Annotated in this window: 52 protein-coding genes and 1 pseudogene; 31 read left to right on the top strand and 22 right to left on the bottom strand. The window is 61.1% G+C overall.

The genetic code is table 11. From position 1 onward, the window contains the following. Positions 1–356: 356 nt before the first annotated feature. The 3 genes from imuA to PQR42_RS41295 are packed head-to-tail and all read left to right on the top strand — an operon-like array spanning position 357 to position 6557. Positions 357–1196: a translesion DNA synthesis-associated protein ImuA gene (imuA, locus tag PQR42_RS41305; RefSeq protein WP_408219590.1), complete on the top strand. Its 840-nt coding sequence runs from the start codon at positions 357–359 to the stop codon at positions 1194–1196. Continuing rightward, complete coding sequence (locus PQR42_RS41300; RefSeq protein WP_408393260.1) at positions 1096–2964, top strand: Y-family DNA polymerase; 1869 nt, start codon at positions 1096–1098, stop codon at positions 2962–2964. The genes imuA and PQR42_RS41300 overlap by 101 nt, the downstream gene beginning before the upstream one ends. Positions 2965–2969: 5 nt before the next feature. Continuing rightward, positions 2970–6557, top strand: coding sequence for an error-prone DNA polymerase (locus PQR42_RS41295; protein ID WP_408393263.1), 3588 nt, complete (start codon positions 2970–2972; stop codon positions 6555–6557). Positions 6558–6681: 124 nt separating this feature from the next. Here the strand turns inward: PQR42_RS41295 and PQR42_RS41290 are convergent, their stop codons facing one another. Further along, entirely contained in the window at positions 6682–7605 is a 924-nt protein-coding gene (locus PQR42_RS41290; RefSeq protein WP_408393266.1) for a dTDP-4-dehydrorhamnose reductase family protein, read from the bottom strand. A gap of 13 nt (positions 7606–7618) precedes the next feature. Then, on the bottom strand, positions 7619–7870 hold the full coding sequence (locus PQR42_RS41285) for a heavy-metal-associated domain-containing protein (RefSeq protein WP_408219602.1): 252 nt from the start codon (positions 7868–7870) through the stop codon (positions 7619–7621). A 126-nt stretch (positions 7871–7996) separates the two neighbouring features. Here PQR42_RS41285 and cueR point away from each other — a divergent pair, with 126 nt between their 5' ends. The 4 genes from cueR to PQR42_RS41265 all read left to right on the top strand — a co-directional run bounded on the left by cueR (position 7997) and on the right by PQR42_RS41265 (position 10836). Continuing rightward, on the top strand, positions 7997–8419 hold the full coding sequence (cueR, locus tag PQR42_RS41280; RefSeq protein ID WP_408219605.1) for a Cu(I)-responsive transcriptional regulator: 423 nt from the start codon (positions 7997–7999) through the stop codon (positions 8417–8419). Positions 8420–8722: 303 nt separating this feature from the next. Then, positions 8723–8869, top strand: coding sequence for a DUF3563 family protein (locus PQR42_RS41275; protein WP_012432419.1), 147 nt, complete (start codon positions 8723–8725; stop codon positions 8867–8869). Between the two features lie 230 nt (positions 8870–9099). Further along, on the top strand, positions 9100–9444 hold the full coding sequence (locus tag PQR42_RS41270) for a hypothetical protein (RefSeq protein ID WP_408393270.1): 345 nt from the start codon (positions 9100–9102) through the stop codon (positions 9442–9444). A gap of 351 nt (positions 9445–9795) precedes the next feature. Next, positions 9796–10836, top strand: a complete 1041-nt coding sequence (locus tag PQR42_RS41265) for an ABC transporter substrate-binding protein (RefSeq protein ID WP_408393273.1) — start codon at positions 9796–9798, stop codon at positions 10834–10836. A gap of 190 nt (positions 10837–11026) precedes the next feature. Here the strand turns inward: PQR42_RS41265 and PQR42_RS41260 are convergent, their stop codons facing one another. Further along, positions 11027–11872: a 23S rRNA (adenine(2030)-N(6))-methyltransferase RlmJ gene (locus PQR42_RS41260; RefSeq protein WP_106312447.1), complete on the bottom strand. Its 846-nt coding sequence runs from the start codon at positions 11870–11872 to the stop codon at positions 11027–11029. A gap of 217 nt (positions 11873–12089) precedes the next feature. Then, positions 12090–13061 (bottom strand): potassium channel beta subunit family protein, encoded by a 972-nt coding sequence (locus PQR42_RS41255; protein WP_408393275.1) that lies wholly within the window; start codon positions 13059–13061, stop codon positions 12090–12092. A gap of 222 nt (positions 13062–13283) precedes the next feature. On the opposite strand from PQR42_RS41255, the gene PQR42_RS41250 reads away from it, so the two are divergent. Together PQR42_RS41250 and PQR42_RS41245 are read left to right on the top strand one after the other, a co-directional pair. Further along, positions 13284–14081 (top strand): 3-hydroxybutyrate dehydrogenase, encoded by a 798-nt coding sequence (locus PQR42_RS41250; protein ID WP_408219614.1) that lies wholly within the window; start codon positions 13284–13286, stop codon positions 14079–14081. A 10-nt stretch (positions 14082–14091) separates the two neighbouring features. Beyond that, positions 14092–15330 carry a DUF3734 domain-containing protein gene (locus PQR42_RS41245; RefSeq protein ID WP_408393277.1) on the top strand — a complete coding sequence of 413 codons (1239 nt, stop codon included), beginning with the start codon at positions 14092–14094 and terminating at the stop codon, positions 15328–15330. 216 nt (positions 15331–15546) lie between these two features. On the opposite strand, the gene PQR42_RS41240 is transcribed toward PQR42_RS41245, so the two are convergent. Next, complete coding sequence (locus PQR42_RS41240; RefSeq protein ID WP_408219619.1) at positions 15547–16746, bottom strand: amino acid aminotransferase; 1200 nt, start codon at positions 16744–16746, stop codon at positions 15547–15549. 457 nt (positions 16747–17203) lie between these two features. On the opposite strand from PQR42_RS41240, the gene uvrB reads away from it, so the two are divergent. The 5 genes from uvrB (at position 17204) to PQR42_RS41215 (ending at position 22986) form a co-directional block, all read left to right on the top strand. Beyond that, positions 17204–19297 (top strand): excinuclease ABC subunit UvrB, encoded by a 2094-nt coding sequence (uvrB, locus tag PQR42_RS41235; protein ID WP_408219623.1) that lies wholly within the window; start codon positions 17204–17206, stop codon positions 19295–19297. A gap of 331 nt (positions 19298–19628) precedes the next feature. After that, on the top strand, positions 19629–20177 hold the full coding sequence (locus PQR42_RS41230; protein WP_408393280.1) for an iron transporter: 549 nt from the start codon (positions 19629–19631) through the stop codon (positions 20175–20177). Positions 20178–20329: 152 nt separating this feature from the next. After that, complete coding sequence (locus PQR42_RS41225) at positions 20330–20662, top strand: cupredoxin domain-containing protein (RefSeq protein ID WP_408219627.1); 333 nt, start codon at positions 20330–20332, stop codon at positions 20660–20662. Between the two features lie 75 nt (positions 20663–20737). After that, positions 20738–21583, top strand: coding sequence for an FTR1 family iron permease (locus PQR42_RS41220; RefSeq protein WP_408392784.1), 846 nt, complete (start codon positions 20738–20740; stop codon positions 21581–21583). Continuing rightward, on the top strand, positions 21580–22986 hold the full coding sequence (locus PQR42_RS41215; protein WP_408392782.1) for a 4Fe-4S binding protein: 1407 nt from the start codon (positions 21580–21582) through the stop codon (positions 22984–22986). Before PQR42_RS41220 ends, PQR42_RS41215 begins: the two co-directional genes overlap by 4 nt. A 286-nt stretch (positions 22987–23272) precedes the next feature. Here the strand turns inward: PQR42_RS41215 and hemP are convergent, their stop codons facing one another. The 4 genes from hemP to PQR42_RS41195 all read right to left on the bottom strand — a co-directional run bounded on the left by hemP (position 23273) and on the right by PQR42_RS41195 (position 25665). Next, entirely contained in the window at positions 23273–23533 is a 261-nt protein-coding gene (hemP, locus tag PQR42_RS41210; protein WP_408219636.1) for a hemin uptake protein HemP, read from the bottom strand. A gap of 192 nt (positions 23534–23725) precedes the next feature. Then, positions 23726–24208 (bottom strand): SRPBCC family protein, encoded by a 483-nt coding sequence (locus PQR42_RS41205; RefSeq protein ID WP_408219639.1) that lies wholly within the window; start codon positions 24206–24208, stop codon positions 23726–23728. A 24-nt stretch (positions 24209–24232) separates the two neighbouring features. Continuing rightward, positions 24233–24631 carry an OsmC family protein gene (locus tag PQR42_RS41200; RefSeq protein WP_408219642.1) on the bottom strand — a complete coding sequence of 133 codons (399 nt, stop codon included), beginning with the start codon at positions 24629–24631 and terminating at the stop codon, positions 24233–24235. Between the two features lie 155 nt (positions 24632–24786). Then, positions 24787–25665, bottom strand: coding sequence for a pirin family protein (locus PQR42_RS41195; protein ID WP_408392779.1), 879 nt, complete (start codon positions 25663–25665; stop codon positions 24787–24789). Positions 25666–25787: 122 nt separating this feature from the next. On the opposite strand from PQR42_RS41195, the gene PQR42_RS41190 reads away from it, so the two are divergent. Next, on the top strand, positions 25788–26777 hold the full coding sequence (locus PQR42_RS41190) for a LysR family transcriptional regulator (RefSeq protein WP_408219648.1): 990 nt from the start codon (positions 25788–25790) through the stop codon (positions 26775–26777). A 355-nt stretch (positions 26778–27132) separates the two neighbouring features. Here PQR42_RS41190 and PQR42_RS41185 read toward each other — a convergent pair whose 3' ends face one another. The 12 genes and pseudogenes from PQR42_RS41185 to PQR42_RS41130 all read right to left on the bottom strand — a co-directional run bounded on the left by PQR42_RS41185 (position 27133) and on the right by PQR42_RS41130 (position 37100). Next, entirely contained in the window at positions 27133–27552 is a 420-nt protein-coding gene (locus PQR42_RS41185) for an ExbD/TolR family protein (RefSeq protein WP_408392777.1), read from the bottom strand. A gap of 16 nt (positions 27553–27568) precedes the next feature. Next, entirely contained in the window at positions 27569–28300 is a 732-nt protein-coding gene (locus PQR42_RS41180; RefSeq protein WP_106285023.1) for a MotA/TolQ/ExbB proton channel family protein, read from the bottom strand. Positions 28301–28327: 27 nt separating this feature from the next. Next, entirely contained in the window at positions 28328–29065 is a 738-nt protein-coding gene (locus tag PQR42_RS41175) for an energy transducer TonB (protein WP_408392774.1), read from the bottom strand. A gap of 257 nt (positions 29066–29322) precedes the next feature. Next, positions 29323–29559, bottom strand: a complete 237-nt coding sequence (locus tag PQR42_RS41170; protein ID WP_012432441.1) for a (2Fe-2S)-binding protein — start codon at positions 29557–29559, stop codon at positions 29323–29325. A gap of 215 nt (positions 29560–29774) precedes the next feature. After that, positions 29775–30662: a glutamate racemase gene (gene murI, locus PQR42_RS41165; protein ID WP_408392772.1), complete on the bottom strand. Its 888-nt coding sequence runs from the start codon at positions 30660–30662 to the stop codon at positions 29775–29777. A 144-nt stretch (positions 30663–30806) separates the two neighbouring features. After that, complete coding sequence (gene bfr, locus PQR42_RS41160; protein WP_408219661.1) at positions 30807–31286, bottom strand: bacterioferritin; 480 nt, start codon at positions 31284–31286, stop codon at positions 30807–30809. Between the two features lie 191 nt (positions 31287–31477). Continuing rightward, the gene (locus PQR42_RS41155; protein WP_408219663.1) at positions 31478–33001 is read right to left on the bottom strand and encodes a fumarate hydratase; all 1524 of its coding nucleotides are present in this window, start codon (positions 32999–33001) and stop codon (positions 31478–31480) included. Positions 33002–33056: 55 nt separating this feature from the next. Then, on the bottom strand, positions 33057–33668 hold the full coding sequence (locus PQR42_RS41150; protein ID WP_408219666.1) for a TIGR00645 family protein: 612 nt from the start codon (positions 33666–33668) through the stop codon (positions 33057–33059). 305 nt (positions 33669–33973) lie between these two features. Then, positions 33974–34366 (bottom strand): annotated as a pseudogene (locus tag PQR42_RS41145) (DMT family transporter); the annotation flags it as partial. A 776-nt stretch (positions 34367–35142) separates the two neighbouring features. Beyond that, a complete protein-coding gene (locus tag PQR42_RS41140) occupies positions 35143–35565 on the bottom strand; it encodes a ribbon-helix-helix domain-containing protein (RefSeq protein ID WP_408392770.1) in 423 nt (140 codons plus the stop codon). A 609-nt stretch (positions 35566–36174) separates the two neighbouring features. After that, positions 36175–36450 (bottom strand): hypothetical protein, encoded by a 276-nt coding sequence (locus PQR42_RS41135; protein WP_408392768.1) that lies wholly within the window; start codon positions 36448–36450, stop codon positions 36175–36177. Between the two features lie 146 nt (positions 36451–36596). Next, positions 36597–37100 (bottom strand): ribbon-helix-helix domain-containing protein, encoded by a 504-nt coding sequence (locus PQR42_RS41130; protein WP_408219674.1) that lies wholly within the window; start codon positions 37098–37100, stop codon positions 36597–36599. 230 nt (positions 37101–37330) lie between these two features. Here PQR42_RS41130 and sctC point away from each other — a divergent pair, with 230 nt between their 5' ends. The 15 genes from sctC to PQR42_RS41055 all read left to right on the top strand — a co-directional run bounded on the left by sctC (position 37331) and on the right by PQR42_RS41055 (position 50239). Further along, complete coding sequence (gene sctC, locus PQR42_RS41125; RefSeq protein ID WP_408219677.1) at positions 37331–39088, top strand: type III secretion system outer membrane ring subunit SctC; 1758 nt, start codon at positions 37331–37333, stop codon at positions 39086–39088. Beyond that, positions 39085–40185 carry an FHA domain-containing protein gene (locus tag PQR42_RS41120; RefSeq protein WP_408219680.1) on the top strand — a complete coding sequence of 367 codons (1101 nt, stop codon included), beginning with the start codon at positions 39085–39087 and terminating at the stop codon, positions 40183–40185. Before sctC ends, PQR42_RS41120 begins: the two co-directional genes overlap by 4 nt. A gap of 141 nt (positions 40186–40326) precedes the next feature. Continuing rightward, the gene (locus PQR42_RS41115; RefSeq protein ID WP_408392765.1) at positions 40327–40506 is read left to right on the top strand and encodes a hypothetical protein; all 180 of its coding nucleotides are present in this window, start codon (positions 40327–40329) and stop codon (positions 40504–40506) included. Positions 40507–40554: 48 nt separating this feature from the next. Then, entirely contained in the window at positions 40555–40905 is a 351-nt protein-coding gene (locus PQR42_RS41110) for a hypothetical protein (protein ID WP_408392763.1), read from the top strand. After that, positions 40905–41744 carry a type III secretion system inner membrane ring lipoprotein SctJ gene (sctJ, locus tag PQR42_RS41105; protein WP_408392761.1) on the top strand — a complete coding sequence of 280 codons (840 nt, stop codon included), beginning with the start codon at positions 40905–40907 and terminating at the stop codon, positions 41742–41744. Before PQR42_RS41110 ends, sctJ begins: the two co-directional genes overlap by 1 nt. Next, positions 41741–42316: a hypothetical protein gene (locus tag PQR42_RS41100; RefSeq protein ID WP_408219692.1), complete on the top strand. Its 576-nt coding sequence runs from the start codon at positions 41741–41743 to the stop codon at positions 42314–42316. Before sctJ ends, PQR42_RS41100 begins: the two co-directional genes overlap by 4 nt. Positions 42317–42390: 74 nt before the next feature. Then, on the top strand, positions 42391–43041 hold the full coding sequence (locus PQR42_RS41095; RefSeq protein WP_408219695.1) for a FliH/SctL family protein: 651 nt from the start codon (positions 42391–42393) through the stop codon (positions 43039–43041). After that, positions 43038–44021, top strand: coding sequence for a FliM/FliN family flagellar motor switch protein (locus PQR42_RS41090; protein ID WP_408219698.1), 984 nt, complete (start codon positions 43038–43040; stop codon positions 44019–44021). The genes PQR42_RS41095 and PQR42_RS41090 overlap by 4 nt, the downstream gene beginning before the upstream one ends. Further along, positions 44018–44665 (top strand): EscR/YscR/HrcR family type III secretion system export apparatus protein, encoded by a 648-nt coding sequence (locus PQR42_RS41085; RefSeq protein WP_408219701.1) that lies wholly within the window; start codon positions 44018–44020, stop codon positions 44663–44665. Before PQR42_RS41090 ends, PQR42_RS41085 begins: the two co-directional genes overlap by 4 nt. Further along, positions 44662–44937 carry a type III secretion system export apparatus subunit SctS gene (sctS, locus tag PQR42_RS41080; RefSeq protein WP_408219704.1) on the top strand — a complete coding sequence of 92 codons (276 nt, stop codon included), beginning with the start codon at positions 44662–44664 and terminating at the stop codon, positions 44935–44937. The genes PQR42_RS41085 and sctS overlap by 4 nt, the downstream gene beginning before the upstream one ends. Continuing rightward, a complete protein-coding gene (locus tag PQR42_RS41075) occupies positions 44937–45662 on the top strand; it encodes an EscT/YscT/HrcT family type III secretion system export apparatus protein (protein WP_408392758.1) in 726 nt (241 codons plus the stop codon). The genes sctS and PQR42_RS41075 overlap by 1 nt, the downstream gene beginning before the upstream one ends. Then, the gene (locus PQR42_RS41070) at positions 45659–46399 is read left to right on the top strand and encodes an EscU/YscU/HrcU family type III secretion system export apparatus switch protein (protein WP_408219709.1); all 741 of its coding nucleotides are present in this window, start codon (positions 45659–45661) and stop codon (positions 46397–46399) included. The genes PQR42_RS41075 and PQR42_RS41070 overlap by 4 nt, the downstream gene beginning before the upstream one ends. Position 46400: 1 nt before the next feature. Continuing rightward, entirely contained in the window at positions 46401–48476 is a 2076-nt protein-coding gene (locus PQR42_RS41065; RefSeq protein WP_408392756.1) for an FHIPEP family type III secretion protein, read from the top strand. A 30-nt stretch (positions 48477–48506) separates the two neighbouring features. Continuing rightward, a complete protein-coding gene (locus PQR42_RS41060) occupies positions 48507–49808 on the top strand; it encodes a FliI/YscN family ATPase (RefSeq protein WP_408392753.1) in 1302 nt (433 codons plus the stop codon). A 233-nt stretch (positions 49809–50041) separates the two neighbouring features. Next, the gene (locus PQR42_RS41055) at positions 50042–50239 is read left to right on the top strand and encodes a hypothetical protein (protein ID WP_408495407.1); all 198 of its coding nucleotides are present in this window, start codon (positions 50042–50044) and stop codon (positions 50237–50239) included. A 91-nt stretch (positions 50240–50330) separates the two neighbouring features. On the opposite strand, the gene PQR42_RS41050 is transcribed toward PQR42_RS41055, so the two are convergent. Then, positions 50331–51248: a DUF1521 domain-containing protein gene (locus PQR42_RS41050; RefSeq protein WP_408392747.1), complete on the bottom strand. Its 918-nt coding sequence runs from the start codon at positions 51246–51248 to the stop codon at positions 50331–50333. 985 nt (positions 51249–52233) lie between these two features. Here PQR42_RS41050 and PQR42_RS41045 point away from each other — a divergent pair. After that, positions 52234–55623, top strand: a complete 3390-nt coding sequence (locus PQR42_RS41045) for a hypothetical protein (RefSeq protein ID WP_408495405.1) — start codon at positions 52234–52236, stop codon at positions 55621–55623. Positions 55624–56107 lie beyond the last annotated feature (484 nt).

Below are 56107 nucleotides of genomic sequence, written 5' to 3'. Positions count from 1 at the left end.
CGGCCGGAAATACAGGCGTGAAAACCACCCTGCCGATCCGCAACGCGTTCGCGTAGTCCGTCAGGCTTCAGTTCCTGACATTGTCTCGGCATCCAGCCAGACCCGACTCTTCAATTCCATCCCTTCGCAACACCCCAACCTGAAGCATAAAAATAGCTGTTTTCAACAGATATAAAGGCTGTCCTAAAAAAACAGCATTCATCACTTCCTCAAGCCCCTTCCTGCGCCCACCGGGTTGCATCCTTCCGTCTTAACATCCATCCCAAAATACTGTATAAATATACAGTGAAAACTCGTCGCCTCATGCTTGCTCGATGCCGGGCAGGGCGGAGCATTCCCTATTCAAGAGCGTGTCTATGGCAGCAGCGATTCAGCTTGCGACGACCGCGCTGTCGTCTCAATTACGGCGTCAGGTGTGGCAGGGCAATGAGCTTGCCGAGGCGGACTCGCGTGTGATTTCCAGTGGCTATACCGCGCTGGATCAGTTGTTGCCGGGACAAGGCTGGTCGGCTGGCGGTCTGACGGAATTGTTGGTTGAGCATGGTGGAGTGGGTGAAGTACGTCTGCTTGCCCATGCGCTGCGTCATCTGACGAAGCAAACCGGGCGGCATGTCATGCTCGTGGCGCCTCCGTATCAGCCATGCGCCGCCGCATTGAAGGCGTGGGGTGTCGATGTCGAACGAGTCTTGTGGGTGCGCTCGAGTGAAGACCAGGCTCTGTGGGCCGCCGCTCAGGCCTTGAAGCAGGATGGCATCGGCGCGGTCCTGGTTTGGCTACCGAATGCGCGTGCCGACAAGGTCCGACGTCTGCAAGTGGCGGCTCAGGAGTCGGCATCGCTGGCATTTTTGATCCGGCCTGTCGAGGCCGCCACGCAATCCTCCCCGGCGCCATTGCGCATGATCTGCGAGCCGCTCTTGCCGGCCAATGCGCAGACGATCAACCGTCGTCAATGGCTGCAGGAGATTGGTTTGTCGATCGACATCTTCAAGCGTCGCGGGCCGCCGCTAGCCGAGCCTCTTCGTCTCGTTTTGCCTTTACAAAGCGTCTTGTTGCCGGAAGACGGAGTCGGCCGTCATCAAGGGCCAGAGATCAAACATGCTGTGGATCGCAGTCACATTGCCACTCTTGTCGCTGGAAGCGGTGAAGCCTCTCCCGCCGCTCCAGGATGGTTCGCTCGCGAAGCCGAATCGGCGTGAGTCGCGCGACGAGACAAGCCAACTTCACGATGCCGAAAACATCGTTGAAGGGCGTTGTTACGCGCTAGCCGATCACGCGCACATCCTGATGCCCGATCTCGACGCGCTGCGTGCCGGCGTGCATGCGGGTCATTCGCGTTCGTACGCCTTGGTGTTGGCGCCGGGGCTTGAACTGCTTGCTGCCGATGCCGCCCGCGAAACTCAGGCATTCGAAGCCATAGCGCTCGCCTTGCTGGCATACACACCGAAAGTGTCGCTTGCCGATGCGCACACTCTGTTGCTGGAGGTCGGCTCCGGTTTGAGATTGTTCGGCGGCTTGCGCGAGTTGTTGTCGCGGGTGTCTGCCACGGTGGCGGAATTCGGCTATACGGCGCGCATCGCTTGCGCGCCGACCGCCTGGGGAGCGTGGCTGTTGGCGCAGGCGCGCGCCGTTCGGCAGGGAAATCGCTGGCACGTCATCAAGGAGACGTCGCTTGCGCGTGTCCTCGATGGCTTATCCGTCTCGCTGCTGCCGGTCACGCAGGCGCATCGCGATGCGTTTTCGCACGTCGGCTGTACGACGCTGGCCGATTTGCGTCAATTGCCACGTTCGGGTGTCGTGCGACGTTTCGGCAGCGGCATTCTGGATCTGCTGGCGCAGGCGTATGGCGCGCGCCCGGATCCACGCGAATCGTTTCGTGCGCCGGCGTCGTTTCATGCGCAACTGGAGTTGCCCTCGCGGGTCGATAGCGCGGATGCCTTGCTGTTCGCGGCGCGTCGGCTGATCGTGCAGTTGGCCGGCTGGCTGAGCGCGCATCATGCAGCGCTCAGCGGCTATACGTTGCTGCTGGAACATGAACTGGCGTCCCGTCACGCACCGAAGACATCGAGCCTGAAGGTCGCGTGGGCCATACCGTCGCGTGATGCCGAGCATCTGATCTGGTTGTTGCGGGAAAAGTTGAATCAGACCGTGCTGGCGGCACCGGTCATCGAGTTGAAGCTGGTCGCTGATCAGATCGGTGAATATGCCGGGCAGTCGGACACCTTGTTTCCCATGCCCGAATCGGATGGCGATTCGATTGCGCGTCTGCTCGAGCGCCTGAGCGCGCGATTAGGGCCGGAGAATGTGCTGCAGATGTCGGTGCAGGACGATCATCGTCCCGAGCGGGCAATGCGCGTCGAAGCCTACCAGGCGCAAGCGTTTTCGCGCAAGAAGCGTTCGCCTGCGAAGTCCCGCTCGAAGATCAAAGCGGACAAAACCTGGCTGACCGATGAGTTGCGGCACGCTGCCGCGGAGGAAGGGCGCGAAGACGGCGAGGCGGTCGCCTACGCCATTGAGGCGACCGGAGCGACCGACGCAACCCAAGCAACCCAAGCAACCCAAGCAACCCAAGCAACCCAAGCAACCCAAGCAACCCAAGCAACCCAAGCAACCCAAGCAACCCAACGCCCATCCAAAACAAACAACGCAAAAAACACCAACACATCCGCACCGCAACCCGGCAACGCACAGGCATCCCTCGACCTACCTGACAGCGCATTGCCCTCCCAGCCTCGCCCGGTCTGGATGCTCGACAAACCGCTGCGCCTGATGATGCGCGACCAGCGGCCGATCTATCGTCGGCCGCTGAAAATGCTCACACGTACCGAACGGATTGAAGCAGGGTGGTGGGACGGCAACACTGTGGAGCGGGATTACTACGTCGCGGCCGACGATCGCGGCCATATGTTCTGGGTATACCGCGAACGCCTCAACGGCGAGTGGTATTTGCAAGGCTTGTTCGGCTAAACATCATGCCCCTGTCCCAGCCATCATTCCTCGCACAGCCGGCACTCGCCACCCAGTTGCCGGCGTATGCGGAATTGCATTGCCTGACTAATTTCTCTTTTCTGCGTGGCGCGTCGCATCCTCATGAACTCGTCGAACAGGCGATGTCGCGCGGCTACAGCGCGCTCGCGATCACCGACGAATGCTCGTTAGCAGGCGTCGTGCGCGCCCACACGGCATTGAGGGAAATCAAGGACGAGCGGGACCGTCAGCAGAAAGAGCGCGAGGACAAGGCAAGGGCTGCGCAATCGGAGGAACCGCCTTCGGCAGACGCGACAAAAACCGAAACGGCGCAACAGGAAACCGGGGAAACCACGGACACCACGGACACCACGAAAGCCGAGGCACTAAACCCCCTCCCTCACCTGATCATCGGCAGCGAACTCAACCTGACCGACGAAACCGGCGAGCCCTTCTGCACCCTGGTTGCCCTGGCAACCAACCGCAACGGTTACGGCAATCTTTCCGAGCTGATCACGCTGGCGCGCTCGCGAGCGGACAAAGGCAGCTATCGCCTTAGCCCATCCGACTTTACCGATTCGCTCCCCCATCTTGAGCATCTAAAAACGTTGCCCGATTGCGTCCTGATGCTCGTGCCGCAGCGCGCGGCGACGCTCTCGCATACGCTGCGTTGCGCGCATTGGCTCGCATCGTTCGCTGCACAACGGGCGTGGATCGCGCTCGAACTCTGGCAAACGGGCAGCGACGATCTTCAGATCGACGCCCTGCGCATGATTTCAAAAGCGAGCGGTTTGTCGCTGGTCGCGGCCGGCGGCGTTCTCATGCATGCCCGATCGCGCAAGCCGCTGCAGGACACGATGACCGCCATCGGCCTCGTCACGCCGCTATCGGCATGCGGCCATGCGCTCGAGGCGAATGCGGAGCGCCACATGCGTACGCGCGTGCGGCTCGGCAAACTGTATCCGCGCGATACGCTGGAAGAAACGCTGCGTGTCGCCGCGCTATGCCACTTCTCGCTGGACGAACTCAAGTATGAGTATCCCGAAGAACTGGTGCCCGCCGGCGAGTCGCCATCGAGTTATCTGCGCAAGCTGGTCATGGCTGGTGCGATGGAGCGCTGGCCCAAAGGCATGGACCTGAAGCGAATCGGTCAGATCGAAAAGGAATTGGGGCTGATCGCCGATCTGAAATACGAAAAGTATTTTCTGACGGTGCACGATATCGTGAGCTTCGCGCGCTCCAGAAACATTCTCTGCCAGGGGCGAGGTTCAGCGGCGAATTCGATCGTTTGTTATTGCCTGCACGTCACGGAAATCGATCCGGTGCATATGAACATGCTGATCGAGCGTTTCATCTCGCGCGCGCGCAACGAGCCGCCTGATATCGACGTCGATTTCGAGCATCAGCGGCGCGAAGAGGTGATTCAATATATCTACACGAAGTACGGCCGTCACCGGGCGGCGCTGACGGCGTCGTTGATTACGTATCACGCGCGCAGTGCGCTGAAAGACGTCGGCAAGGCGCTGGGTCTCGAAGCATCGTTGATCGAGCGGATCAGCAAGTCGCAACAATGGTGGGACGGCACGGATGCGGTCGCGAAATATCTGGCCGAAGCGGGCTTCGACGCCAACTCGCACATCACGCAGAATCTGATTCGCCTCACGAAGGAGTTGCGCGCTTTTCCGCGTCATCTGTCACAACACGTCGGTGGTTTTGTGATCGCGAAAGACAAGCTGTCGCGACTCGTGCCGATCGAGAACGCGACGATGAAAGACCGCAGCGTGATCGAATGGGACAAGGACGATATCGACGCGCTCAAGCTGCTGAAAGTCGACGTGCTGGCGCTCGGCATGTTGTCGGCGATCCGGCGCGCGCTGGAATTCGTTGCGTTGAGGCGCGGTTTTCCGACGTTCAGGGTGCAGGATATTCCGCGCGAGGATCGCGCCGTCTACGAAATGTGCGGCCACGCCGATACGATCGGCGTATTCCAGATCGAATCGCGTGCGCAGCAAAGCATGCTGCCGCGTCTGAAACCCAACAAGTACTACGATCTCGTGATCGAAGTGGCGATCGTGCGGCCCGGGCCGATTCAGGGCGGCATGGTGCATCCCTATCTGCGCCGCAAGCAGGGGCTCGAACCGGTTGACTACGCGAAGGATGAATTGCGTCCCGTGCTCGAACGCACGCTCGGCGTGCCGATTTTCCAGGAGCAGGTCATGCATCTGGCGATGGTTGCGGCGAAATATACCGGTGAGCAGGCCGATCAGTTGCGGCGCGCGATGGCCGCATGGCGGCGCAGCGGCAACCTCGCGAAGTATCAGAAGGATTTGAGCGACCGGATGTCGGCGCGCGGTTATGAACAGGAGTTCATCGAGCGCATCTGCAAACAGATCGAAGGCTTCGGCGAGTATGGTTTTCCGGAGAGCCATGCGGCAAGCTTCGCGCTGCTCGTCTATCTCAGCGCGTGGCTGAAGCGCTATGAACCGGCTGCTTTTCTGGCAGGTTTGCTGAACAGTCAGCCGTTGGGGTTTTATTCGCCGTCGCAACTCGTTCAGGATGCGAAGCGTCACGGTGTCAAGGTATTGCCGCCCGACGTGACCTTGAGCGATTGGGAGTCGACATTCGAAAGACGCGGTCATGAAGGACAGAGGATTTCAGCGGACGAAACCTGTTTGCATCGTCAGCAAGCCGTACTATCCGCGCAGCAATTGCGCGATCTCTCGCTGCGGCGCCTGACGGTGAGCAGGACGGTCCGGCGCGCGGCACAGCGATTGACTGCCCGCGTGTTTCAACCGTCGAATACCTATGGCGCTCGCGGTCCCGTCGTGCGCATCGGCATGCATCTGATCAAGGGTCTGGCGCAAGGCGCCGCCGAGCGCATCATGTCGGCTCGCAACGAGGCGCAGTTTACCGATGTCGACGATCTGGCGCGCCGTGCGGCCTTGACGCGGCGCGATCTCGAGGCGCTTGCCGCGGCGAATGCGCTGGTCAGTATCGCGGGACATCGGCGCGAAGCATGGTGGGCCGTGACGGCGCAGCACACGGTGCCGAAACTGCTGCGCGATGCGCCGATCGCCGAAGCGCCGCTGTTGTTGCCGCAAGCGGCCGAAAGCCGCGAAATCATCGATGACTACGCGAGCCTCGGCCTCACGCTCAATCGTCATCCGCTCGCGTTGTTGCGCGCACGCCTTGCTCAACATCGTTTCCGCACGGCCGCCGAACTCGCCGCGTGTCAGCACGGCACGCTGGCGCGGGCGTGCGGCATCGTCACCGTGCGGCAGCGGCCGGGCACGGCAAACGGCACGGTGTTCGTTTCCATCGAGGACGAGACCGGTTCGATCAATGTGATCGTCTGGCCGTCGCTGGTGGAAAAGCAGCGCAAAGTGCTGCTGGGGTCGTCGCTGCTGGCGGTGTACGGCGTTTTGCAGCGTGACGACGGTGTGGCGACCGGCGGCAATGGAGTGAGCGCGAATCAGGGCGGCAAGGTGAAAAAGAAACACAAAGGCGAGGTGATCCATCTGGTCGCTCATCGTCTCGAGGATCACAGCGAATGGCTCGGCGAACTGGCCACGGCGAGCCGCGATTTTCATTGAGGGCGGCTGTTGCCGTAACCAAGCCTGCCATTGCGACGTAAGGCCGTCGTCGCGCCGGCCATCGCTCACAGAACAACACAAGCGACTTGCCGCGACAGTCCTACCTGCCGGCAGACGAGACGTTCTACGCTTGCGCCGCAGTACCTCGCCACGGAAACGCGGCCAATATTTGCCGGATCGCCATATCGAACGGCGTTCGCCGCCCGATCCCGAGCGCTTCGAGCCGGCTCGAAGCCAAGTGACAGTTATGCGGGCGCGGCGTCGCATCGGTCGGCGTGTGTTGCGGCGTCAAATGCGCGTCGAGTTGCAGCGCTTCGGCAAGGCGCACGGCGATCTCGTACTTGTTCATCGGTTCGTCGCCGGACCATTGCACGATGCCGCGAATCGCGTCGCCCTGCGCATGCCGTTCGAGCATTTGCCGGATCACGAACGCGACGTCCGGCGTGAAGGTGGGATAACGGATCGCCCATGCATCCATGACGGCGAGCTTGCCACCAGGCGCGGCCGACGCGGCGATCGCCGGCACGAGACTCGTCACGGCCGACTCCGCCCAACTGACGATCGGCCCATACAGCAGAGGCAAACGCAGCACGCAGCCGAGGTCGGTCGATTCAGCCAGCGCACGCTCGCCTTCGAGCTTGCTGTGCCCATAGGCGTTGAGCGGCGCGGGCGAGGAATCGTGCTGGTAGGGCGGGTGCGAGCCGTCGAACACGTAATCGGTGGAGATCGACAACGTCCATGCGCCGCGCCGGTTCGCCGCCGCGGCAAGGGTGCGCACCGCGTCGACATTCAGCGCGCGGGCTAGCGCGGGATCATGCTCGCACACGTCCGGCCGACGCTCCGCCGCGGCAATCACGAGCGCGTCCGGCGCTTCGCGCTCGACGAACTGCTCGACCGCTCGCGCGTCGCGTATATCCAGCGCGACCTTGCCCGGCGCCGGCCGGCTGAACGCGGTGGCGACGACTTGCCAGCCGGTCTGCCGCGCCAGTTCGTCGACGAGCGCGCGGCCGAGCAGCCCGGAGGCGCCAATGACGGCAACTTTGAACATGACGTGATCTCGCTTAGCGGGCGGCGCCGGACGCGCCGCTTGTTGCGTCATTTGTTGCGCCATTTGCGATGCCCGTCACCGTGTAGCCGGCTTCGTCGATGGCGGCCTTCAGCGTCTCAGCCGGTTGCGCCGATTCGACCGCCACGCGCCCGGATGCCAGATCCACGTGGACTTGCGCGGCTTCATCGTGTTCGCGGATTGCGTTCGTCACCGCCGCCACACAGTGCTGGCAGCTCATGCCTTCTACCTGAAATTCGATTGTCATCGGGATTGCCTCGTAAAAATGGATAGTGCGATGGTTGAATTATGCCTGCCGATGCGCAATTGAGTGGAAGACCTTCCCATCATGGGAAGGTGTACGATCGACGTACATACACTGGGGGAAAGAGCCATGAATATCGGCGAAGCGGCGCGCGCGTCGGGCGTCACGGCGAAAATGATTCGCTACTACGAGAGCGTCGGATTGTTGGCGGCGAAAGCGCGCACGAGTGCCGGTTACCGCGTATACGGTCCACAAGAGGTTCATTCGCTGCGCTTCATTCGCCAGGCGCGCCGGCTCGGCTTTCTGGTCGAAGACATTCGACGGCTGCTGGCGCTGTGGCACGACCGCTCGCGCGCCAGTGCCGAAGTGAAGACGATTGCGCTGGAACACGTTGCGGAGCTGGATCGCCGTATCGCCGAACTGACCGACATGCGCGACACATTGGCGCACCTGGCCGACCATTGTCACGGCGACGACCGTCCTGATTGTCCGATTATCGAGCGCCTCGCCGACACCGATCTGGTTTCGGGGCAGGGTTGTCATCCGATTTGAGATTGTGTTTTGCCGCAGGTGCAACCTTGTGCCTCGATTTATCGCAACCGCAGTGATGTTTGCACCAATATTGGGCGAAAAATATGGGGTGGCATCAATTGAAGCGAAAAATCGATCTCGAATTGAGTTAAATCAATCACTTGACCGCACCACGCGCGTGCACCATTCCAAAACGGAATGCACGTCATGCGGGCATTTCACTAGCCAGGTTGCACTATAGGGCTATAATCCGGGTTAACCCTTTTACGGGAAATCCCTGATGCCCAATCCACCGGGGATTCAATCTGATCCTTGGAGAACATCATGTTTGCATACGTACTTGAAAAGCTGAGCACCTGGTTTGAAACCGCTGAACGCACCCGTCGCGAAGCCTATCTGGCATCGTCGTCGGACATCGTCCAGCTCGAACAGCGCATCCGCTCGCTCGAAACCAACGGCTACTCGCTGTAAGTTTCAACTGCATCAAGTTTGACCGGCAGCGCTAGTCGCGCAGCCACGGCAGTAAAAGCGTCAAGCCCCGTCTGTGCGGGGCTTTGTCACATCTGGACGTCGAAAATTTGAGTCCGACGGCGTCAGCGGACTATTTGTGGCGAATATCGACTAGCCTCGCGGCGACCGTCGCGGTAAGGTAAGGCGTTTTCCGCGAAATCCGGCTTTTCCCAAACTCAACCGGTCCGCCCATGTCACCTGTCCGCCCGCTCAAATCCCTCCTGGCCGTGACCATTGCAGCGTCGCTGAGCGCGGTTTTCGCCGCGTCGACCGCTTGTGCTGCGTCGACCAGCGCGCGCAAGCCGGTGATTCTCGACTCGCAGAGCGGCATCAACGACGGCCAGAGCGGCACCGTGCTGCAGACCGCGCCGCTTTCGCGTCAACCGATCGTCGAAGCGCAGCCAATCGCGACGCCGGCCGAACTGGCGCCGAATTCGTCGATCCCGATCATCGTTGCGCCTTATATCCAGTTGCCCGCGGGCGGAGGCATGCCGCCGCCGCAACCGCAGCCTCGTCCAGTGCCTCGGCCGCAATAAGCGCTCGCGACGCGACCGCTCCCGCCAGTCCTTTTCCTTTTCCATCTCCGTTGACCCTTCGGTGCGGGGCTAGTCCGCTGCGGGGTCGACGCCTGCGCGAGTACACCCGCGATTGACGCAGCTCCGCCTTACACGCCGACGACGACAGCGCGTGACTGCTGGATATGAGCACAGGCAGGGGATCGACGACTCATGCGCCGATGCGCTGCGTGCGCCATTGGGGTTTGGGCGCATGGCGCGGGCGAAACCGTCCGACGACAATCATCGCGCGGTCTCTCGCCACCGACTCGGGCCACACGTCAAGCCCGGCGGCGCCGTATCGAACGAAAAACAGAACAAGGAGACATCGAAATGCCGACTCACTGGATGCGACAGGCCGCCGGCGCCTGCGTCACGCTGCTTGCGCTGGCCGCGCTGCCTGGCGCCGCGCTCGCCAAAGACACACCGGAAAAGCCCACGCTGACGATGGCCGTCGGTGGTCTGCCGGGCCTTTATTATCTGCCGGTGCTCGCCGCGCAACAGTTGGGCTACTTCAAGGACGAAGGCCTCGACGTCACGCTCGAGGATTTCGCGGGCGGATCAAAAGCTCTGGAAGCGGTCGTGGGAGGAAGCGCCGACGTGGGCGCAGGCGCATTTGAGCACACGCTGTTCATGCAGGAGAAAGGGCAGCACTACCGGGCGTTCGTGTTGATGGGGCGCGCGCCGCAGATCGTCGTCGCCGTGTTGAAGTCGAAAGCCGATCAGTTCAAGACTTTGGCGGACTTCAAAGGCGCGAAAGTCGGTGTGAGCGCGCCGGGTTCGTCGACGGATCTCGTGCTCACCGTGGCTTTGCGCAAAGCCGGCGTGCAGCGCAACGAGATTTCGGCGATCGGCGTGGGCAGCGGCGCCTCCGTGCTCGCAGCGGTAAGCGGCGGCCAGATCGACGCGCTCTCCAACGTGGATCCGATGATGACCAAACTGACGCGCAGTGGCGCGATCAAGGTGCTCGTCGATACGCGCACGGTGAAGGGCACGCAAGAGGTATTCGGCGGGACAATGCCGGCGGCGACGCTCTACGCCTCGGACAATTTCATCCAGAAATATCCGAAGACGACGCAGGCGCTCGCCAATGCCATCGTGCGCGCGGATCACTGGCTACAGACCGCAAGCGATGCCGATCTGCTGAAGATGGTGCCGCCGGCCTATCTGCTCAACGACTCGGCGCTTTATGTGGAAGCCTTCCACAACGTGCGCGATGCCTATTCGCCGGACGGCTTGATGCCCGCGGATGGCCCGGCGACGTCATTGCGCGCATTATCCTCGTTCGATAATCGGCTCGATCCGAAAAAGATCGACCTGAACGCGACCTATACCAACGACTTTGCCCGGAAGGCCGCGGCGCAGCTCAAGTAGTCGGCGGCGTAGGCTGACTGAGCAGCCGGACCGGCTGCGCGCGTCGTGCGCGCGTGGCCGGCGACAACAACGCTAGCCCGGCTCGGCGAACTGCGTACGCTCGGAGGCCGCAAAAGCTCGCAGGCCGCAAAAGCTCGCAGGCCGCAAAAAGCTCACAGCCGACAAAATCTCACCTCCCGCAACAAGAAGCTCAGTCGCCGCGATACTCCACCTTAAACTGCGCGGCCTTGTCCTCGCCAAGCGCCTTGACGAGCCACGGCATCTGATCCTTCAGCGTTTTTGCCAGCGTATACGGCGGGTTCAGAATGAACATGCCGCTACCAAAAAGTCCAAACCCATCCTCGGGCGGATTGCTGACAGTCAGGCTCACGTGCAGCCAGTTCTTGTCCTGCAGCTTCTTCAACTGATCGGGGAAGCGCTGCGACTCAGGCCGCCTCACCTGCGGATACCAGACCGCATAAGTGCCCGTCGGAAACCGCTTCAAACTTTCTTCGACGCAGCGCAGCGTGCGAATGTAGTCGCGCTTGTCCTCATACGATGGATCGAGCAGCACCAGCGCGCGGCGTGGGGCCGGCGGCAACAAGGCGAGGATGCCGTCGAAGCCGTCGCCCGCATAGAGCATGGCGCGGCGGCCCGCGTCGCGGAAATTGTGGCGCAGTACGTCGATTTCGGTGGTGTGCAGCTCGAACAGGCGCATGCGATCCTGTTCGCGCATCTGCCGCCACGCGATATATGGTGAGCCGGGATAGAAGCGCAACTGGCCGTCCGGATTGAGCGCGCTCACTTCGTCGACGTAGTCGGCGAACATCGGTGGCAGGTCGTTGCGTCCCCACAGTTTGCCGATGCCGGTCTGGAACTCGCCGGTTTTGGTCGCGTAACCTTCCTTCAGCGAGTAGACGCCGGCGCCCGCATGCGTGTCGATATACCAGTAGGATTTATCCTTCTGGCCGAGGTAGCGCAGGAGCTGCAACACGACGGCGTGTTTCAGAACGTCGGCGTGATTGCCTGCATGAAAGGCGTGGCGGTAGCTGAGCATGATGAGGAGACGCTGAAAGAGGGCGTGCCGCTCCAGGGCGGATTCGGCGATGCGGATGCAATGCGGCTGCACAACGGGCATACGATGCCGGTGTGCAGCGCGGTCGCGTATTGTACGCGACGCCGCGTTGCGCCCCGCGCATTGCAGGAGTTCCGCGCGTAACACGACCATGGCCGCGATGCCGCCACGGCCATGTTACGCGGTCACGCGAGTCCGGTCAGTCGTGCGCGTCGCCGATAATCTCCTCGATTCGCGTCTTGATCTCCGGCGTGATCCGCTCGGCCACCTCGGCGGACTTCATGTTCTCGCCGATCTGTTCGACCCGCGACGCACCCGTGATTACCGTAGTCACATTGGGATTCTTCAGAATCCAGCCAATGGCCAGCTGACCGACCGTGCAGCCCAACTCGTCCGCCACTTCGCCGAGCTTGCCGACCACGTTGTTCTTGCCGGCGTCGGTGACCTGCTTGCGCAGCCAGTCGTAGCCTTGCAATTGCGCGCGGCTGTCGGCCGGTACGCCGTCACGGTATTTGCCGGTCAGCAAGCCGGATGCAAGCGGGCTCCAGGTGGTCAGCCCGAGGCCGATATCCTCGTAAAGCCGCTTGTATTCCTGCTCGACGCGGTTGCGATGGAACAGGTTGTACTGCGGCTGTTCCATGACCGGCTTGTGCAGATGATGCCGTTCCGCGATGTCGTAAGCGGCGCGAATTTCATCGGCGCTCCATTCGGACGTGCCCCAGTACAGCGCCTTGCCGCGCGTGATCATGTCGCTCATGGCCCAGACGGTTTCCTCCACGGGCGTGTTCGGGTCGGGACGATGACAGAACACGAGATCAACATAGTCGAGTTGCAGACGTTTGAGCGACGCGTCGATCGCGTTCAGCAAATATTTGCGGTTCAACGTGTGGTACTGGTTCGGTGCTTCCGCGAGTCCCCAGAAGAATTTCGTCGACACCACATAGCTCACGCGCGGCCACGCCAGTTCCTTGAGCGCCTGGCCCATGATCTCTTCGGATTTGCCGCCGGCATACACCTCGGCGTTATCGAAGAAGTTGACTCCCGCGTCGCGCGCGGCAGCGAGCGATTCGCGCGCCGCGTGGGTGTCCACCTGATTGCCGTAGGTGACCCACGAGCCGATGGACAGTTCGCTGACTTGCAGGCCGGAACGGCCCAGACGTCGATAATTCATGCATTCCTCCTTGTTGGTGATGCCACCGGAATCCCGCCGAAAACGTCCAGTTTAAAGAGATACGCTTCGATGCGCTTTTAACCGATGGAGTTCACACGGTTCATGCACAATAGCAGCGTTGGCCGCAGTGCAGCATTCGGCCGAACGGCCTATACCGTTTGGCTGACTTCACGCCGCACGCGGCCCGTGGTCTCATTGTCATCAACTGCATGGAGGTTCTGGATGTCGTCAACGAACACGAATCTGAATGGCAAAGTCGCGGTGGTTACCGGCGCCGCAAGCGGCATCGGCAAGCAGATTGCGCTGACTCTTTCCGCGGCGGGCGCGGCTGTCGCGATCGCCGACCTGAATCAGGACGGGGCGAACGCCGTCGCTGAAGAAATCAAAAAGGGCGGCGGCAAGGCAATCGGCGTGGCGATGGATGTCACGAGCGAAGACGCCGTCAATCAGGGCATCGACAAAGTGGCCGCGGAACTCGGCTCGGTCGATATTCTCATTTCCAACGCCGGCATTCAGATCGTCAATCCGATCGAAAACTATTCGTTTTCGGATTGGAAGAAAATGCAGGCGATCCACGTGGACGGCGCCTTCCTGACCACCAAGGCGGCGCTCAAGCACATGTACAAGGACGATCGCGGCGGCATCGTGATCTACATGGGCTCGGTCCACTCGCACGAAGCATCGCCGCTCAAATCGGCCTATGTGACGGCCAAGCACGCTCTGCTGGGTCTCGCGCGCGTGCTGGCTAAAGAAGGCGCAAAGCACAACGTGCGCTCGCATGTGGTGTGTCCGGGTTTCGTACGCACGCCGCTCGTCGACAAGCAGATTCCCGAACAGGCCAAGGAGCTGGGCATCAGCGAGGAAGACGTGGTCAAGCGCGTCATGCTGGGCGGCACGGTCGACGGTGTCTTCACCACGGTGGAAGACGTCGCGCAAACGGTGCTGTTCCTGTCCACGTTCCCGACAGCGGCGCTGACCGGCCAGTCCTTTATTGTGAGCCACGGCTGGTACATGCAATAAGGAGGTGCCTATGGCGCAACGCAATCTCAAGCGGGCGCGCGTCGGCGCGCCCGGCGACGGGGAAGGCGAGGGCGCGGGTCCGGCGCCCGCCGCGCATCCCGGCCGGCACCTCCATTTGCCCAACTACGAAACCGTTGCCTTGATGCTGCAAGGCGGCGGCGCATTGGGCGCCTATCAGGCTGGCGTCTTTCAGGGACTTTACGAGGCCGGCATCGAGCCGAACTGGCTGGCCGGCATTTCGATCGGCGCGTTGAATACGGCGATCATTGCCGGCAATCCGCCCGAAAAGCGGGTCGAACGGCTGTTGCAGTTCTGGGAGACGATTTGCCAGCCGGCCTTCGGCCCGCCGTTACCCGCGTTTATCGAGCACGCGCTCTTCAATTCCAGCGACGCCGTGCGTAAGGCCTTTACGGCAACGCAGGCAATCGGCGCCATCGTCGAGGGGCAAAAAGGCTTTTTCGTGCCGCGCTTTCCGCCGCCGTTGCCCACCGTATCCGGGCCGCCGCAGCTGGCCAGCTATTACGACACCACGCCGCTGAAGGCTACGCTCGAAGCGTTCTGCGATTTCGACCGGATCAATTCGAAGGAAATGCGCGTGTCGGTGGGGGCGGTCAATTGCGGCACGGGTAATTTCGCGTACTTCGATAACACGCATACAACGCTCAGGCCCGAGCATTTCATGGCGTCAGGCGCGTTGCCGCCCGGCTTCGCGGCGGTCGAGATCGACGGTCAGTACTACTGGGACGGTGGGTTGATGTCGAACACGCCGCTCTACGAGGTGATCCAGTCCACGCCGCGTCGCGACACGCTCGCCTTCCAGGTCGATCTCTGGAGCGCGATCGGGCCGGTGCCGGACAACATCACCGACGTGCAAGGGCGCATGAAAGACATCCAGTATTCGAGCCGCACGCGTCTTGTGACCGATATGCTGCAACGGTCGCAGCGTTTCCGGCACGTGCTGCGCGAGGTGCTGGATCGCGTGCCGTCCGATCAGCGTGACGACCCGTGGTGCAAGCTGGCCGAAGATCTGTCGTGTTCGAAGCGCTACAACGTGGTCCATCTCATCTACCGGCACAAGGAGTACGAAGGGCACTACAAGGACTTTCAATTCGGCCTGTCGACGATGCGCGAACATTGGCAAAGCGGTTTGGAAGACATCCGTCATTCGCTCGCGCAACCGGGTTGGCTCGACATGCCGGATAACGACGCAGGTTTTGTGACGCACGATATCCATCGGGATTCGCGCTGAACGAACCTCCGGTCTGAGTAGCGCGTGACGGAAATGGGTCGCAGCAATTGTGGCAGTCCTTGCTGTATCGAAAGCGGCTTTGTTCGAGCAACAAGCAACAAGCAAGTTGCAAACTGCAATCAGGCCGCAAACAAAAACGGCGCCCTAAAAAGGGCGCCGTTTTCACAAGCATTTCCAGCGGAGCGCGTGCAATCAATGCCCGCGCCCGCCAATACCTTACTTCAACACGTGAGCAACCGCGTTGGCCACCACGTCGAGGTTGCGCGTATTCAGCGCAGCCACGCAGATACGGCCCGTGCCCACGGCGTAGATGCCGAACTCTTCGCGCAGACGGTCCACTTGCGGTGCCGTCAGGCCCGAGTACGAGAACATGCCGCGTTGCGCGTTCACGAAGCTGAAGTCGCGATCCACGCCGCTAGCCTTGAGGCGTTCGACCAGACCATTGCGCATGGCGCGGATGCGGTCACGCATTTCGGCCAATTCGGTTTCCCACGTGGCGCGCAGTTCCGGCGACGCGAGCACTGCCGCGACCACCGAGCCGCCGTGCGTCGGCGGGTTCGAGTAGTTCGTGCGGATCACGCGCTTGAGTTGCGACAGCACGCGAGCGGCTTCTTCCTTGCTTGCCGTGATGATCGACAGCGCGCCGACGCGCTCGCCGTACAGCGAGAACGACTTCGAGAACGACGACGACACGAACACGTTCAGTTCCGACGCCGCGAACAGACGCACGGCCGCGGCGTCCGCTTCGATGTTGTCGCCGAAACCTTGATAGGCGATGTCGAGGAACGGCACCAGATTGCGCGCCTTGACCACTTCGACAACCTGCTTCCATTGCTCGACGCTCAGGTCCACGCCGGTCGGGTTGTGGCAGCACGCGTGCAGCACGACGACGGTGCCGGCGGCATAGCTGTTCAGCGCGCTCAGCATGGCGTCGAAATTCACGCCGTGAGTGTGCGCGTCGTAGTACGGGTACGACACGACTTCGAAGCCTGCGCTTTCGAACAGCGCACGGTGGTTTTCCCAGCTCGGATCGCTGATCGCGACCTTGGTGTTCGGGTTCAAGCGCTTCAGGAAGTCCGCGCCGATCTTCAGCGCGCCCGTGCCGCCCAATGCTTGCGCCGTCACGACGCGGCCTGCTGCGATCAGCGGCGAGTCGTTGCCGAGCAGCAGTTTCTGCACGGCGGCGTCGTAAGCGGCAATGCCTTCGATCGGCAGATACCCGCGCGGCAGCGCGGCTTCGACGCGAGCCTTTTCGGCGTCGCGCACGGCGCGCAGCAGCGGAATCTTGCCTTCTTCGTTGAAGTACACGCCGACGCCAAGGTTGACCTTGGTGGTGCGCGCATCGGCGTTGAAGGCTTCGTTCAGGCCCAGAATCGGGTCGCGGGGAGCAAGTTCGACGGCGGAGAACAGAGACATGATGGGTGGGCAGCAGTAGTGAGAAGAGGGCGGCTTCGATCGCGGGCGGCCAGACCAGCGGCGTCCGACGCAAAACGCGGACGGGCTGCGGACAGCGGCGAGCGAGCGCAGCTTCGCATTGTAACGAATTCGCGACCGTTTTTCGGACGCCAACGCCGGTCGGAGGGATTTTTTTGCTTGAAAAACAGGCACTCCGGCGCCACGTGGCAAGAGCGGCGCTGCCTGGCAAGGCCGCGCGGAAAAGCCCAGGGAGCGACGCGCAGCCGCGCGTGACCACGGCCTGCAGTGAGCGTTCGGCCGCCGTGACCGGAAGCCGCGCGACTGCTCCGAAGGGCTGTACCATCGCGTCGGACCATACCCACGCGAGCGCCCAAAACCCTACGCAGACCCGCTCGGTCCTCGATTCCCGCAACCCGTTAGAATAGTTCTTTGCCCCCAAGGCCCGGTACCGCCCCCCATGTCCGAACAACATCTGACTGAAGCCGAAGAGACCCTCGACGAATCCAAATTCGTCAGGTTCGAAGGCTCGCCGTTCCAGCTCTACCAGCCGTATCCGCCCGCCGGCGACCAGCCCACGGCGATCGATACGCTCGTCGAGGGTGTCGAGGACGGTCTGTCGTTCCAGACGCTGCTCGGCGTGACCGGTTCCGGCAAGACCTTCACGATGGCCAACACGATCGCGCGGCTCGGCCGCCCGGCCATCGTGTTCGCGCCGAACAAGACGCTCGCCGCGCAGCTTTATTCGGAGTTCCGCGAGTTCTTCCCGCGCAATGCGGTCGAGTACTTCGTTTCGTACTACGACTACTACCAGCCGGAAGCGTACGTGCCGCAGCGCGATCTGTTCATCGAGAAGGACTCGTCGATCAACGAGCATATCGAGCAGATGCGGCTGTCGGCCACCAAGAGCCTGATGGAGCGGCGCGACGTGGTGATCGTGGCGACCGTGTCGGCCATTTACGGTATCGGCAATCCGTCGGAATATCACAAGATGATTCTGACGCTGCGCACCGGCGACAAGCTCGGCCAGCGCGACATCATCGCGCGGCTGATCGCGATGCAGTACAACCGCAACGAAGCCGACTTCCAGCGCGGCTCGTTTCGCGTGCGCGGCGACACGATCGATATTTTCCCGGCCGAACATGCCGAAATGGCGGTGCGCATCGAGTTGTTCGACGACGAGATCGAAACGCTGCAACTCTTCGATCCGCTCACGGGCCGCGTGCGTCAGAAGATTCCGCGTTTCACGGTGTATCCGTCGTCGCACTATGTGACGCCGCGCGACACCGTGGTGCGCGCGGTCGAAACGATCAAGAACGAATTGCGCGAACGGCTCGAATTCTTCTATAGCGGCGGAAAGCTGGTTGAAGCGCAGCGGCTCGAGCAGCGCACGCGCTTCGACCTGGAAATGTTGCAGGAGCTCGGCTTCTGCAAGGGCATCGAAAACTATTCGCGGCACTTCTCGGGTGCGGCGCCCGGCGAGCCGCCGCCTACGCTGGTCGACTATCTGCCGCCGGACGCGATCATGATGCTCGACGAATCGCACGTGTTGATCGGCCAGCTTAACGGCATGTACAACGGCGACCGTGCGCGTAAAGAGAATCTCGTCGACTACGGTTTCCGCTTGCCGTCGGCGCTCGACAACCGGCCGCTTAAATTCAACGAGTTCGAACGCAAGATGCGCCAGGTGGTGTTCGTGTCGGCCACGCCTGCCGACTACGAGCAAAAGACGGCAGGGCAGGTGGCCGAGCAACTGGTGCGTCCGACCGGCCTCGTCGATCCGGAAATCGAGGTGCGGCCGGCGCGCAGCCAGGTCGACGACGTGCTGGGCGAGATCAACGAGCGTGTCAAGGTGGGCGACCGCGTGCTGGTCACGGTGCTGACCAAGCGCATGGCGGAGCAGTTGACCGAGTTTCTGGCCGATCACGGCGTCAAGGTGCGTTATCTGCACAGCGACATCGACACGGTGGAGCGGGTCGAAATCATCCGCGATCTGCGGCTGGGCACCTTCGACGTGCTGGTCGGGATCAATCTGTTGCGCGAAGGGCTGGATATTCCGGAAGTGTCGCTGGTCGCGATTCTCGATGCGGACAAGGAAGGTTTTCTGCGTGCCGAGCGCTCGCTGATCCAGACCATCGGACGGGCGGCGCGGAATGTGAACGGCAAGGCGATTCTCTATGCGGACAAGGTCACCGACTCGATGCGCCGCGCCATCGGCGAAACCGAGCGGCGGCGTAACAAGCAGATCGCCTTCAACCTCGAGAACGGCATTACGCCACGCGGGGTGGTCAAGCGCATTCGCGACATTATCGACGGCGTGTACAACGTCGACGACGCCCGCGCCGAACTGAAGGAACAGCAGGCGCGCGCAAAATTCGAGGACATGTCCGAGAAGCAGCTCGCCAAGGAACTCAAGCGCCTCGAAAAGCAGATGATGGAGCACGCCAAGAACCTCGAGTTCGAGAAGGCCGCGCAGACGCGCGACCAGCTCGCGCTGCTGCGCCAGCGCGTGTTCGGCGCAAACGTCGGCGACCACGTGTCCGGCGTCGACTGATCCACTCTCCGCTTCAGGGCGCGGCAATGTGCCGCGCCCTGCCAATTGAAGCCCGTCGTCCGCACGGCATCGCAGCGCTGCCTTCCCAGCGTTTTCTTAAGACCGCCTTAAGACCCTGCTGCCACAAGGCTTTGCGTGCGTTCTGATTTGTTCTCCCTTGCGATCGATGATAAACTTGACCAATATTGAGAATGGTTCGCATTAACGTTCGTACTGCCGCCTGGCTGGCGATCGATCGCGGTGCTCAAGGCCTGCGGCCGCTGCATCGAGGCATGCGCGACGCACTGTTCCAATGGGTTCGATTCCAGTCTGATAAAAACAAGGAGTTTCAATGCGGATTTCTTCATTTGTGCGTGGTGGCGCAGCAGCGGTGGCCGCAGTCGCGGCTTTCTCGGCAGCGGCGGCGGAATATCCGATCGGCAAGCAGCAGATTCATGGCGGCATGGAAATCAACGCGGTCTATCTGCAGCCGATCACGATGGAACCCGAAGGCATGATGCGCAAAGCCTCGGATTCGGACATCCACCTCGAAGCGGACATTCACGCGGTCAAGAACAACCCGACCGGTTTCGCCGAAGGCGACTGGATGCCGTATCTGCAAGTGCACTATGAACTGGCGAAAGCCGGTTCGACCCAGACGCAGAAGGGCGACCTGATGGCGATGGTCGCCAACGACGGTCCGCACTACGGCGACAACGTCAAGCTGCAAGGCCCGGGCAAGTATCACCTGAAGATGATCGTCGAGGCGCCGATGCAAACGGGCCATATGGCTTTCGGCCGCCACGTCGACAAGGAAACCGGCGTGGGTCCGTGGTTCAAGCCGATCACGCTCGAATACGACTTCGCCTACGCCGGTATCGGCAAGAAGGGCGGCTACTGAGCGCCGCGCGTCATCACGCGTGACCACGCTTTGCCGCGTGGCCGCGCGTGAATGGATGACCAATGAGTGACCGAACGAGGCTGAACGAGCCAATGCAGCAGGCGGCGCGTTGGCGGTCGACCGCCAACGCGCTGCGTTTTCCGGAAGGGCTAATGAGAATCAACCGAAAGATCGCGATCTTCGCCGCCACGGTTTTGCTGGCTGGCGCGGCCCACGCAGCAGACCTGCCGACCTTCAAGCTGGAAATGAACGACGGCAAGCTGAACCCGGCCCGCATCGAAGTGCCGGCGGGGCAGCGTATCAAGATCGAAGTGCGCAACACCGGCAAAGGCGCGGCCGAATTCGAAAGCGTGCAGTTGCGTAAAGAAAAGGTGTTGGCGCCGGGCGCGGATTCGTTCGTCGTGATCGCGCCGCTCGAGCCGGGCGAATACAAGTTTTTCGACGATTTCCACCAGCAGGCGCAGGGCGTCATCGTCGCGAAGTAGTGGCTTGGGACGCGAGCGCGGACGCTCGACGATTCGCGCGTTCGCCAGAGCAGAAGAAGGTAGAGGGAGAGCTTGATGGGTCAGATTCTATTTATTGTGTGGCGGGAAAGTGTCGAGGCGTTGCTGGTCGTCGGCATCCTGTACGCGTGGCTGAAAAATGGCGACGATGACGCGCGCCGCGGTTTGCCGTACCTGTGGGGCGGCGTGGCGGCCGGCGTGATCGCGGCGGTGGCGCTCGGCGCCGCGCTGGTCGGTTTCACCGAAGTGCTTTCCGGTGACGCGCAGGATTATTTCCAGACCGCGATGGTGCTGGTCGCCTGCGTGCTGATCGTGCAGATGGTGCTGTGGATGAAGCAGCACGGCCGCACGCTCAAGCGCGACATGGAACAGTCGCTGCAAAGGAGCCAGCGCGATTCGAACTGGTGGGGCGTCGCGTTGCTGGTGGCGCTGGCGATCGCGCGCGAAGGCAGCGAGACGGTGATCTTTCTGTACGGCCTCGGCTTCGGCCAGTCGGGTCACGTGGGCGCCAGCCAGATACTCGCGGTCGTGATCGGCCTGGCGCTCGCGTTCCTGACCTTCTACGTGCTGCAACTGGGCGGCAAGATCTTCTCGTGGCGGCTCTTTTTCCGCATCACGGAAATCATGCTGCTGTTCCTCGGCGCAGGGCTGTTCCAGACCGGTGTCGACAAGCTGATCGACAAGGAATTCCTGCCGACGATCGTCGACCAGATGTGGAATTCGTCGGCGATCCTCGATGATTCGAGCACCTTCGGTTCGCTGGTCGCGACGCTCACCGGCTATCGCGCTCATCCGGCGCTGATGAATCTGATCGCCTATGTGGCGTACTGGGCTGTGGTCTATCTGCTGGTGCGCCGCGCGAATCGCAAGCCGGCGCGGCAAGCTGCCGGACGCACGGCATGAGTACGGTAATGACCCGCCCGGGTCGCCTCGCGGCGGCCGGGCAGTGGATGCAGCGTCACGGTGCCGCGATTCGCGGCATCCAGTGGGTCGTGGTGGCGGTGTACGCGTTTCTGATTCTGGTGCCGGCGGTGATGCCGCTACCGGACGACACGGCGCACCTGTGGAACAACCTGACGCTCGCCGCGCAGTTCGTGTTCTGGGGTATCTGGTGGCCGTTCGTGTTGCTCTCGATGGTCATGCTCGGCCGCGTCTGGTGTGGCGTGCTGTGCCCCGAAGGCGCGCTCGCCGAATTCGCCAGCAAATACGGGCGCGGCTGGGCGATTCCGCGCTGGATGCGCTGGGGCGGCTGGCCGTTCGTCGCGTTCGGCATCACCACCATCTACGGTCAGATGGTGAGCGTCTACCAATATCCGAAAGCCGTGCTGCTGGTGTTGGGCGGCTCGACTTTCGCGGCGATGATCATCGGCTTGCTATACGGACGTGAGAAGCGCGTCTGGTGCAAGTACTTGTGCCCCGTCAACGGGGTTTTTTCGCTTCTGGCGCGGCTCGCGCCGTTTCACTACAAAGTCGATGAAGAGGCGTGGCGCCGGTCCTACAAGAACGGCGAGCATGGGCATCGCGTGATTCCGATCAATTGCGCGCCGCTCGTGCCGTTGCGCAATATGAAGGGCGCGTCGGACTGCCATATGTGTGGGCGCTGCAGCGGGCACCGCGACGCGATCGCGTTGACGTGGCGCGCGCCGTCGTCGGAAGTGGTGCAGTTGGGCGACAAGCAGGCCAACGCGTGGGATACCGCGTTGATCCTGTACGGCCTGCTCGGCATCGCGATCGGCGCGTTCCACTGGACCGCGTCGCGCTGGTTCGTCGATCTGAAGATTTTCCTTGCGAACTGGCTGGTCGATCACGACATCACCTGGCCGCTCGACACCAACGCGCCGTGGTTCCTGTTCACGCATTACCCCGAGCAGAACGACGTGTTCTCGTGGCTCGACGGCACGATGGTGATCGGCTACATCCTCGCCACGGCGCTGGTGTACGGCACCGCGCTGCTGGTGCTGCTGATGGGCGCGACGCGCATGCTGGGGCGCTTCAATAGCGTGCGTCTGCATCATTTGACGCAAGGGCTGATTCCGATTGCCGGCGCGGGCGTGTTTCTCGGCCTGTCCGCTACCACGCTGTCGCTGTTGCGCGCGGAGCATGTGTCGTTGTGGTGGGCGTCGGATATGCGCATTGCGATTCTGGCGATTGCCAACCTGTGGAGCGCATGGCTCGCCTGGCTCGTCACGCGCCGCTATAGCGAGCGCTTCGTTCAACGCGGCCTCGCGATGGTGTGGTTCGCCGCGGCGCTGGCGGTGGTCGATAGCGCGTGGTGGTTGATGTTCTGGGGCTGGGCTTCGAAGTAACGCATTCAACGCTTGCGGTTGCAGTAGTCGGCGCCGGCATAAACAAAAAGCCGTGGAGATGACAACATCCCACGGCTTTTCCATTTTCCGCATGATCGGCACACGGCGTTGCGCGTTGCCGTGTCGAGTGAGAACCAAAAAAAGCGGCCTGGCTTGCTGCGACGGCTGGCTTGGTGTCTGCACGAAGGGGTCTAGTTCTCACGTGCAAGCCGTCGTGGCTGGCTACTGCCCAACACCTCTCTGGGAGGTGGTCCCCACAATACCCGGTACTTACTGCTATGCGTTCCTACTTCGTCAGGATCAGCTTGCCTAAGCGCGTTGCCCGCAATTGGTAGGTTTCGCCGTTATGCACGATGCTGACGTGACTATGTCCTTGCAGCAGTGCGTCGCTGCGTACGACCCGCTCCGACGTCTCGCCCGTGCCGTTAGTACGATCCGCGCCAGGCTTCTGGCCGGTTACCGTTGCCGTCGATGATTTCGGGCGGCTGGTCAGCGCGGCCGCCGGGCGGCGCAGGCTGAGTGTGGAAGGGCGCGTGAGATCGGTCATTCGTTTTAGCTGTTGGTCGATTCGATGGATTAATTCTAAATGATAACTATTACCATTTACAAGGAAGAGAAATTGATCGGATCTGAATTTCGATAGTTTGGGGAGAGTAGAAGCGGAGCGGCGTCTGAAAAAAGACCGCCAGATCGTCCGGCGGTCTTGCGCCCGATGGCGGGCAGAGCGCCCGCGCGACATTCAATGCAACGTGCCGGGCTCCTGCTTCGTTTGCACATACTGGCGAATCAGCCGAACGGTATCAATATCGTTCTCCCGATATGCCGACTTCACGATTTCCTGCGTCTGATGCGCATCGGGATCGGTCGACTCGGGCAGCGTGGTCGCGTACTCGAAGCGCAGGAACAGCTGCAGTTCGTCCGGTTGCTCGATCGTCATGGTGAGCGAGCCGCCTACGTGGTCGGCCGTCGGCAGAATGTCGTAGCGCACGCTCTGGCTCTCCTCCAGCGTGACGCGGTCGCGCACCGTGGCCTGGCCGTAGTGCAGTTCCCGTTCGAGGACGTTGCCTTCGCGCGAAAGAATCGTGCAACTGTCGAGCCCGATCACGAACAGTTGCGGCTGTTCGGCGCGCAGCACGAGACCTTCCCACAACTGCTCGCGGGTCATTGCTTCGACAAACGGATTCAACGGGTCGTTGATCTGGATAAGGTGTTCGAAATTCAAAACGACGGCTTCCTATGAAAGCGTTTAAGCGACGGCGAGCCCCGAACGGATCGTGATCGAATGCGTGAGGATCTTGTGAACCGGGCACTGATTGGCGATTTGCAAGAGCCGTTCCCGCTGTTCGTCGGACAGATTGCCTTCGAGCACGATCTTGCGGTCGATGGTCGTGCCCGCGTCGCCGGTTTCGAGCGAGAGCGTCACGCGCACGTCGGCGAGCGGCCAGTCCTTGCGCTGAGCGTACATCTTCAGCGTGATCGACGTGCACGCGCCGAGACTCGACAGCAACAGCGAGACGGGCGTCGGCCCGCGATCACCGCCGCCGAGCGACTCGGGTTCGTCGGCAAGCCATGTGTGCGTGCCGTCGTCGAAAAGAACCTGGAAATTCGTCGAACCGATGTGGGCGGTGACGGTGGACTCTGCCATGCGCGCTCCTGAACAGGGACGGAAATCGCCGCGCGCCACGGCCCGTTATCAGTGAACGGCGTGGCGCGCGGCCTGAATTGCTATTGTGAACGAATTTACCGGCCTTCGCGCCTCGGGTTGCGACGCGGACGGAACGCGCCGCGCCCGTCGACGACTCAATGCGTGATCGCGCCCATGCGTCCGGCCTGGTAATCGGTCACGGCCTGGCGAATCTCGTCTTCCGTGTTCATCACGAACGGGCCGTAGCGCACCACGGGCTCCTTCAGCGGCACGCCGCCCAGCAGCAGTACCTCAAGTGGCTCCGCGCCGGCCGTGAGCGTCACGGAGTCGCCATCGTTCTGAAACACGACCATTTTCTGCGCGTCGATTTCTTGACGCGCTTCGCCTTCGCCGTAGAAGCCTTTGCCGGACAGGCTATACGCAAACACGCGATAGTCGGCCGGCACCGGCTGCTGGATCGTCGCGCCCGGTTGCAGCGAGAAATGCTGGTACAGGATCGGCGTACGCGTTTCAATTGCCGCCTTGACGCCGAGCGCTTCGCCGGCGATCACCTTGACGCGCACCTTGCCGTCCGCGGACGTCGCCACGGGAATGCTCGACGACGGGATTTCCTGGTAGCGCGGCTCGATCATCTTGTCGCGGCGCGGCAGATTCACCCAGAGCTGCAGGCCGTGCACGCGGCCGCCCGTGCGTATGAACGACGGGTCCGGCATCTCGCTGTGCACGACGCCCGCGCCCGCGGTCATCCATTGGACGTCGCCGGCGTGCAGGGTGCCGGAGTGGCCGGCCGAATCCTTGTGGCCGAACTGGCCCTCGAGCACATACGTGACCGTTTCGAAGCCGCGATGCGGATGGTCGGGCGCGCCTTTGGCCTCGCCCGGCGCGTAGTCGATCGGGCCCATTTCGTCGAGCAGCAGGAACGGATCGAAGTCCATCAGCAGGCGGGTGGGAAACGGGCGGTGGACGATAAAGCCGCCACCCTCGGTCGTGCGAACGGCCGGAAACGTGCGTTCGATCGTGCGGGTCGTGCTCATCAAAGTCACCTCAAAAAATGGGGAATAGCGTTATTTTTGAAACATGGAGCTATTATAGGGACCGTTTTCCGGGGTGCCAGCCGCCCTCACGCAATGGATTGTTCTATTACTGGAACGATGAGATGAAGATCGATTCACATAATCTGAATGACCTGATGTATTTTTCGCAGGTCGTCGAGCATGGCGGTTTTTCCGCCGCCGAACGCGTGCTGGGGATTTCCAAGTCGCGCCTGTCGCGCCGCCTGACCGAACTGGAAGCGTCGCTCGGCGTGCGGCTGCTGCAACGGTCCACGCGCAAGCTGGCGCTGACCGAAGCCGGGCAATTGTTCTACCAGCATTGTCAGGCGATGCTGAGCGAGGCTCAGGCGGCCGTGAACGTCGTCCAGCAACTGCGCTCGTCGCCGCGCGGCACGGTGCGCGTCAGCGTGCCGGTCACGATCTCGCAGACCATCCTGTCGCAGATCCTGCCCGAATTCATGCATCGCTATCCGGAAGTGCGTGTGGTGATGCGCGTGACGAACCGCGTGGTCGATCTGTTCGAGGATTCGATCGATGTCGCGCTGCGGGTGCGCTCGGATCCGCCGGAAAACGCCAACATCGTGGTGCGGCCGCTGTGGCGCACGCAGCAGATGCTGGTCGGCGCGCCGAGCCTGTTGCAACAGAATGCGCCGCCGTTGCTGCCGGCCGACCTGAACGGTTTCGAAACGCTCGACGTGCCGACCGGCGATGGACGCCACGTCTACAACCTGATCGCACCCGACGGCACGCGCCACGCGCACGAACACGAGCCGCGCCTCGTGACCGCCGATCTGATGACGATCCGTGAAGCGGTGCTCGCCGGGGTCGGTATTGCCGCACTGCCGGAGATGATGTACGGCGCGGCGCTGCGAGCCGGCCAATTGTCGCCGGTGATGCCGGGCTGGACCTTTCCGACGCCGCAGTTGTACGCCGTATTTGTGTCGCGGCAGGGGATGGTGCCGGCCGTGCGCGCCTTTGTCGATTATCTGGTCGAGATGCTCGATCCTGACGACGGTAAACACATCATGGGTGAGTGTCCCGCGCGCGAGGAAAAGGTCGCTACTGCGCAGCCGATGTTCGCGATCGCGCCATAGCACCTCTTACGGGCCACGACATCGCTTTTAGCATTTAAGCGTGGCCTGTCATGAGTACTTTCAATGGCCGTTTGCTTGAATGCGCGCGCTGACGGGCCTATAGTGAAATCCCTTCGCTAAGGAGTCTCTTATGCGGAAACTCATGGCCGCTATCATAGCGGGCCTGATAGGGCTGACCGCGCTGTCCGTGTCGATCACGGCTGTCGCATGCGGTGATTCGAGTAGCTATCAATCTTCGACCGATGGCAAATGATCCCGCCGCCCGAAGGCGCCGAGTGCGCACAAAAAAAGGCCTTCATCTGACGATGAAGGCCTTTTACTTTTTTGGCCCTTGTTTCAAGAGCTTTTGACGACATCACTTCGTTTTCGGTTGTGTAACGAAGCCGATCTTCGTGAGGCCGCCGGACTGCGCGGCCGCCATCACCTCCGCCACTTTCTCGTACGGGACCTTGCGGTCCGCATCCAGATGCAGCTCAGGTTGCGGGTTCGCTTGCGCGGCTTCCGCAATCTTCGCGCTCAGCGCGGCGGCGTCGACCTTCTTGTCATCCCACGTGACGTTGCCGTCCACGTCGACCGTGACGGTCACCTGCGCGGGCTTGGTGTCTTCCTTCTGACTGCTTGCGTGCGGCAGATCGATTTTGACCGCGTGACGAATCACCGGAATCGTCACCATGAAGACGATCAGGAGAACCAACATGACGTCGACGAGCGGCGTCATGTTGATTTCGTTCATCAGGCCGTCGTCATCGTCGCCGGCGAAGGGGCTCATTGCCATCGGAGTGCCTCGTCGATCAGTTCGTGCGCGCGGCGAGCCGCAGGCCGTCGCCACGCTTGGACGACGACAGGCGCGCGCCCGTCACGAAGAATGCATGCAGGCCATGCGCAAAACGGCTCAATTTGGCGACCACCGCCTTGTTGGCGCGCGTCAGTGCGTTGTAGCCGAGCACCGCCGGAATCGCGACGAACAGGCCAAACGCGGTCATGATCAGCGCTTCGCCGACGGGACCGGCGACCTGATCGATCGACGACTGGCCGCTCGCGCCGATGGCCAGCAGCGCGTGATAGATGCCCCACACCGTGCCGAACAGACCGACGAACGGCGCCGTGCTGCCGATCGAGGCGAGAATCGCGAGACCGCTCTGCATGCGCGCGACGCTTTCATCCATCGTGTCCTTCAGGCAGCGCGTGACCCAGTCCGACACGTCCATGCGGTCGTGCAGATGCGGCTGCGTCTGATGATGATGATCGGCCGCTTCCTGGCCCGACAGCGCCAGCGCGAGGAACGGATTGTCCTGCGGCGTCGACGAGCCGGCGCCGAGTTTCTTCACGCCGTCGGCGAGGTCGTCCGAATGCCAGAATGCCTGCTCGGCATTCTTGGTGAGGCGGTTCAGGCGCATCACGTTCCAGCCTTTGATGACGATCACGCTCCACGACATCACCGACATGATCAACAGCGCGAGCGCGATACCGCGCGTCACGAAATCCCCTTGCGCCCAGACGTGCGCCAGTCCGTAGTTTTGCATTGCAATTCCTTTTTTTTGAGAGCTGCCTCAGTCGTTCAGACTGAAGTCGAATGGCTGGGTATAAGCGGCCCGGATCGGCTGGCCGTTCTCGAGAAATGGTTTGCAGGCGCTCGCGCGCACGGCGGCGACCGCGGCGTCGTCGAGGCGGCTGAAGCCGCTGCTCTTGCTCAGCTGGATGTTTTCGAGCTTGCCCGTCAGACCGACCACGAACCTGACAGACGCCGAGCCGGTCTCGTTGCGGCGCTTGGAGAGCGCAGGATAGTCGGGCTTGGCGATGTTGCAATCGAGGTGCGAGACGTTCTTCGGCGCGCTGATCTCCATCGTCTGATGGCCGATTGCCGGAGCAGCAGGTGCCGGCGGCGCAACGGGGGCGGCCGGCGCGGGTGGCGTCGGATCGGGCGCAGCGACGGGCGTCGGCGATGGCGCGGCGGCCACCGGTAGAGGTGTAGGCGTCGGCCTGGGCGTCGGGGTCGGTTTCGGCTGGACCTTCGGCTTGGTCCGAACCGGCGGCGTCGGCGTGGGTGGCGGCGGCGCGATCGATTGAATCGCGACTGGCGCGGCAATCGGCGCCGGCGGCAGCAACTGCGCGGTCATGACGCGCGATTCGAGGGCCGGCTGCACGAGGTCATGACGCAAGGTCATCACCACGGCAAGCAGCGCGACGTGAATCGCTGCAACCACAGCGGTTGCGGTCAGGGCGCGGGAGTTCGGTCGGGTAGACGAAGCCGGCATGGCGCCGGCTGAAACGGTATGCGAGGCCGGCATGTTAGCGTGGCGGCGCGCTGTCGATGCAGCGCGTCAGACAAGACATCGTCATGTTCGAAAAATCAGCAGCGAAATGAACAAAGTAGTCACGAAACCAATCAGCAATTCCATCTCGAACTCCTGTGACGGGTGAGCGGGTAGCTGGCTGGTACGAATACTGGCTTGCTGACGGCAGTGGGATAACGCGTGAACAGCGAGAACGGCAAGGGCTTTCAAGCGCCCGAGACACGGGGTGAGCCGCGCCCAGAAAATCTGGCTCAGGCCGCCTTGCGTTCGTAAAACGTCAGCGGTACGGCTTGCGGGTGATGCTCGAAACCACAGCGGCTCGCGCAGACGCCGCTTTTCATCATGACGTCGCGCACGGAATCGGCGCACTTGCCACAGCAGGATGCGACGCCGAGCTCGAACTGAAGCTCGTCAAACGAATCCATGCCTTCCTCGATCGAAGCACGGATCTTTCGGTCAGAAACAGACTTGCAGACACAGACAATCATGGCGGGCGTCATAGCTAACGTTAATGCGAATTATTATCATTTTGTTTGGCCCGTTTGGCAAGCGTCCTGCATGATTTTTTGTAACAAAACCAGACTCTTAGAAGGGTTTCGTCTATGAGGTGGGATCTGATGCCGGCGGCGGGCGGGGCGGGAAAGCGCCTAAAAAGCGCGCAGAAGGCCGCGCAGCGAGGCAAAAACGGCCCGCATCAGGAAATTTATGCGGCTTGGGAGTCTGGCGCTGCCGTGCGGCGTGAGGGGATCGACACCTGCTCGACCGTCGCGTCGATATGCAGGAGGGTAGCGGCCAATTGCTGCTGATGTGTGCCGTCGCCCGTGGAAAAAAAACGGGGCAGAACGGTGGCCGCGCTTTCCGGCGCCGCGCGCAAACCATGTTGGTCGAGCACGCGCTCCAGTTGGCGTGCAATGGCGACGCTCGTGTCGATCAGCATCAGCCGGTCGCCGACGATGTCGCGAATCGCCGCATCGAGAAACGGGTAGTGCGTGCAGCCGAGCACGAGCGTATCCGCGCCCGCGTCGAGCATGGGTTGCAGGTAGCCGCGCAGCAGCGCGCGCAATTCGGCGGAGCCGACGTCGCAGCGTTCAACGGCTTGCACGAGCCCGTGGCCTGGCTGGCAAAGAAAGCGGCAATCCGCGGTGTAGCGCTCGAGGAGCGCCTGGAAGCGGGCGCTGCGCAGCGTCACTTGCGTGGCGAGCACGCCGGCGACACGGGTTTTCGACTGCAGCGCGGCGGGTTTGACGCCAGGTTCGACGCCGACCAGCGGAATAGGCAGCTTTTCGCGAACCAGTGCGATCGACTGCGCGGTCGCCGTATTGCAGGCGACCACCAGCGCCTTCGCGCCTTGCTTGACCAGCCATTCGCCGATCGCGAGCGTGCGGTCGGCGATGAAGTCGTCGTCGCGCTCTCCGTACGGGGCGTAGAGCGAATCGGCGACGTACAGAACTGCTTCGTCAGGCAGTTGTGCCCGGACCGCCCGCAACACCGACAAACCGCCGAGCCCCGAATCGAAAATGCCGACCGGTGCGCGGGATCCGGCGCCAGACGTGAACATGCTTGCATTCGTGGACGGTGATTCTGCGGGCATGGGCGAAGAGGACGCGTGCGGCACAGCAGTCAAGGGAAACTCGGAAAAACGGAAAGGTGCGCAAGTATATCGTCCGCGCGGCCGGGGCCATCGCAAATAAGCTGACCCATGAACGGGCGCGCGGGCGGTTGCAGCGTGCTTCGATCAGGACTCGACCGAACCCATTGCGGATTGCTGGTAGTTCTGGATGCCGACCTTGTCGATCAGGTCGATTTGGGTTTCGAGCCAATCGATGTGTTCTTCGGTGTCGTCGAGAATCTTCGTGAAGATTTCACGCGAGATGAAATCGCGCACCGTTTCGCAATACGCGATGGCCTCTTTACAGGTGCTCTGCGAAATCTGTTCGAGTTTCAAATCGCATTCGAGGATTTCTTTCGTTTCCTCACCGATCAGCAGCTTGTGCAAGTCCTGCAGATTCGGCAGACCGTCGAGCATGAAAATACGTTCGATGAGCCAGTCGGCGTGCTTCATTTCGCCGATCGATTCATCGTATTCATGCTTGCCCAGTTTTTCGAGGCCCCAGTGCTTATACATCCGCGCATGCAGGAAGTACTGATTGATGGCGGTCAGTTCGTTTTTCAACTGCGAGTTGAGATATTCGATGACCTTCTTGTCGCCTTGCATGGTGTGTCCTTGTAGGGGGCTTTGAATTTCCCAGAACAATAAACGGCGAAACGCAAAAAGCCAAGGCAAAAAAACAGATTTTCGCCTGATTTCAGAGGGTTTTTCGCGTGATGCGTACCGTTCTCATTTCATCATAAAAAAGCCGGGGTTTGGGCCCCGGCTTTGAGTTATTCAACTGAAGTCAATACCGATCAAACTGTCGCGACGGGAATCTTGCCGATCTTCGCTTGCCATTCCTTCGGGCCGGTCTGGTGAACGGAGGTGCCGTTCGAATCGACGGCCACCGTCACCGGCATGTCCTGCACGTCGAACTCATAGATCGCTTCCATGCCGAGGTCTTCGAACGCGAGAACCTTCGCGCTGCGAATCGCCTTCGACACGAGGTACGCCGCGCCACCCACGGCCATCAGATACGCGGCCTTGTGCTTCTTGATCGCTTCAATGGCGACAGGGCCGCGCTCCGCTTTGCCGATCATCGAGATCAGGCCGGTTTGCGACAACATTGTCTCGGTGAACTTGTCCATGCGCGTTGCCGTGGTCGGACCCGCGGGGCCGACGGCTTCGTCGCGCACCGGATCGACCGGGCCGACGTAGTAAATCACGCGGTTCGTGAAATCGACCGGCAGCTTCTCGCCCTTCGCGAGCATGTCGGCGATGCGCTTGTGGGCCGCGTCGCGGCCCGTCAACATCTTGCCCGACAGCAGCAGCGTCTGGCCCGGCGTCCATGCAGCGACTTCTTCCGGCGTGAGCGTGTTCAGATCGACGCGCTGGCTCTTCTCGGTGTCCGGCTCCCACTGCACCTTCGGCCATGCGTCGAGCGACGGCGCTTCGAGCTTGGCGACGCCGGAACCGTCCAGCGTGAAGTGCGCGTGACGCGTGGCCGCGCAGTTCGGGATGATCGCAATCGGCTTGGACGCGGCGTGCGTCGGCGCGGCCATGATCTTCACGTCGAGCACGGTGGCGAGACCGCCGAGACCTTGCGCGCCGATCCCGAGCGCGTTGACCTTCTCGTGCAGTTCAACGCGCAGTTCTTCGATCCAGTCCTTGGGGCCGCGTGCGATCACGTCCTGAATGTCGATCGGATCCATCAGCGATTCTTTCGCCATCACCATCGCTTTCTCAGCGGTGCCGCCGATGCCGATGCCGAGCATGCCCGGCGGGCACCAGCCCGCGCCCATGGTCGGCACGGTCTTCAGAATCCAGTCGACGATCGAATCCGACGGGTTCAGCATCGCGAACTTCGACTTGTTTTCCGAGCCGCCGCCCTTGGCGGCGACCTGCACGTCGACCGTATTGCCCGGCACGATCTCGTAGTGGATCACGGCCGGCGTGTTGTCCTTGGTGTTCTTGCGGCCACCTTCCGGCGGGCTCACGATCGACGCGCGCAGCACGTTGTCCGGGTTCAGATAACCGCGGCGCACGCCTTCGTTGATCATGTCGGTGACGCCCATCGTCGCACCGTCCCAACGCACGTCCATGCCGACCTTCACGAACACCGTGACGATGCCGGTGTCCTGGCAGATCGGGCGCTTGCCTTCGGCGCACATGCGGCTGTTGGTGAGAATCTGCGCGATGGCATCTTTCGCGGCCGGGCTCTGTTCGAGCTCGTAGGCGCGGCCGAGGGCCTGGATGTAATCGAGCGGGTGGTAGTAGCTGATGTACTGAAGCGAATCAGCAATGCTCTGAATCAGATCTTCCTGTTTGATGACGGTCATGGCTAGCTCAGTGGGGACAGTGGCGCTTGTTTTCTGGCACGCGGGACAGGGCGAGTCAGTCGTGCGCCTTCAGGGGAGTGGAACCTTTAGCGGAACCCACGGCGTGAAGTACCGTGGGTTCTTCGAAATGCTTGGGATGCGTATGCGTGGTGAGGCGGTCGACCAGCGCCATCACGAGCGCCGAGACGAGGAACGCGACGTGGATGATCACCTGCCACATGATCGTATGCGTCGTGTTCTGATCGGGGCTGATGAAGGTCTTCAGCAGATGGATCGACGAGATGCTGATCAGCGCCATCGACAACTTGACCTTGAGCACGCCCGCGTTCACATGGTCGAGCCATTCCGGTTCGTCCGGATGACCCTCGACGCCCAGGCGCGACACGAACGTTTCATACCCGCCAATGATCACCATGATCAGCAGGTTCGAGATCATGACCACGTCGATCAGGCCGAGCACGACCAGCATGATGTTGGTTTCGTCGAGCGTCATGGACGCCGTGACGAGATGCCAGACTTCCTTGAGGAACAGCACGACGTAGACGCCCTGGGCGACGATCAGGCCCAGATAGAGCGGCAACTGCAGCCAGCGGCTCATGAAAATGATGGCGGGAACCGGGCGCATCGGGCGGCGCTGATGGGCGGAGTCGGATCGCGGAGCGGACATAGGCAAGAGTCAGATGAAACGCGGGTGACGGAACATGGACCAAATGCGCCGACCCGGTACGCGCAATACTTCTCAGCACGCACGCGGATCAGGTACGCAAACCAGGCGCAGACGGCGCGGTGCACGGCCAGGGGAGGCCGGAAAAGCTCGCGTCAGGCGCGCCATTGTACAGCGTCGGGTGAATTTGCTGCGTTGCAGCGGGCAGGTTGGCGGCGCCTGACGGGCGGCGCGTCCGGCCACGCGCCTCGCGGACTGTGGCTTGCGTTCAGGCTTCGGCGCTCACGACGCCACTGGCGGCACCGCTTGACTTTCAGGCTCGCCAGCGCGATTGACGCCAGTGCACGACCGTTCGGACGCTCTTTGAGGATGAGCCACGAGAGCAGCGCGACGACCGCGGGAATCGTGCTCGTGATGACGCCGGCCGCGACCGCGCTCGTGCGCTGCACGCCGCCCAGCATCAGCAGCGTAAACCCAAAGGTGCCGAACAGGGCCTGCAAAAACAGGTTGAACCATTCATCGCGTTTGACGCGGCGCAGTTTGGACGCGCGCAGAAGCGGCCACAGTACTGCCATCGCGATCACGAAGCGCAGCAGCGCGAACAGGGGGACGGGGACGAACTCGACGATCGATTTACCGATTCCGACATTGCTGCCGACCAGCAGCATCGAGGTAATGAGAAGCAGGGAGTAACGATTCAAGCTGGAATCCGGGTAAAGGCGTGCGCAGGCGCCTGGTTTACCGGACGGGCCGGTGGATCCGGCCAGCTGTCGCTGTCGCGCGCGGCGGAACATCGCGCATGCGCCGCGTGGACGCAGTTCACGCGGATTGTTCATTGCGTTGAAAAAGGCAGATGCTGCGAGGAGCGGGGCGGTCGAGGGCAGCCAGCCGCCGCGGGCGCCCCAGTGCCAAGGCGCTGGACGGGCGTTGCGGCGGCTGGCTGTTGTCAGCGATTCATCATGCGCTGCCACCGCCCGCCGCACCGCCGCCCGCGCGCATCATCGACGTCATCATGCCGGGGAGCGGTTGCACCATCCGCATCGCGGCGGAGAGTGCCTGCTTGATGACGTCCATGATCTGGTCGAGACCCCCCGAACCGCCCGCACCACCGCCTTGTGCCGCTGCGCCAACACCCTGCGCGGCCGTGTCATCCCCGCCCGCCGTCGCGCCGCCAGTAGCGTTCGTTGCAGCCGTCGCTAAGGTCGGCGGCGTATTGCCGCATCGTTGGAATGCTCCGTCGAGAATATCCGGACGCTACTCATATCGGTGCGGCTGTGCATGTCGTTTTGCGTCGGCGCTGCCATGTTGCCCATATCGAAAGACGTGCTATTGCCGAGGTTATTGATCGTATTCGTCATCATCAAATCCTTTGAGTGTCAAAAAACTATTTAAATCAGAGAGTGGGTCTGTCGTGCCTGAATGGCTACGCCAGATTCCGGATGGTTGCAGTGTTGAAGCGTATAAATGAAATGTGTTTTTATAAATCTCCTGTGGTTGATTCAAGTGGACTGCCCGACCCATCCGGATCGATCGTCTCAAGATCGATCAGATGTTTCTTATCTAATAATTGGGTGACGCAGATTATTCTGATGAAACCGGTAAAGTTGCAGATGGTTTCCTGTGTCAGATCAATCTCAAGTGCCCATCGGGAAATCAGTTTTCCCACCGTCACGGCTTCCTGGCGCGCAATTTCCTCGATGATTCGCCAATAGATCTCCTCGAGCCGCAGGCAAGTGGCGAGTCCGTTGATTCTGACGGACCGCTGCCGCGGCCTTGCGAGCTGCGGGGTGAAGTTGCAATACCGTGTCATCCGCATGTGCGTGCACGTGTAGGAATAAGAGAATGCAGAGCCTTTGTTAGGACTTTGAAGGTCCGCGTGTTTTTTGAGATGATCATGCATCTGCAATGTGAATCGCGTGGGTTGTGTCTCATGTTCGGTTGAATTCAGGTTACGGCTAGATAATCTTGCTCCGCGATAGTCCGACCAGGTCATACAGATGTATGACATCAGTTCATGCGTATGTATGCGTATTGGATATAATCGACATATTGTCTTATTTTCGAGATATCTCGATTCAGGTCGGATCAATTGGGCCGTTTTAATTTCGTGCGCCAATTTTCTGCCCGACTAATAAAAATAGACAGGGAGCGGAGAGTTTTTATTGGAAGCCGATGTCCTGCATAGATATGACCATCGGTAGTGCTGACGCTATTAGATTTCACCGGCGTAATCAATAAAACGTAGCCAGGAATTTTCAACGCTTATCATGAGGCGCAACGATTCGCCCAATAAGAAGAGCGGCGGTGGTCCCCCGTGCTGGCCGCCGTCCGTCTGGTTGTGGTGCAAATAGGTAGTATGGCCGAAGTGTTTCCTATAAATATCGATGCCTTATCGATTGAACAGAACAGCATTCCAGACGAATTCTTAGGGCCGCCGCACGTCAGAAAAGATGCGTTTCCCATCAACACCTTTCCTCGCGGCGGCCGTCTCAATGGCAAACGGGTTGCGTTAGCCGCCCATCATGCCGCCCATGACGCCGGACAGCATGCCCATGATGTCCTTCAGTAGCTTCATCACATCTTTGAGCACGTCGCCAGCGCCACCGCCACCGCCACCGCCACCGCCACCGCCGCCCGCCTGATCGCCGCCGGCATCGCCGTCCTGCGAAATCGTCTGAGCCTGCGGAACCTGCTGACCGGCAGCAGAATTCATCCCTGGAGCGTGATGCCCCCCCATGGCAGACATCTGTGTGGTGGTGCTGGTTTGAGAAACGTCCATTGACATTTTCTACTCCTTTGTATTTGAGAGCCTTCTTTGAAGGCCAAACGGTTGGTGACGAGCACATCTGTGCTCGTGATACTTAACGGTCGATGTTTGCTTACATGGCAGCCTCCACAAGCGTGACTGACCGTCGCAAGAAGCTCGAGGCGCTATCGGTGTCCTCGCCCCTTGGACGACTCAGGCGGTTTGGTGATATCCATCGAAAGAGCCGGACTTACGCGATTGATCAGCTGGATCACGCAAACCACGCGGATGTAGCCGGTGAAGTTCCATACCGCCTCGTGTGCGAGATCCATTTCCATGGCCCATCGCGATATCAATTTGCCGACGGTCAATGACTCGCTACGTGCGAACTCTGCAATGATCGACCAGTAGATTTCTTCCAGCCTCATACACGTCGCGAGACCGTTGACACGAATCGATCTCTGTCTCGGTCTCAGGAGATCGGTGCTGAAATTTCCATAAGTTGTGCGCGTCATTCTCTTCTCACAATTTTCCAAACTTCTTTGCTTTGCTATTTCTGGATCCGGTTTCTTCCACTCCGTCAAGGTGTCGGTCCTGAATTCGTTAGGAATGGCAATTGTTGCGACACCGCTGAGCCATGGACTGACGATTGCAATGTTCGTCGTCTCAGAACATTCGGGGTGGTACATCCGTATGACCCTTGCAAGAACCGGAGAAGATAAATTCCTGTTCATCACAGAAAAGATTCAAGAGGGGTAGTGAGATGTCCATGACGCGGCGTGATGCACGCGCGAAAAGCCAAGGCAGATATGCACGGCGGTATAACGCCGCTGCAGGCATACGTCGCGCCTTAGTGGCCGGAATAGTCTTGCACGCGACGGCGGGCAACGCTGCTTCGCCCGTTTGGCGGGCGGAAGCGATGCATTACTTTGCACGCAACACACCGCTGCCCGATGTATTGAAGGAAGTGGTAAATGCGGGTGGCCTTCAGCTCGAAATCGGACGCGGCGTAAAAGGCCCTGTCAACGGCGAGTTTGACGAGCCGCCGGCACGCGTGTTCGCGAGACTGGTCGAGGCGTATGGCCTGATGTGGTACTTCGACGGTCACATCATTCATGTATCGCCGGCTGCCGACAATCGTAGCCGCACGATTCCGTTTTCTCCGATGACTCGGGAACAGGTAGTGGACCTGCTGTCGAACCTCGGTCTCGACGACAGCCATCTCCCCGTTCGATATTCGGATACGACGGCTGTCGTATCCGGCCCGTCGGACTATGTGGAGGCGATTGCCGACGCCGTCGGCGAGGCGCAGCGGCAGGTCGCCGTGACGCCTGCCATCGACGACACCGCGATCCGCGTGTTCCCGCTTCGCTATGCGCAGGCGCAGGACATCACGTACACGTCCGGCAATCGTCAGCAGACCGTGCCCGGTGTCGCGTCGCTCTTGCGCAAGTTGATGGCAGACGTTGCCGTTAGCGTGCCGGATCGGAAGAGTCCTGCGCGCTTGCGCAACCAGGAGCGTGTCTCGCGTGGCGGGCCACCGCCGCTTCCTAGCCTGCGCGGGCTTGGTCTCGCGGATGCGGCGGCTGCGCCCGATACCGGTATGCCGTTGCCAGATGCGGAAGCCATGCGCCCAGCCACCACGTCGATACAGCGCAACATCGTTGCCGACGCACGCACCAACTCGGTCGTGATCTATGACGTGCCGTCGATGATGCCGAACTATGAGCGCACCATCGCGATGCTCGACAAACCACAGGATCTCGTCGAGATCACGGCGGCCGTCATCGACGTATCGACGGACGTCGCGAGCGACCTCGGCATACGCTGGGGCGGTGGATCGCGGGGCGAAGGCGGCGCATACGCGGTGATGAACTCATCGCCGACCGTGTTGGAAACGTCGATCGCACCAGCACTGTCGGGCCTCAACCTCGCAACCATGATCGGCAGTTCCGCGAACTATCTGTTCGCAAAGATTCACGCGCTCGAACAGAACGGCAAGGCGCGGATCCTGTCGCGACCGCAGGTGCTGACTCTGAACAACTCGGAGGCCGTCCTGTCGTCGCGCAACTCGGTGTATGTGCGCGTCGCGGGCAATCAGGACGTCGATCTCTACAACGTCGATACGGGCCTGACGCTCAAGGTGACGCCGACAGTGCAGCCGTTGTCCGATGGCACAACGAATGTCCTGCTGAGTGTGCAAATCGAAGACGGCGCATTCGATTCGTCGCTGACCGTCGATGGCATTCCCAAAGTGAACAACAATTCCATCGTGACACAGGCGGTCGTCGCCAACGGCGACAGTCTGCTCCTTGGCGGATATCAGTATGAACGCAGCCAGACGTCGTCTTCGCAAGTGCCCGTGCTAGGCAATCTGCCGTACGTAGGCGCGTTGTTTCGCGACAAGCAGACCCAGGTCGAACGTCAGGAACGACTGATCCTGATTACGCCGCGCATCAAGACAGTGTCTGGCCTGTCCGTGCAACGCGAGACTGTCAGCACGGTTTCCCCCTCGTCGTTCAACCCGGCAGTACCGGCGCTCGTCAGCAATGATCCGATGCAGCGTGTCATGGCCGGACGGCGCGCGGCGGACATGTCGGCATGGAGCAGTGCCGTGCCTCCGCTACCTCCCGGCCTGCCGGCTAGTCCGTCAGCAACGAAGGAGCAGAACCGATGAGCGCGGGCGGAATGATTGTCGTGAGAGGCGGCGTCCATGCCGGCGCAAGCGTGCTGATGTCGGATGGCCACGATCTGACGATAGGATGCGGCGAGGGAGACAGCCTGCTGCTCGTGGATGACGGCATCGCGCCGCAACACGTCACCATCTGTCTGACGGGCAACAGGCTGAAGCTGACCGCGCATCAGGAAGGGGTATCCGTGTTCGGCTATCCGGTGGCGCCGGGCAAGGCAACCTTCCTGAGACGGGGCGCCTCCTTCGCACTGGGCGATGCGCAACTGCAGTTCAGCGGACGCGACCCGCTTACGCCGGAAATCGAGCGCAACGCTGAACTAGGCTGGTTGCTGACGCATGCGCCCCTTGCTTATGTCGCGCGGCGTTGGGCGCTGATGGCGCGCGGCAAGAAACTGCTGCTCCTGACACTGCTGGCGTCGGGAGGGGTGGGGTCGCTGTGGCAAATGTACGGCCCGCATGAGCCGCAACGCTCGCTTCCACGTCTCGATGGACCATTCCGTTTTGTGACCGTGCATGAAGACGCGAAGACGCATGCATACGTCTACGAAGGCTATGTGACGAGTTCGTCGGATCTTGCGTTGCTGGCGGCAAGCGCTCGCCGCGATACGCGTGCGCCCGTCATACACGTGCTTGCGGTCGACCAGATCCAGGAGCAACTCATGGATTTCTTGCAAAAGTATTACCACGATGCGCAGATCACGCCCGGCGAGCCTGGCTGGTTCACCGTCGTCCCGCCATCCGAAGAGGGCTATATGTTGCCGGAAGCGTGGGATTACCGACGCGTCGCCCGCCTCGCAAGTGAGTCGATCAACGGGTTGCGAGACCTCAAATTCAAGGGCGGCGTCACGAGGAAGGGGCCCGTGCGGATTCCGCTAAAAGCGATCGGCATGAACCTGTCGCGCTCAGCGCATGGGGCGTGGCTCGTCGACGGACAGGGTGGACGATATTTCACCGGGGCCCGCCTGCCGCTGGGCCGGATCGCAAGCATTTCTGGTTGTACCGTGACGATCCTACGCAGCGACGACGGGACGACATACGAGTTTTCGGCCGACGGTGCGGGAGGCGCGAGCAACTGTCGCTGAGCTGGCGGCAGACATACGATGCCTGATCCCGTTCGCCGCTCTCGCGGGACAGAATCTGCCTGCCGGACAATTGCGCGCGTTCCGGCAAGCGGGTAGTAGAAGTTTGGTTTACGTGCGCTTTTTCAATCAGGAAAACTAATCATGCAAGTAGGAAACGCAACAGGTGCAAGCCCGGCTACCGGCGCAGGTAATGGCCAGACCACACAGGATCTCCAGGACCAGAAGGCGCAAAACGCCTTCCAGGAGGAGATCACGAAGGAAAGCAACATGGAAGCCAAACGCAACCAGACCCGAATGGGCGTGATTGGCAACCTGAAGTAACGAGGTAGACGAGGCGCAGTGATAGCTGCGCCTCGAATCGACGCAACGATGACGACAGGCAACGACATGCTATTACAACCCGTGGTAATGAATGTATTTCCCTCAGAGCCGATTTCTGGTCCCCAACAGGATCCGTCAGGCGATAAGGTGTTCGGTGACGCCGGCAGTTCTCCCGCGTTCAGGGTGATCGAGCAGGCCGAGCAGCTGTTCAAGGCGCAGGACAAGCGTATTGCAAACGATCTCGCCTCTTACGCGAGGAACGGCTCGTCGAACGGGCGCACGCTCGATCTTCTTCGTCTGCAATACGACCTCGACGACATGCAAACCAGCGCCGCGTTGGCAAAAAACATTGCCGACAAGGTTGGGCAGGCTATTACTTCGCTTACTCAGGGAAAGTGATGCGACGAGCACTTGTTCTACTGCCGCTGCTATTCCTCGTCGGCTGCAAGGCATCACTGTTCGAAGGCCTGGAAGAGGACCAGGCAAACCAGATCGTTGCCGTTCTGAGCCGGCACGGCATCGATGGTGCGAAGGAACGCAACCCTGACAAGACATGGAACGTTTCTGTCGATGACGATGACGTCGTCGCCGCGACGGACATCACCCGCGAATATGCGTTGCCCCGCAGCAATCATGCAAACCTTGGCGATCTGTTCAGCCGCAAGGGGTTGATCTCGAATCCGGATGAAGACCGCGTGCGTTACGTGTATGGCTTGACGCAGGAACTCTCCGAAACGCTGGAGAAGATCGACGGAGTACTTGTCGCCCGCGTGCATATCGTGCAGCCGGAGCGCGACCCGCTGATGCGGCAGGTCACGCCGCCGTCGGCATCGGTGATGCTTCGCTATCGGAGCGACTACAACATCGAATACATGCGCGACAAGATTCGCGCGCTGGTTGCGGGCAGCGTAGAAGGTTTGACGCCCGACCATGTGTATCTGACGTTCATTCCTGTGACACCTGTGGCGGACCCGCTCAACGCAAAAGGGGACGCCGACGCGCGCTTTGCGCCATCTGCGCCCGGGTCTCGCCACAGCCTGGTGCTGACGACGATCGCCGTGACAGTGATGGTGATGTTGCTGATCGTGTCCGCATGGGTGTGGGACAGCGGTATCCGCTCATTTACGCCAACCTTCTTCCGGCGCAGGAAACTGAAGCGCGGGAGCGGGAGCGGGAGCGAGAGCGAGGCGCAACGCAAAGATCAGCCCGGCGGTCCCGGCGGTGGAGACGCATCATGAGTTTCGTTCCCGTCCTCACGCTCTCGAAGTGGGCGCACTACAGCTGGCTGCCGCGCGGTGAACGCGCGCTTTCGGAGCGCGCGCAAGCCGACGCCAACGCCAGTCTGCTCGCCCGCTTCGCGCCGCTAACCAGCGGTCGTGCGATCGCGCCGGTGCCTCCGTTCGCCGCATTGCCGCGTCCAGCGTGCGCGAAGGTGATGCGTGTGGCCGCTGCGTTCGCCAACGCGCGCTCGCTGCGCAGAGTGGTCAGCGCAACTGCGCGCGAAATGTTCGCGAGCCTGGTGGGGCCGCAGGTGCTGAGCGCCATCCAACGCAATGCGAGACCCGGGTTCGTCGACATCGATGTGGGCGCGACGTTGAACGTATTCGACCGCGCGGATATGACTGCGGCCGGTCTGCAGATCGCGCTGCATGCCATCGACGACCCCGCAGGACGCGTGTTGCTCCAGTTGCGCTTGCCCGTCGCCGTTGCGCAACGCGCTTCACGCTTCCAGGCGAGCGACATCAGCCCGCAAGCCGCGAGCGACGTGCTGGAAGCCGCCTACGCACTCGCTGGAGGTAAAGCATGTTGATATGCCGGAAGGGTCAATGGCGTGTCGAGTCGGACGGCTACGTGTCGAGCAGGGAACTGCGGGAACTCGACGGTTTGCGCGAAGCCGAGACGTCCCGCGCGCGGGACGCCGAACGCGAGACTGCCCGTCTCGCCGACCGCGTGCGCGTACTAAAGCGCCGGGCGTGGCGCCGTGGATACGATGCGGGGCGCCAGGCCGCACTGCGCGAATTCGTCGTGCCCCGGGCGGCCGCATCGTTTGCGGCGCGTTGCCTGGAAGAGCGTCTTGCGGGTCTGGCGCTGAACGCTATCGTCGCGATGCTTGGTGAGCTTCCTGCTGAAGTTGCCTTGCTCAACCGCTTGCGGCGCTGTGTCCGTGCTTCGCGGGCACAACACGTCATTTCCTTGCGCGTATCGGCGGACGACTGTGAGCAGGCGAAACGTGCGGCGCACACCCTTGAGGAGGAACTCAATATTCCTCTGTTCATGGTGCTGTCCGATGCGGGGTTGCCGCCGCATTCACTCGTTGTCGAGACCGAGCACGGCGTGATCGATGGTAGCTTGACGCCGCAATTGCGCGTGCTCGAACGCGGCATGAAGGACGCGATCGGCATGGTGCTCGCCGAGTACCGCTACATCGACGACGAATCCGCGAGGATACTCGGCGTGATCGAGCACGGACTGCGCGACGTTATTGCCTTGTTGGCGCACTCTGACGCACACCAGTATGGCGGAGAGGCGCAATGAGCCCATGGCGAGACCTGGAGCGCATGTCGCTCGCGCACGCCAAGCGGCACAACGTTGCGGCGCTGCATTTCGGCACCCCTTATCCGGTGCGAGTCGGTAATCGGGCTTTTAGGTTGCAATTCGAACCTTGCCGTGCGGGTTATCCGTTGAGGATTCTCGCACACGCAATGGGCGAACCACTCGTGCTCGATTGCGACGCGCAGGCGCTTTTCCCCGAATTGACCCGGCAGACGCTGGCGCAGCAGGAGAACGAGGCACCGCTGTTAATCGCACAAGCCTTCGACGAGTGGCTAAGTGCACTTGAAGGCGTGTTCGGATTCGCGATCGATGTGACAGGCGTGGCTTTCGATATGCCGTCGTTGCCAGGTGCTTACGGTCTTGTCCTCACGCATTCCCGGACGCATCGCGCAGCCCACTTTGCGCTCTATAGCCCTGTGATCGATCAGTGGCTCACGCGTCAGCCGGTTTCCGTGGGCGAGGCGACCCGTCTCGCCAGCCGGCTCCTGGTGTCCGTGCCCGTGTGCATGGCGGGCCCCGCACTGACCTTGCAGCGCGTGCGCAGAATCCAGCGCGGCGACGCACTGCTGTTGAGCCGCTCGCATCAATACTTGCGCCTGCCACTTTGCCGTGGGGCGCGTCGAATTCTACTTAAAACAGCAGGAGAACATATGGTGATAGACCGCCCAATGATCGATGACAACAACCCCGCCGGCGAAATGACGAGCGAGCTGATTCCCGCAAGCGCACTTACGTTTTCGTTTGACGCCGTGATCGGTACTTTGTCCTTCGCGCTCGACGAGTTGATGCGATTGCGACCCGGATCGATCGTGTCGTTGCAAACGCCCGTACGTCAGCACGCGGTCATGCTGTTATGCCAGGGCGTGCCGTTCGCGCGCGGGGAACTGATCGACATCGATGACGCGCTGGGCGTGCGTATCGTCGATCTGGCGCATATATCCGATCAGCAAGCGGCATCATGAGAGAGCAGATCGTCAACTTTCAGATCGTCGTCTTTTTTTTCGTTCTCGGACTGCTGCCGCTCATCGTGACGATGACTACCTCTTTCACCAAGTTCAGCATCGTGCTGACGCTGCTGCGTTCCGCGCTCGGTGTGCAGCAGGCGCCGGGCAACATGGCGATCTCCGCGTTGGCGCTGTCGGCGACGTTGGTCGTAATGGCGCCGACGGTCGAAAAGATCGGCGCGGATCTGTCGATCAGCGAGCGCCTCGAGCGCGGCGAGTTTCCGGACGTGACGGAGGTCTATCGGGCGGTGCGCGGACCGCTTGGCGAATTCATGCTTGACCATTCGCGACCTGCCGAACGGGCGTTCCTCGTGACGGCGGCAAAACGCGTCGATCCGACACGCGACGCGCAGGAGACCGACTTGTCGCTGCTGATACCCGCATTCATGATCAGCGAAATCTCGAGCGGCTTTGAAGCGGGCTTTCTGCTGTATATGGTGTTTCTTATCATCGACCTCGTGGTGGCCAACGTGTTGACGGCAATGGGGATGGTGATGTTGTCGCCAACAACGGTCTCGACGCCGTTGAAGCTCTTTGTGCTCGTTTCCGTCTCGGGTATTTCGAAGCTGATGCACGGACTCATTGTCAGTTACGCAAAATGAACGCTTATCCCACTCTCGGCTCGTTGTCCGGCGATGCCCTGCTGCTCGTCTTCTGGCTGTCGCTGCCGGCGCTTGCGGTCGCAACGACGATCGGCATTCTGATCGGGCTCGTGCAGTCCATCACCCAGATCCAGGATCAGGCATTGCCGTACGGCGCGAAGATCATCGGCGTCGGTCTTGTGATGATGGTCGCGATGCCCTGGGGGAATAGCGAAGTAACGCGCTTCCTCGAGCACGCATTTTCCTACATAGCGGCGGGGAGGGTGCAGTGATGACCGACTATATCGGATACATCCAGGGATTCGCGTTTTGCACGATCCGGCCCGCCGTCGCGCTCTCGCTGGTTCCGTTCGGCAACAATGAGTCGGTCGGGGTCGCATTGCGAGTGCCGTTGATGTTGATGTTCGCGACATTGCCGCAACAGGCCGCGTGGCCGGATCACGCGATTGCCGCGATGGCGATCGAAGTGCTGATCGGATTGACACTCGGGCTGTTGCTCAGCGTGGTTTTTCATGCGGCTGGCGCGGCCGGTGCGCTTATCGATCAACAGGGCGGCTATTCGATCGGTGCGTCGTACGATCCGAACTTTCGCGACGAAGCGGCGCTTTTCCAGCACCTCTTCAGCTGGTTTGCCACGCTGACGTTCTTCACCGGAACGGGGCTTGAAACTGTTTACGGCTTCTTCGCCGATACGTGGGTACTCTGGCCGCCCGGCGCGCCGCGTCCCGACTACCTGCGCGTGATGCGCGAGCTGGCTGAACAGCGGCTTGCACTGTCGATCGTCGAGGGCGTCAAGATCGCGACGCCTCTCGTTGGATTGATGCTGCTTGTCGATGTATCGCTCGGGTTGATGTCGCGTTACGCGAAGCGGCTCAATCCGTTCACGACCGCGCGCACCGTCAAGGCAATGGTGCTTTCCTTCGTCATCGTTTCCTGTGTGCCGTTGCTGTTCGAGCGGCTCAATGCCATTTTTCTGCAAAGCGCGATCCTACGATGAGCGACAAGACAGAAGCCCCAACTCCACACCGGCTGAAGCGCGCACGCAAGGACGGCGACATTGCAAAGAGCACGCACGTGACCGTCGCCGTGAGCGGACTCTTCTGGTGGCTATTCCTGCTGCTGGAATCGCCGCATATCTACAAGGTTTGCGTACACATGATGGAAGCCGTGACGCAGCTCGATCAGGCGCGACCATTCGCCGAGCGCTACGCGCAGATTGCGAGCCTACTTGCAGACGCGCTGCCCGTCGTGTTTGCGACGCTCGGCGCGGGCGCGCTTGCGGTCATCGTGCCCGAAGCCGCGCAGACGGGCGGTTTGCTCGCGTTCAAGCGCCTCGCGCCGGATCTGAAACGTTTGAATCCCCTAACAGGGATAAAGAACCTGTTCGGCCTGAAGATGTTGCTCGAATCCGCGATTACGCTGGCGCAGTTTTCCATCCTGCTGTTCATCGTGTGGCATGCGTTCGCGACATGGTGCGCAGAATTGCTGCCTTCATTCGCTCTTCCGTTCGGTGGACAACTGAGCGCGACGGGCGAGTCCATTGCGCATCTGGCGGGTTTGCTCGCGGTGTCACAGCTTGCTCCCGCCGCTGTCGATTTCCGCCTGCAGCGTTTTCAGTGGCGACGAAAGTTGCGTATGGACAAGAACGAAATCAAACGCGAGCACCGAGACGATGAGGGCGATCCGCATGTCAAAGGACGGCGCCGAGCCTTGCACAGGGAATTGAGCCGATAACATGAACAGAAATCTGAAGCTGGGCAAGTTCAACTTGCTGGATATGGTGACGCGGCATGCCGATCTCGGCGTGGGGGCGGGTTTGCTTTGCGTGCTGCTGCTGCTGATCCTGCCCGTTCCCGCATTCATTCTCGATCTGTTCATCTGCGTGAGCTTCACGACCAGCTTCGTGATGCTCACGGCGACGATCTACGCCGCAAAGCCGGTGGAGCTGTCGAGCTTTCCGTCCCTGCTACTGATGACGACGTTGTTAAGGCTTTCGCTCGCCATCGCGTCCACCAAGATGATCCTGCTGTATGCACACGCGGGCCAGATCATCGGCGCATTCGGTGAAATGGTGGTAGGTGGGAATGTCGCTGTCGGCCTGGTGGTGTTCATCGTGTTGTCGGCGATCCAGTTCATCGTTGTTGCAAAAGGAGCGGACCGCGTTGCGGAAGTGTCGGCGCGCTTTACGCTCGACGGTATTCCCGGGCGACAGATGAGCATCGACGCAGATCTGCGTGGCGGATTGATCAGTGCATCCGACGCGGGCAGGTTGCGCGGCGAGCTCGAGCGCGAAACGTATTTCTACGGCTCGCTCGACGGCGCCATGAAGTTCGTCAAGGGCGATGCGATTGCGGGGCTCGTCGTCGCGCTGGTGAACATTGCCGGTGGACTCGCCGTCGGCATCGGCCAGCGAGGGCTGTCGTTTGGCGATGCGCTGCACACGTACACGATTCTCACGGTCGGCGACGGACTGGTTTCGCAGATTCCTTCGCTGATCGTATCGATCTCGGCGGGCTTGCTGGTGACGCGCGTATCGTCAGGCGGCGGCAGCACGAATCTTGGCGGCGACATCTTCGGGCAGCTCTCGCTGCATCCTCAAGCGCTCGCCATGGCCGGCGCCGCATGCATTGCACTTGCCGCCATTCCCGGCTTTCCACACGTGCAGTTTCTTTTCGCGGCGGCCGCGCTGATCGGCGTGGCGGTCGCGATGATGCGCAAGCGCAAGGCTGCGGAACGTTCGGCGCGGCCAAAAATGCCGGCCATGACGCGTGACGGCGGGAATTACGTACAACGCATCCTCGACGACGTCGAGCTTGGCACGAGCACTCCGCTTCGCATTCGTCTTGGACGCGCGGCCGCGGGTGCGTTGAACGGCGTTGAACTGAACGAGCAGCTTGCAAAGCTGCGGCGCGACCTGATCGTGCGCCTGGGTGTGCCGTTTCCCGGCCTCGTGTTGCTGAAAGACGAGCGTCTCGAAGAAGACCGCTATATCGTCGATATCGACGACGTGCCGTATTCGAGCGGTACGTTGCTTGCGGACCATGTGCTGGTGAGTGGCGATGCGGCGCTGGTGACGATGGAAGGCACATGGGGCTATCATCCGCGCGCGGAGAAATCCGTCTGGGTGTCGGCACAGTCGGCGGCGGGTGTGGATCGCGCGCAGTTCATGACATCCGGTGCCAATGAAGCGCTTTGCGCGCATTTGCTGGACGTGTGTGAGCAACGCGCGTCGTCGTTTGTCGGCACTCAGGAGACGCGCTTCCTGCTTGGTATCATCAACGTCGAGTTCCGCGAACTGGTGACGCTTGCCCAGCAGGCAATCAGCACGTCGCAACTCGCCTTCGTGCTGCGCAGCCTGTTGGCGCAGCGTGTGCCGATACGCAATCTGCGAGCCATTCTCGAAGCGATCGTCCGTCTGCCCGACGGTGAACGCTCGTACGACCGGATGGTGCGTGAGGCACGCATCGCGCTTGCGCCGCAACTGGTGCGCTCGTACGCTGATCTGAACAACTGGGAAGTCGCCGCCGCGGTGCTCGAGCCTTCATGGGAAGCCGACCTCGAAGCGCAGATCGATCAGGACCTGAACGGCGAACCGCAATGTCTGCTCGACGCGGACCGGCTCGAGAGCTTGCAAAAGAGCTTCGCCGGGCGGAAAGACATGGCGCGGCTGGTGGTGACGACGGCCGTTCTGCGTCCCCACCTGGAGCGCATTCTGCGCATGCTCGGTATTCGGGCGGACGTGCTCGCGATGGAAGAAGTCCCGCAAGATACGTATCGCATCCGCGTGACAGCGACGCTTACGCCCGGTTGATCCATGCATACAGTGAACGACAAGATGAAAATGGATATGCCAAGCGTGCCGCTGTTGTCGAATCCGCCTGTGCTCAGCGCGAGGGTAGTCGAAGCGAGGGGCGTCGTCGTGCGCGTCGTGGGTGCCTCGTTGCGTATCGGGGAAATGGTCCGGCTCATCCGCCCGGATACGGGGGAAGCGCAGCTCGGCGAAGTGGTCGGCTTTGCTCAGGACGGCGCGTTCGTCGTGCCGCTGGACGGACTGGCCGGGCTGTCGAACATCACACAGGTCGAAGGTTGCGGGCTCAGTTGGGGAAGTCTCGACGCGCTCGCGTTGCTTGGGCGCGTGGTCGACGGGCTGGGGCGGCCGCTCGATGGCGGCGCGCCCCCGAAAGCGGCGCAGATGCACAAGTCGGCGGGCATGCTCTCGCATATCAATCCACTCGAACGTCCGGTGATTGCGACGCCGCTGGCGACGGGCGTGCGAGCGATCGACGGTCTTCTAACCTGCGGCGTCGGCCAGCGGGTCGGCATCTTCGCGCCGGCGGGCGGTGGCAAAAGCACGTTAATGGGGATGATCGCGAATGGCGCGAACGTCGACGCGATCGTTATCGCGCTGATCGGCGAACGTGGCCGCGAAGTGGGAGAGTTCATTCATGATCATCTGCATACGCGGCGCGCGTCCTCGGTTGTGATTGCGTCGACGTCGGAGCGGCCGGCGGCGGAGCGCATCAAGGCGGCAGAACTGGCTTGCAGCGTGGCAAGCGATCTCCGCGCGCAGGGAAAGCAGGTTCTGCTGCTATTCGATTCGTTGACCCGTTATGCGCGCGCACTGCGCGAAGTCGGCCTTGCAGTAGGTGAGCCGCCCGTGCGCCGGGGCTATCCGCCGCGCGTATTCGCCGAGTTGCCTCGCCTGATCGAAACGGCTGGTCTCACGCGGCAGGGAGCGGTTACGGCGTTTTTCACGGTACTCGCCGAAGACGAGGAGATGTCCGACCCAATCGCGGAGGAGGCGCGCTCGTTGCTGGATGGCCACATTCAGCTGTCGGCGCGTCTCGGTGCTTCAGGACATTATCCGGCTATCGACGTACTGAAAAGCAAAAGCCGCGTGATGACACGCGTGACGAGTTCCGCGCATCGCGACGATGCGAACCGCGTGCGAAGCTGGATGAGCCGCTACCAGGAGGTCGAGCTTTTGCTGCAGATAGGTGAGTATCGCCGCGGCAACGATTCCGTCAGCGATCTGGCGATTGACCGGCATCAGATGATCGAGCGTTTCTTGTGTCAGCGCCATGATGAGTATTGCGGATGGGCTAGCACCATTGCATCGCTGCACGGCCTTGCGCGTGGATAGCCGCGATGAGCGACGCGAGGCAAATGCGGTTGTGGATTGTGCTTGCTCGCGTGCGGCGGCTCAGGGTCGAGCGCAGGCGGCGTATTCTCAACGCGGCTCGACTCGAGATGGAGCGTTCAGCGGCGAATACCGAGGCGAAACGAGAAGCCATCGCGCGGCATCAGGCGAGATGCAGCGAGATCATTGCCGTATGCACGTCTGGCAATAGAGCGGCACCGCTGTGGCGCATCGCTTTGCAAAAGCACGTCGATGAACGCGTCGCGCTGGTAGCCGCATTGTCGAATGCGTTGAGCGCAGAGCAACTGGCAGAAGCAAAGGCCGCCGCCTCGTCTCATGCTCTGCAGCGTGAAATGCGCGGCGAAGAGGACGCACGAGCGCGCGTGCGGCGTCTGAAGGCGGCGCGTCAGAAGGATGACGATCCCGACGATTGAGTATCAAAGCCAATAGACGGCAAGCGTTCTGAAGAGGTCGCGAACTCAGCTGACAACGAGAGTCGCCGGATTCCGGCGACTCTCGTTGCGATTAGTGGTTGGTGAAGTCGGCTGCCTTGCCCGTCTGCGCGTCTACCCAGCCCTTGCCGTGACTATTGGGGGCGATCGAATAGCCGTCCGGCGTTTGCGCGTCGAGCTGGCGACCATTGCCCGTTCGTTGCACCGTCAGCGGACTACTGTTCTTTTCGCTCAGGCCGTTGACCTGGTAAGCGTTGTTGCCGTTCGTGATCGTTAGCCTGTCGGCATACGTCACATTGCCGTTACCCTGTGTTCCGACGGTCATCTTGGTGCCACCAGGCAGATCGAAAGTCAGCGGACCTTTGAACATGCTCGACTTTCCGTTCGAGTCGATATGCGGGTCACCCCAGACTTTTGTCGTCTCGCCCGTCTTTTTGTCCGTCAGGAGAATCGACGAGTCGCTCTTGTTCAGATTGACCTTGTAGTTGCCAAGATCGATGCTCGATTTATTGCCACTGACGGCGGTGTTGCTCCAGGCGGCAGTCGCGTTGTGGCAGTTCGCCTGATCGTGCGGTTCATTGCGACTGTCGGAATGGTAAGAGACGCGCCGGGTGGTTTGGTCGAAGTTGAAGCCGCCGTGGATGCCTTTCATTTCCTGAGACGACTCGAGGCGCGAAAAGCGGTCTTGGATACGGCCCCTGAGGTCCGGCGTGCAACGGTCGCTCCGGGTATCGTTCCCGAAACCCGGCGTCGACTCGTTAAACTGGGTACGCCGGAAATGGGGCTGGGAATGGGGCGCTACGGCTGACGCGAAGCTGGACGAATGACTATAGCTGAAATCGCTGCTGAAGGTTTTGACCTGTTGCGAAGAGGTCTTCGACTCGAATGCACTGCTCGACGACATTCTCGTGCTGGATCGATCCAGTTCGGACGACATCGAGTGCATTTGGGTGTGGAGCACAGAGTATTGCTTTTCAATTGCTGCTTGCATGGATGATACCTCAATAGGTTCATTGGCTATTTGAGGTCAATGCCTGGAATGACGCCATCGGACACGCGAAATCCTGTCCGATGACGTATGCAAAGTCTAAGGACAAGGCGCAGCGAAGATGCACTACATGCGTAACACAAGTTAAATGTTGTGATCTGGGTGTCTGTGATACGACGGCAGTCCGTGCGGCTGTGTGGGGCGGGCAACCATGACATGGCTGGATCGCATCGGTTAGCATTGGATACTGGAAGCGAAGGGCGGGCGCATGTCGGCTACATTCCGCTTTTCGTAAGTAGCGGGTAAGTTGCGGCCGTTATCGTGTTTGAAAGTCGGCAAGCGGTCGCGCGAATGGCGCGGTGCGGCAGGGGCGATCGGGACGTCAGGTTCGCAGCAGAGTAACGCTGCAGCAACACCTGCGCCGTCGGCGGTTTTCCCGGATCACCCTGACTGCCGGGCCGTTGCTGCGTTGGCCTGTCGCGCGCTGTCAAGAGCGCGCCTGATGAGTACAGGGCAACTGGAACCGAAGGTTCATCTGCGTCGTGTTGAATGGGCAATGCAGGCGGAGCGGCGTTGCTGATCGGGCTTGTTGACATGGTCGCAGCTCGGAGAGTTGTGGACGGACGGTGCGCGATGAACATTCGCGCCACCGTGGTGACAATGAAACCATTGGTCCATCCGGGCCATGCCATAACCGGATATAGGTGTGTGCCAGACGTAAGTCATGGCATTTAACTGGGGATTCCTGAATGAAGGGTCCAGGGAGCAAGGACGGAGAGCGCAAGCAATACTCCGACAGAGCCACGGCTGCGTCCGGTACAACGGTGCCAGGAAATCCCGGTTCGGCCTGCGAGATCCGCGTACTATGCCTTGCCGGTGTATATGGATAAGTGTCGCCTCCGTGGACATTCATCATGCTGCAATGTATCCCGTAGCGTCGCGCCGCTCATCCCTTTGCGGCGCCACTTTTCCATCGGGAGATTAAAGAATGGCGATACCGTCAACGGGTAGTTCAACTTCTGCCGTCCGGGATGATATTCGTAGCCCGAACAAAGATGCCGGTAAGGTTCAACCGGTGGAAAGTACTCTGGCCATCGGCTCGACACTTTCGCAAACATCTGACGAGGCTCCACTGATAAAGACCGCTTTATCCGCGCTGTCCGGTGCCTCCTTACACCTGTCTGGAGCAGGCAGTAGCGCCAAATCGAATTCCCATTCCGGGCCGAAGAGGGAGACATCGAACAACAAGCAAATACGTCATGCTGCGGAAAGGAGCAGTACTTTTGATGTTTTGATGGCTCGGTCCAAGGGCTTCGTACCCGCCGGCTCTCTCGCTAAAGAAAACGCGAGTCCCAGCGGCCCAAACAGCACGCTTTCCATCGCGACCGCGCAAGGGGGACGGGCACAACCCACAGAACAAACCGCGCCGCCCCTGCCCAACGCCAGCATGGAAGAGTTCAAGGAGCTCAACAACCAGTACGATACCCAGGACGGCTACCTTCACCGGAGCAGCGACGCGAACACCCAGAACGAGCAAAAAATTGAAGCTGGCCTGCAGCAGCAGATGACCGGTTACCCGCCCGAGGTGATTCGGTTCGCACAGAAACAAACCCAACTGCAATGCATGATCGCCGGACTGCCCGGGAGCGAACGCCAGTTCTACGGCGGCGCGATTGCCATATTGGGCTCGGCCTACCAGCTCGAAACCAGCAGCGACAAACGCGCCGCGTTAGATCAGAAATTCACCGAGCTTGAAAGCGCCGTTGGTGATGAATTCACTCGTGTGAGCAACGATGCTGTCGACCGGGCCTTGGGTGTATTCAACCCTCCCACGGGCGAAGCCTATCTGGGCAAGGAGGATCGGCAAGATGTCGACAAACTTGGAAACCTACGCGATCGGTTCCTTCATGCACCGGACGCAGGAACACGGAAGGCGATATTCCAGGAAGCCAGCGAGCTGAAAGGAAAACTGCAAAACAATATCTCTACGAAGATCAGCGAACGCCAGCGTACGGAAGACAGCGACTGGAAAGAAGCCAACGGAGAAGTCGACCGCATTCTGAACGAAGCGCAAGCGCAGGCCGATCCTGCAAAGCGCTACGAACTGATTGGCCGCCAACTCTTTGAGCTTGATCCCGGGCAGGATAAGTTGAAGGACAAGGTTATTCTGGCCTTCACTCAACGGATGCAAGACTCGCCCGAACTGCGTGACAGGCTCGACACCTGGCATGATCAGGTCAGCGGCCCCCTCAACGATCACGGAGTGGGTGCCGCGAAGAAATATACGGACATTCTGAAGCACCTGCCGCCGGTGAGCGGCGACTATGTGCGCGATCTCAGCGATCAGTACAACGCCGTTCTCAAGGACGCCAGCTTCAAGGATTACTCCATCACCCCCGCAGCCCGGGCGGAGAAGCTGGTCGGGCAAATATTGGAAGGCATCATGCGCACGATGCTGGGGCTGACGCCATTGGCTCCGCTGGCTGATGCTCTGCCTTCCACACTGCCGGTCAACGTTCGGATGGGGATCGATTATGGCTCGGCGTTAGTGGGCATGCTTGCTGGAGAAGGCGGCGGAGTTGCCAGGGAGATCAGTTTCGCGGGCAAAGGTATTTCAAGGGCAGCCGGGGACGCCGAGGTTTCCGGCCTGGCTGGAAGAGAAGGCGGCGCTGCAGGCGAGGGCCTCGTTCAAGGCGCGGGTAAAAACATGATTGCGGCGACTCAGGGGGAACTCGCCTTGAGCCCGGAAGCGAAAGCGGCCGAAAAAGCGCTCCAGGAGAAGACAGTCGCAGAGGCCGGTCCCGCGGTCGATCCCACCAATCTGCTCGCACACCAGAGCGTGGGGGACAAGTCATACGGGGCGCTCGAGAACTATGCCGACTCAAGTGTTTCCCTTAAAGATCTCCAGCCTGGACAGGAGCCGGGCATCCTCGTGGATGCCAACGGTGACAGGTATATCGAACTGGGCGGAAAGGCTTATCGCGCCCGCTTTGATCAAGAGAGCAACAGCTGGCGAGTGTTTAACAAAGGCTCTGAACTAAAACCACAGATTCCGGTTCGCCTGAATGAGACTACTCAACAGTGGGAGCCTGAAAGTGCGGCGAAACCCGGCAAATCCGGGCCTAATGCACCGTCGACGAACGGTGCGCGCTTCGATGTGCCCGATCGATATGCCAGCGTGCCGGACGGTGAACTGGTCCCCGATCCGGACAGGCAGGGCATCTTCAGGGACAACAAGCTCCAGGCTTATATCAAGGTGAACGGTAAAACCTGGCCGGTCAGATGGGACAAGGAGCAGGGCACGTGGCGCGTCTATCAGACCAACGCCCCGTCGAACCATCAATATTCCGTCAGGCTGGACGAGCACGGCAACTGGCAGGTGCATAGCGACACGGGTCTGAGGGGCGGTATGGACAGTGGTAGCTCGTCCGGCGGCAGTCCGTCATCTGCCGGATCAGCAGAGCGGCCGTTTCCGGAGGCATTCAGGGTCTCTACGTCGAACGGTGCAGCGCCTTCGACCGCCATGGAGCAAACTCTGAACCCGCCCGCATGGAGTTCCGTTGCAGACGGCCGGATCGACGATCCCGCGTTCGTCCAGCAATACCGCACTGCGTTCAATAACCTGCCCGAAGACCAGCGGCGCGCCATTCGGGATTGGTCTTATGTGGATGATGGCGGAAGCGCTGGCTATTCGAGCGATAGCTCCAGCGTCAGTTATAAGGGCTTCAACTACGACTTCAATAAGAAGCTTTTCGGAGGTGCCCCGGACGCTGAGGCAACCGCGCACGCCCGCACATTGCAAACCGGCCTCGACGGTCTGCCGATACCAGGGGGGGCGAATCGTTTGCTGCGCATCGCCCACGTTGACCGCGACTATGCGGGCAAATTTTCACCGGGTGAGTACGTAACCAATTCTCCGGCGTTCATGTCGGCGTCGAGCAAGAACGAGTATGCGCAGTACGTTCTGGGTGACAAGGATGAGGGCACCGGCCCGGATCACCCGTTCGCTCTCTACGACATTCAGGCGCAGTCCGCGACGCCATTCGTCAGTTCCGTCAGCACGATGGCAACCGAGGAGGGCGAATGGGTTTTCAGACCAGGCGCTGTATTCAGGGTTGAAGAAGTCGCCGTCGCCAAGTCGAACGATCCGACGGAGAATCCTCGTATTGGCATGCGCCTGGTCGAAGTGCCCGTTACCCAGCCCATATACGCGAAGAATATCCACACGGGCCAACTGCAAATCGTCTATCCGTCGGGTACGACGCTGCAGGCGCCAGCCGGGAGCGACCCTAACCTGCCGCCGCCGCCCGCGTACGGAGACCCGAACGAACCGGGTGCAGTTCTTGTGGGGAACGTGCCGGGCCCGTCGCACTCCTGATCTGGACGAACTGCGAGGCGCCACTCCGATCGCAATCGGACGGCGCCGGTTTCATCATCTGCGCCGCCGCTTCGCTAAGGGCGGTGAGCGGCGGGATCCAACTGCGTGGCCAGATGCATCGACTGGCATTGCGTGCGCAGGCTGCCGTCGCGCAACTGAACCTAGCCATGCCTCAGGTGTAACCCTAATATCGGTTAAGTATGACCAGGCTCTCGGTGCTGATGCGCACCTCCTTTGGCGCGCACCTCATGACACGGCCGGATCGCTTCGGCTAACATTGATACGGAACGCACTGCCGGCGCGCCGTATCGTATGGCGCCTGAAAGTTGCGGCGGGTGTCTCCAACCCTCGACAACATGATCGCCCCTGCCGCACCGCACCCTATGCGCGATCGCTCGCCGACTTCCAAACATATCTGGTATTGGAAAACAGCGATCCCACCCCGCACCAGGCGCGTTCGTCACAAACCGACGACATCGTCGTT

It is taken from the genome of Paraburkholderia sediminicola (assembly GCF_046027355.1).
Taxonomy (GTDB): Bacteria; Pseudomonadota; Gammaproteobacteria; order Burkholderiales; family Burkholderiaceae; genus Paraburkholderia; species Paraburkholderia sediminicola_B.
This window is presented reverse-complemented; position numbering and strand designations above follow the sequence as displayed.

Coding starts and splice junctions, on each gene's coding strand:
- PQR42_RS41050 (WP_408392747.1), bottom strand. CDS start 51,248: ATGCAAGCAGCAATTGAAAAGCAATACTCTGTGCTCCACACCCAAATG.
- PQR42_RS41190 (WP_408219648.1), top strand. CDS start 25,788: ATGAAGATCGATTCACATAATCTGAATGACCTGATGTATTTTTCGCAG.
- PQR42_RS41225 (WP_408219627.1), top strand. CDS start 20,330: ATGAGAATCAACCGAAAGATCGCGATCTTCGCCGCCACGGTTTTGCTG.
- PQR42_RS41295 (WP_408393263.1), top strand. CDS start 2,970: ATGCCCCTGTCCCAGCCATCATTCCTCGCACAGCCGGCACTCGCCACC.
- sctJ (WP_408392761.1), top strand. CDS start 40,905: ATGCGACGAGCACTTGTTCTACTGCCGCTGCTATTCCTCGTCGGCTGC.
- PQR42_RS41155 (WP_408219663.1), bottom strand. CDS start 33,001: ATGACCGTCATCAAACAGGAAGATCTGATTCAGAGCATTGCTGATTCG.
- PQR42_RS41300 (WP_408393260.1), top strand. CDS start 1,096: ATGCTGTGGATCGCAGTCACATTGCCACTCTTGTCGCTGGAAGCGGTG.
- PQR42_RS41220 (WP_408392784.1), top strand. CDS start 20,738: ATGGGTCAGATTCTATTTATTGTGTGGCGGGAAAGTGTCGAGGCGTTG.
- hemP (WP_408219636.1), bottom strand. CDS start 23,533: ATGACCGATCTCACGCGCCCTTCCACACTCAGCCTGCGCCGCCCGGCG.
- PQR42_RS41285 (WP_408219602.1), bottom strand. CDS start 7,870: ATGACAATCGAATTTCAGGTAGAAGGCATGAGCTGCCAGCACTGTGTG.
- PQR42_RS41260 (WP_106312447.1), bottom strand. CDS start 11,872: ATGCTCAGCTACCGCCACGCCTTTCATGCAGGCAATCACGCCGACGTT.
- PQR42_RS41250 (WP_408219614.1), top strand. CDS start 13,284: ATGTCGTCAACGAACACGAATCTGAATGGCAAAGTCGCGGTGGTTACC.
- cueR (WP_408219605.1), top strand. CDS start 7,997: ATGAATATCGGCGAAGCGGCGCGCGCGTCGGGCGTCACGGCGAAAATG.
- PQR42_RS41140 (WP_408392770.1), bottom strand. CDS start 35,565: ATGCATGATCATCTCAAAAAACACGCGGACCTTCAAAGTCCTAACAAA.
- murI (WP_408392772.1), bottom strand. CDS start 30,662: ATGCCCGCAGAATCACCGTCCACGAATGCAAGCATGTTCACGTCTGGC.
- PQR42_RS41200 (WP_408219642.1), bottom strand. CDS start 24,631: ATGGCAGAGTCCACCGTCACCGCCCACATCGGTTCGACGAATTTCCAG.
- PQR42_RS41100 (WP_408219692.1), top strand. CDS start 41,741: ATGAGTTTCGTTCCCGTCCTCACGCTCTCGAAGTGGGCGCACTACAGC.
- PQR42_RS41185 (WP_408392777.1), bottom strand. CDS start 27,552: ATGGCAATGAGCCCCTTCGCCGGCGACGATGACGACGGCCTGATGAAC.
- PQR42_RS41270 (WP_408393270.1), top strand. CDS start 9,100: ATGTCACCTGTCCGCCCGCTCAAATCCCTCCTGGCCGTGACCATTGCA.
- bfr (WP_408219661.1), bottom strand. CDS start 31,286: ATGCAAGGCGACAAGAAGGTCATCGAATATCTCAACTCGCAGTTGAAA.
- sctC (WP_408219677.1), top strand. CDS start 37,331: ATGCATTACTTTGCACGCAACACACCGCTGCCCGATGTATTGAAGGAA.
- PQR42_RS41230 (WP_408393280.1), top strand. CDS start 19,629: ATGCGGATTTCTTCATTTGTGCGTGGTGGCGCAGCAGCGGTGGCCGCA.
- PQR42_RS41255 (WP_408393275.1), bottom strand. CDS start 13,061: ATGAATTATCGACGTCTGGGCCGTTCCGGCCTGCAAGTCAGCGAACTG.
- PQR42_RS41085 (WP_408219701.1), top strand. CDS start 44,018: ATGAGAGAGCAGATCGTCAACTTTCAGATCGTCGTCTTTTTTTTCGTT.
- PQR42_RS41180 (WP_106285023.1), bottom strand. CDS start 28,300: ATGCAAAACTACGGACTGGCGCACGTCTGGGCGCAAGGGGATTTCGTG.
- PQR42_RS41120 (WP_408219680.1), top strand. CDS start 39,085: ATGAGCGCGGGCGGAATGATTGTCGTGAGAGGCGGCGTCCATGCCGGC.
- PQR42_RS41070 (WP_408219709.1), top strand. CDS start 45,659: ATGAGCGACAAGACAGAAGCCCCAACTCCACACCGGCTGAAGCGCGCA.
- uvrB (WP_408219623.1), top strand. CDS start 17,204: ATGTCCGAACAACATCTGACTGAAGCCGAAGAGACCCTCGACGAATCC.
- PQR42_RS41045 (WP_408495405.1), top strand. CDS start 52,234: ATGGCGATACCGTCAACGGGTAGTTCAACTTCTGCCGTCCGGGATGAT.
- PQR42_RS41075 (WP_408392758.1), top strand. CDS start 44,937: ATGACCGACTATATCGGATACATCCAGGGATTCGCGTTTTGCACGATC.
- PQR42_RS41115 (WP_408392765.1), top strand. CDS start 40,327: ATGCAAGTAGGAAACGCAACAGGTGCAAGCCCGGCTACCGGCGCAGGT.
- PQR42_RS41195 (WP_408392779.1), bottom strand. CDS start 25,665: ATGAGCACGACCCGCACGATCGAACGCACGTTTCCGGCCGTTCGCACG.
- PQR42_RS41135 (WP_408392768.1), bottom strand. CDS start 36,450: ATGTCAATGGACGTTTCTCAAACCAGCACCACCACACAGATGTCTGCC.
- PQR42_RS41065 (WP_408392756.1), top strand. CDS start 46,401: ATGAACAGAAATCTGAAGCTGGGCAAGTTCAACTTGCTGGATATGGTG.
- sctS (WP_408219704.1), top strand. CDS start 44,662: ATGAACGCTTATCCCACTCTCGGCTCGTTGTCCGGCGATGCCCTGCTG.
- PQR42_RS41060 (WP_408392753.1), top strand. CDS start 48,507: ATGGATATGCCAAGCGTGCCGCTGTTGTCGAATCCGCCTGTGCTCAGC.
- PQR42_RS41170 (WP_012432441.1), bottom strand. CDS start 29,559: ATGATTGTCTGTGTCTGCAAGTCTGTTTCTGACCGAAAGATCCGTGCT.
- PQR42_RS41240 (WP_408219619.1), bottom strand. CDS start 16,746: ATGTCTCTGTTCTCCGCCGTCGAACTTGCTCCCCGCGACCCGATTCTG.
- PQR42_RS41265 (WP_408393273.1), top strand. CDS start 9,796: ATGCCGACTCACTGGATGCGACAGGCCGCCGGCGCCTGCGTCACGCTG.
- PQR42_RS41215 (WP_408392782.1), top strand. CDS start 21,580: ATGAGTACGGTAATGACCCGCCCGGGTCGCCTCGCGGCGGCCGGGCAG.
- PQR42_RS41150 (WP_408219666.1), bottom strand. CDS start 33,668: ATGTCCGCTCCGCGATCCGACTCCGCCCATCAGCGCCGCCCGATGCGC.
- PQR42_RS41130 (WP_408219674.1), bottom strand. CDS start 37,100: ATGTACCACCCCGAATGTTCTGAGACGACGAACATTGCAATCGTCAGT.
- imuA (WP_408219590.1), top strand. CDS start 357: ATGGCAGCAGCGATTCAGCTTGCGACGACCGCGCTGTCGTCTCAATTA.
- PQR42_RS41290 (WP_408393266.1), bottom strand. CDS start 7,605: ATGTTCAAAGTTGCCGTCATTGGCGCCTCCGGGCTGCTCGGCCGCGCG.
- PQR42_RS41275 (WP_012432419.1), top strand. CDS start 8,723: ATGTTTGCATACGTACTTGAAAAGCTGAGCACCTGGTTTGAAACCGCT.
- PQR42_RS41245 (WP_408393277.1), top strand. CDS start 14,092: ATGGCGCAACGCAATCTCAAGCGGGCGCGCGTCGGCGCGCCCGGCGAC.
- PQR42_RS41090 (WP_408219698.1), top strand. CDS start 43,038: ATGAGCCCATGGCGAGACCTGGAGCGCATGTCGCTCGCGCACGCCAAG.
- PQR42_RS41110 (WP_408392763.1), top strand. CDS start 40,555: ATGACGACAGGCAACGACATGCTATTACAACCCGTGGTAATGAATGTA.
- PQR42_RS41175 (WP_408392774.1), bottom strand. CDS start 29,065: ATGCCGGCCTCGCATACCGTTTCAGCCGGCGCCATGCCGGCTTCGTCT.